This window comes from Pseudomonas sp. FG6 (assembly GCF_057809015.1).
On record NZ_JBMDJD010000031.1, the window covers coordinates 1 to 56,499 of the forward strand.

At 61.6% G+C, this 56,499-nt stretch carries 53 protein-coding genes, 1 tRNA gene and 2 pseudogenes (1 of these 56 only partly in view); 16 read left to right on the top strand and 40 right to left on the bottom strand.

The features are described from left to right. Positions 1-187 precede the first annotated feature (187 nt). Positions 188-1,294, top strand: a complete 1,107-nt coding sequence (locus ACODSJ_RS19045) for an NAD(P)/FAD-dependent oxidoreductase (protein ID WP_489103205.1) — start codon at positions 188-190, stop codon at positions 1,292-1,294. Between the two features lie 228 nt (positions 1,295-1,522). After that, positions 1,523-1,993 (top strand): PA2171 family ribosome-binding persister protein, encoded by a 471-nt coding sequence (locus tag ACODSJ_RS19050; RefSeq protein ID WP_489103206.1) that lies wholly within the window; start codon positions 1,523-1,525, stop codon positions 1,991-1,993. 52 nt (positions 1,994-2,045) lie between these two features. Here ACODSJ_RS19050 and ACODSJ_RS19055 read toward each other — a convergent pair whose 3' ends face one another. The 7 genes from ACODSJ_RS19055 to ACODSJ_RS19085 form a co-directional block, all read right to left on the bottom strand. Next, positions 2,046-2,924, bottom strand: a complete 879-nt coding sequence (locus ACODSJ_RS19055) for a LysR family transcriptional regulator (protein ID WP_489103207.1) — start codon at positions 2,922-2,924, stop codon at positions 2,046-2,048. A gap of 231 nt (positions 2,925-3,155) precedes the next feature. Continuing rightward, positions 3,156-3,776 (bottom strand): isochorismate family cysteine hydrolase YcaC, encoded by a 621-nt coding sequence (gene ycaC / locus ACODSJ_RS19060; RefSeq protein WP_489103250.1) that lies wholly within the window; start codon positions 3,774-3,776, stop codon positions 3,156-3,158. An 89-nt stretch (positions 3,777-3,865) separates the two neighbouring features. Next, positions 3,866-5,704, bottom strand: a complete 1,839-nt coding sequence (locus ACODSJ_RS19065; protein WP_489103208.1) for an amidohydrolase — start codon at positions 5,702-5,704, stop codon at positions 3,866-3,868. 155 nt (positions 5,705-5,859) lie between these two features. After that, complete coding sequence (locus ACODSJ_RS19070) at positions 5,860-6,486, bottom strand: antibiotic biosynthesis monooxygenase (RefSeq protein ID WP_489103209.1); 627 nt, start codon at positions 6,484-6,486, stop codon at positions 5,860-5,862. Next, entirely contained in the window at positions 6,479-6,892 is a 414-nt protein-coding gene (locus ACODSJ_RS19075) for a DoxX family protein (protein ID WP_489103210.1), read from the bottom strand. The genes ACODSJ_RS19070 and ACODSJ_RS19075 overlap by 8 nt, the downstream gene beginning before the upstream one ends. Continuing rightward, complete coding sequence (locus tag ACODSJ_RS19080) at positions 6,889-7,836, bottom strand: LysR substrate-binding domain-containing protein (RefSeq protein WP_489103211.1); 948 nt, start codon at positions 7,834-7,836, stop codon at positions 6,889-6,891. The genes ACODSJ_RS19075 and ACODSJ_RS19080 overlap by 4 nt, the downstream gene beginning before the upstream one ends. Positions 7,837-7,967: 131 nt before the next feature. After that, a complete protein-coding gene (locus ACODSJ_RS19085) occupies positions 7,968-8,789 on the bottom strand; it encodes an alpha/beta fold hydrolase (protein ID WP_489103212.1) in 822 nt (273 codons plus the stop codon). A gap of 360 nt (positions 8,790-9,149) precedes the next feature. Here ACODSJ_RS19085 and ACODSJ_RS19090 point away from each other — a divergent pair, with 360 nt between their 5' ends. Then, positions 9,150-11,972 (top strand): ATP-binding protein, encoded by a 2,823-nt coding sequence (locus tag ACODSJ_RS19090; protein ID WP_489103213.1) that lies wholly within the window; start codon positions 9,150-9,152, stop codon positions 11,970-11,972. On the opposite strand, the gene ACODSJ_RS19095 is transcribed toward ACODSJ_RS19090, so the two are convergent. Together ACODSJ_RS19095 and ACODSJ_RS19100 are read right to left on the bottom strand one after the other, a co-directional pair. Further along, positions 11,919-13,376, bottom strand: a complete 1,458-nt coding sequence (locus ACODSJ_RS19095) for an ATP-binding protein (protein WP_489103214.1) — start codon at positions 13,374-13,376, stop codon at positions 11,919-11,921. The two genes, ACODSJ_RS19090 and ACODSJ_RS19095, sit on opposite strands and share 54 nt — an antisense overlap. Before the next feature lie 183 nt (positions 13,377-13,559). Next, a complete protein-coding gene (locus ACODSJ_RS19100; protein ID WP_489103215.1) occupies positions 13,560-14,510 on the bottom strand; it encodes a GlxA family transcriptional regulator in 951 nt (316 codons plus the stop codon). A gap of 268 nt (positions 14,511-14,778) precedes the next feature. On the opposite strand from ACODSJ_RS19100, the gene ACODSJ_RS19105 reads away from it, so the two are divergent. The 3 genes from ACODSJ_RS19105 to ACODSJ_RS19115 all read left to right on the top strand — a co-directional run bounded on the left by ACODSJ_RS19105 (position 14,779) and on the right by ACODSJ_RS19115 (position 16,555). After that, positions 14,779-15,501, top strand: coding sequence for a pirin family protein (locus tag ACODSJ_RS19105; RefSeq protein WP_489103216.1), 723 nt, complete (start codon positions 14,779-14,781; stop codon positions 15,499-15,501). A gap of 230 nt (positions 15,502-15,731) precedes the next feature. After that, a complete protein-coding gene (locus ACODSJ_RS19110; RefSeq protein WP_489103217.1) occupies positions 15,732-16,130 on the top strand; it encodes a hypothetical protein in 399 nt (132 codons plus the stop codon). A gap of 209 nt (positions 16,131-16,339) precedes the next feature. After that, positions 16,340-16,555, top strand: a complete 216-nt coding sequence (locus tag ACODSJ_RS19115; protein ID WP_489103218.1) for a hypothetical protein — start codon at positions 16,340-16,342, stop codon at positions 16,553-16,555. Positions 16,556-16,628: 73 nt separating this feature from the next. Here the strand turns inward: ACODSJ_RS19115 and ACODSJ_RS19120 are convergent, their stop codons facing one another. After that, positions 16,629-17,669 (bottom strand): GlxA family transcriptional regulator, encoded by a 1,041-nt coding sequence (locus ACODSJ_RS19120; RefSeq protein WP_489103219.1) that lies wholly within the window; start codon positions 17,667-17,669, stop codon positions 16,629-16,631. A gap of 272 nt (positions 17,670-17,941) precedes the next feature. On the opposite strand from ACODSJ_RS19120, the pseudogene ACODSJ_RS19125 reads away from it, so the two are divergent. Further along, positions 17,942-19,024, top strand: a pseudogene (locus ACODSJ_RS19125) (HAMP domain-containing protein); the annotation flags it as partial. A gap of 93 nt (positions 19,025-19,117) precedes the next feature. After that, positions 19,118-19,885 carry a methyl-accepting chemotaxis protein gene (locus ACODSJ_RS19130; protein WP_489103251.1) on the top strand — a complete coding sequence of 256 codons (768 nt, stop codon included), beginning with the start codon at positions 19,118-19,120 and terminating at the stop codon, positions 19,883-19,885. Between the two features lie 288 nt (positions 19,886-20,173). On the opposite strand, the gene ACODSJ_RS19135 is transcribed toward ACODSJ_RS19130, so the two are convergent. The 11 genes from ACODSJ_RS19135 to thrS all read right to left on the bottom strand — a co-directional run bounded on the left by ACODSJ_RS19135 (position 20,174) and on the right by thrS (position 30,665). Beyond that, positions 20,174-21,256, bottom strand: coding sequence for an alpha/beta hydrolase (locus ACODSJ_RS19135; protein WP_489103220.1), 1,083 nt, complete (start codon positions 21,254-21,256; stop codon positions 20,174-20,176). Between the two features lie 330 nt (positions 21,257-21,586). Continuing rightward, the gene (locus ACODSJ_RS19140) at positions 21,587-22,795 is read right to left on the bottom strand and encodes an MFS transporter (RefSeq protein ID WP_489103221.1); all 1,209 of its coding nucleotides are present in this window, start codon (positions 22,793-22,795) and stop codon (positions 21,587-21,589) included. 392 nt (positions 22,796-23,187) lie between these two features. Next, a tRNA-Pro gene (locus ACODSJ_RS19145) sits at positions 23,188-23,264 on the bottom strand. Between the two features lie 89 nt (positions 23,265-23,353). Then, on the bottom strand, positions 23,354-23,710 hold the full coding sequence (locus tag ACODSJ_RS19150; RefSeq protein ID WP_260961856.1) for a MerR family transcriptional regulator: 357 nt from the start codon (positions 23,708-23,710) through the stop codon (positions 23,354-23,356). Further along, positions 23,691-23,993 carry an integration host factor subunit alpha gene (ihfA, locus tag ACODSJ_RS19155; protein WP_002553164.1) on the bottom strand — a complete coding sequence of 101 codons (303 nt, stop codon included), beginning with the start codon at positions 23,991-23,993 and terminating at the stop codon, positions 23,691-23,693. The genes ACODSJ_RS19150 and ihfA overlap by 20 nt, the downstream gene beginning before the upstream one ends. 3 nt (positions 23,994-23,996) lie before the next feature. Further along, positions 23,997-26,375 carry a phenylalanine--tRNA ligase subunit beta gene (gene pheT, locus ACODSJ_RS19160; RefSeq protein WP_489103222.1) on the bottom strand — a complete coding sequence of 793 codons (2,379 nt, stop codon included), beginning with the start codon at positions 26,373-26,375 and terminating at the stop codon, positions 23,997-23,999. Positions 26,376-26,423: 48 nt separating this feature from the next. Then, complete coding sequence (gene pheS, locus ACODSJ_RS19165) at positions 26,424-27,440, bottom strand: phenylalanine--tRNA ligase subunit alpha (protein WP_260961854.1); 1,017 nt, start codon at positions 27,438-27,440, stop codon at positions 26,424-26,426. Between the two features lie 109 nt (positions 27,441-27,549). Beyond that, positions 27,550-27,906: a 50S ribosomal protein L20 gene (gene rplT / locus ACODSJ_RS19170; protein ID WP_039592831.1), complete on the bottom strand. Its 357-nt coding sequence runs from the start codon at positions 27,904-27,906 to the stop codon at positions 27,550-27,552. A 30-nt stretch (positions 27,907-27,936) separates the two neighbouring features. After that, complete coding sequence (rpmI, locus tag ACODSJ_RS19175; RefSeq protein ID WP_002553160.1) at positions 27,937-28,131, bottom strand: 50S ribosomal protein L35; 195 nt, start codon at positions 28,129-28,131, stop codon at positions 27,937-27,939. 60 nt (positions 28,132-28,191) lie between these two features. Further along, the gene (gene infC / locus ACODSJ_RS19180) at positions 28,192-28,743 is read right to left on the bottom strand and encodes a translation initiation factor IF-3 (RefSeq protein WP_172679675.1); all 552 of its coding nucleotides are present in this window, start codon (positions 28,741-28,743) and stop codon (positions 28,192-28,194) included. Then, positions 28,743-30,665 (bottom strand): threonine--tRNA ligase, encoded by a 1,923-nt coding sequence (gene thrS, locus ACODSJ_RS19185; RefSeq protein ID WP_489103223.1) that lies wholly within the window; start codon positions 30,663-30,665, stop codon positions 28,743-28,745. The genes infC and thrS overlap by 1 nt, the downstream gene beginning before the upstream one ends. Before the next feature lie 395 nt (positions 30,666-31,060). On the opposite strand from thrS, the gene ACODSJ_RS19190 reads away from it, so the two are divergent. Together ACODSJ_RS19190 and ACODSJ_RS19195 are read left to right on the top strand one after the other, a co-directional pair. Next, entirely contained in the window at positions 31,061-31,363 is a 303-nt protein-coding gene (locus tag ACODSJ_RS19190) for a hypothetical protein (protein ID WP_489103224.1), read from the top strand. A 278-nt stretch (positions 31,364-31,641) separates the two neighbouring features. Further along, positions 31,642-31,854 (top strand): cold-shock protein, encoded by a 213-nt coding sequence (locus ACODSJ_RS19195; protein ID WP_003179963.1) that lies wholly within the window; start codon positions 31,642-31,644, stop codon positions 31,852-31,854. 67 nt (positions 31,855-31,921) lie between these two features. Here the strand turns inward: ACODSJ_RS19195 and ACODSJ_RS19200 are convergent, their stop codons facing one another. Together ACODSJ_RS19200 and ACODSJ_RS19205 are read right to left on the bottom strand one after the other, a co-directional pair. After that, positions 31,922-32,236: an I78 family peptidase inhibitor gene (locus ACODSJ_RS19200; protein ID WP_489103225.1), complete on the bottom strand. Its 315-nt coding sequence runs from the start codon at positions 32,234-32,236 to the stop codon at positions 31,922-31,924. Between the two features lie 163 nt (positions 32,237-32,399). After that, the gene (locus ACODSJ_RS19205) at positions 32,400-32,705 is read right to left on the bottom strand and encodes a hypothetical protein (RefSeq protein WP_489103226.1); all 306 of its coding nucleotides are present in this window, start codon (positions 32,703-32,705) and stop codon (positions 32,400-32,402) included. A 128-nt stretch (positions 32,706-32,833) separates the two neighbouring features. On the opposite strand from ACODSJ_RS19205, the gene ACODSJ_RS19210 reads away from it, so the two are divergent. Then, a complete protein-coding gene (locus ACODSJ_RS19210; protein ID WP_489103227.1) occupies positions 32,834-33,031 on the top strand; it encodes a hypothetical protein in 198 nt (65 codons plus the stop codon). A 46-nt stretch (positions 33,032-33,077) separates the two neighbouring features. On the opposite strand, the gene ACODSJ_RS19215 is transcribed toward ACODSJ_RS19210, so the two are convergent. Genes ACODSJ_RS19215 through ACODSJ_RS19245 form a run of 7 tightly spaced genes read right to left on the bottom strand, consistent with a single transcriptional unit; the run spans position 33,078 to position 40,039 of the window. Beyond that, positions 33,078-34,106 (bottom strand): nucleoside hydrolase, encoded by a 1,029-nt coding sequence (locus tag ACODSJ_RS19215; protein ID WP_489103228.1) that lies wholly within the window; start codon positions 34,104-34,106, stop codon positions 33,078-33,080. 27 nt (positions 34,107-34,133) lie between these two features. Then, positions 34,134-34,538, bottom strand: coding sequence for a D-ribose pyranase (gene rbsD, locus ACODSJ_RS19220; protein ID WP_489103229.1), 405 nt, complete (start codon positions 34,536-34,538; stop codon positions 34,134-34,136). Next, the gene (gene rbsK / locus ACODSJ_RS19225; protein WP_489103230.1) at positions 34,535-35,449 is read right to left on the bottom strand and encodes a ribokinase; all 915 of its coding nucleotides are present in this window, start codon (positions 35,447-35,449) and stop codon (positions 34,535-34,537) included. Before rbsK ends, rbsD begins: the two co-directional genes overlap by 4 nt. Positions 35,450-35,473: 24 nt before the next feature. Beyond that, positions 35,474-36,493, bottom strand: a complete 1,020-nt coding sequence (locus ACODSJ_RS19230; RefSeq protein WP_489103231.1) for a LacI family DNA-binding transcriptional regulator — start codon at positions 36,491-36,493, stop codon at positions 35,474-35,476. Between the two features lie 3 nt (positions 36,494-36,496). Then, positions 36,497-37,474, bottom strand: coding sequence for an ABC transporter permease (locus ACODSJ_RS19235; RefSeq protein WP_489103232.1), 978 nt, complete (start codon positions 37,472-37,474; stop codon positions 36,497-36,499). Further along, complete coding sequence (locus ACODSJ_RS19240; RefSeq protein WP_489103233.1) at positions 37,471-39,024, bottom strand: sugar ABC transporter ATP-binding protein; 1,554 nt, start codon at positions 39,022-39,024, stop codon at positions 37,471-37,473. Before ACODSJ_RS19240 ends, ACODSJ_RS19235 begins: the two co-directional genes overlap by 4 nt. Before the next feature lie 55 nt (positions 39,025-39,079). Next, entirely contained in the window at positions 39,080-40,039 is a 960-nt protein-coding gene (locus tag ACODSJ_RS19245) for a sugar ABC transporter substrate-binding protein (RefSeq protein ID WP_489103234.1), read from the bottom strand. Positions 40,040-40,286: 247 nt separating this feature from the next. Between ACODSJ_RS19245 and ACODSJ_RS19250 the strand changes: the two genes are divergently transcribed. Then, positions 40,287-40,586, top strand: a complete 300-nt coding sequence (locus ACODSJ_RS19250) for a DUF1654 domain-containing protein (RefSeq protein ID WP_489103235.1) — start codon at positions 40,287-40,289, stop codon at positions 40,584-40,586. Between the two features lie 5 nt (positions 40,587-40,591). Further along, positions 40,592-41,281 (top strand): endonuclease, encoded by a 690-nt coding sequence (locus ACODSJ_RS19255; RefSeq protein WP_489103236.1) that lies wholly within the window; start codon positions 40,592-40,594, stop codon positions 41,279-41,281. A gap of 216 nt (positions 41,282-41,497) precedes the next feature. Here ACODSJ_RS19255 and ACODSJ_RS19260 read toward each other — a convergent pair whose 3' ends face one another. Then, on the bottom strand, positions 41,498-41,860 hold the full coding sequence (locus ACODSJ_RS19260; protein ID WP_489103237.1) for an SPOR domain-containing protein: 363 nt from the start codon (positions 41,858-41,860) through the stop codon (positions 41,498-41,500). A gap of 247 nt (positions 41,861-42,107) precedes the next feature. Here ACODSJ_RS19260 and csrA point away from each other — a divergent pair, with 247 nt between their 5' ends. Next, positions 42,108-42,302 (top strand): carbon storage regulator CsrA, encoded by a 195-nt coding sequence (gene csrA, locus ACODSJ_RS19265; RefSeq protein WP_003179932.1) that lies wholly within the window; start codon positions 42,108-42,110, stop codon positions 42,300-42,302. Between the two features lie 195 nt (positions 42,303-42,497). On the opposite strand, the pseudogene ACODSJ_RS19270 reads toward csrA, so the two are convergent. From ACODSJ_RS19270 to ACODSJ_RS19280, 3 genes and pseudogenes are all read right to left on the bottom strand, one after another. Continuing rightward, positions 42,498-42,689, bottom strand: a pseudogene (locus ACODSJ_RS19270) (DUF2214 family protein); the annotation flags it as partial. Positions 42,690-42,833: 144 nt separating this feature from the next. Then, positions 42,834-44,216: a cysteine--tRNA ligase gene (gene cysS / locus ACODSJ_RS19275; RefSeq protein WP_489103238.1), complete on the bottom strand. Its 1,383-nt coding sequence runs from the start codon at positions 44,214-44,216 to the stop codon at positions 42,834-42,836. Positions 44,217-44,237: 21 nt separating this feature from the next. Next, positions 44,238-45,935 carry a glutamine--tRNA ligase/YqeY domain fusion protein gene (locus tag ACODSJ_RS19280; protein ID WP_489103239.1) on the bottom strand — a complete coding sequence of 566 codons (1,698 nt, stop codon included), beginning with the start codon at positions 45,933-45,935 and terminating at the stop codon, positions 44,238-44,240. Positions 45,936-46,180: 245 nt separating this feature from the next. Here ACODSJ_RS19280 and ACODSJ_RS19285 point away from each other — a divergent pair, with 245 nt between their 5' ends. Together ACODSJ_RS19285 and lpxH are read left to right on the top strand one after the other, a co-directional pair. After that, positions 46,181-46,684, top strand: coding sequence for a peptidylprolyl isomerase (locus ACODSJ_RS19285; protein WP_489103240.1), 504 nt, complete (start codon positions 46,181-46,183; stop codon positions 46,682-46,684). Next, positions 46,681-47,430 carry a UDP-2,3-diacylglucosamine diphosphatase gene (lpxH, locus tag ACODSJ_RS19290; RefSeq protein ID WP_489103241.1) on the top strand — a complete coding sequence of 250 codons (750 nt, stop codon included), beginning with the start codon at positions 46,681-46,683 and terminating at the stop codon, positions 47,428-47,430. The genes ACODSJ_RS19285 and lpxH overlap by 4 nt, the downstream gene beginning before the upstream one ends. A 56-nt stretch (positions 47,431-47,486) precedes the next feature. On the opposite strand, the gene ACODSJ_RS19295 is transcribed toward lpxH, so the two are convergent. From ACODSJ_RS19295 to ACODSJ_RS19320, 6 genes are all read right to left on the bottom strand, one after another. Then, positions 47,487-49,016: a DHA2 family efflux MFS transporter permease subunit gene (locus tag ACODSJ_RS19295; protein ID WP_489103242.1), complete on the bottom strand. Its 1,530-nt coding sequence runs from the start codon at positions 49,014-49,016 to the stop codon at positions 47,487-47,489. 205 nt (positions 49,017-49,221) lie between these two features. Continuing rightward, positions 49,222-50,421, bottom strand: a complete 1,200-nt coding sequence (locus ACODSJ_RS19300; RefSeq protein WP_489103243.1) for an EmrA/EmrK family multidrug efflux transporter periplasmic adaptor subunit — start codon at positions 50,419-50,421, stop codon at positions 49,222-49,224. Positions 50,422-50,436: 15 nt separating this feature from the next. Then, a complete protein-coding gene (locus tag ACODSJ_RS19305) occupies positions 50,437-51,906 on the bottom strand; it encodes an efflux transporter outer membrane subunit (RefSeq protein WP_489103244.1) in 1,470 nt (489 codons plus the stop codon). After that, a complete protein-coding gene (locus tag ACODSJ_RS19310; protein WP_489103245.1) occupies positions 51,903-52,376 on the bottom strand; it encodes a MarR family winged helix-turn-helix transcriptional regulator in 474 nt (157 codons plus the stop codon). The genes ACODSJ_RS19305 and ACODSJ_RS19310 overlap by 4 nt, the downstream gene beginning before the upstream one ends. Before the next feature lie 155 nt (positions 52,377-52,531). Then, positions 52,532-56,218 (bottom strand): translocation/assembly module TamB domain-containing protein, encoded by a 3,687-nt coding sequence (locus ACODSJ_RS19315; protein ID WP_489103246.1) that lies wholly within the window; start codon positions 56,216-56,218, stop codon positions 52,532-52,534. After that, positions 56,215-56,499: the 3' end of an autotransporter assembly complex protein TamA gene (locus ACODSJ_RS19320; protein WP_489103247.1), read on the bottom strand. Its footprint extends 1,443 nt past the window's final position; 285 of the gene's 1,728 nt are visible here — the last part of the coding sequence; its start codon lies off the right edge, out of view; its stop codon occupies positions 56,215-56,217. The genes ACODSJ_RS19315 and ACODSJ_RS19320 overlap by 4 nt, the downstream gene beginning before the upstream one ends.

Genomic DNA, 56,499 nt, shown 5'->3' on the forward strand with positions numbered 1-56,499 from the left:
TTGCTCAAGTTGCGGGGCTTCAAGTTGCCGCGGCAGATCTTTCTAAGCGGGGGCGGAGCCTAATGGCCGTTACTGAACCCCGGTAGAGCGAAAGACGGGCTGCTTCAGAAGAATGTTTTTTTGCTCATTCATTCTGCGCAGCAAGGCTATCCTGAACCCGCCAACGTCCCCTGAAGGAGAAACCCGGTTGAACGTCGATATCGAGTGTGTGGTGGCAGGCGCCGGCGTGATCGGCCTTGCCGTCGCCAGGGAAATGGCCCGGGCCGGTCGCGAAGTGTTGGTGATCGAGGCCGGTGCAGCCATCGGCACGGGCACCAGTTCGCGCAATTCCGAAGTCATCCACGCCGGCCTCTATTACCCTCCCGGCAGCCTCAAGGCGCAGTTGTGTGTCGAAGGTCGGCGACAGCTGTACGCCTATTGCGACAGCCACGGCGTTGAAACCCGTCGGCTGGGCAAGCTGATCGTGGCCAAGGACCCGGCGCAGTTGGCCGGGCTGCAAACCTTACTGGCCCGTGGCGTGCTCAACGGCGTGGACGACCTGCGTCTGCTCGATCAAGAACAAGCACAGGCGCTGGAACCGGAGCTGGCCTGCGTTGGCGCGTTGTATTCACCGTCCACCGGTATCGTCGATTCACACGCGTTGATGTTGGCCCTGCAGGGCGACGCCGAGGCAGCGGGTGCGAGCATCGCCTTCCACACGCCGTTGTCGAGTGCGCGTGTCACCGCCGAAGGTTTCGTGCTGGAGCTGGCCGGCACGGCGCAGATGAACCTGTCCTGCCGCCAACTGATCAACGCTGGCGGGCTCCAGGCCCCTGCCCTTGCCCGCCGTATCGACGGCTTGGCACCGCAATCGATCCCCCAGGATTACCTGTGCAAGGGCAACTACTTCGCCCTGGCCGGACGTGCGCCCTTCCGGCACCTGGTCTACCCCGCCCCGCAAACCGCCGGCTTGGGCATCCACATGACCCTCGACCTGGCGGGCCAGGCGCGTTTCGGCCCGGACGTCGAGTGGATCGAGCGCGAGGACTACCACGTCGACCCCACCCGGGCCGAGGCCTTTTACCGGGCAATCCGCGATTACTGGCCGGGGCTGCCGGCGCACAGCCTGCAACCGGCCTATAGCGGCATCCGGCCCAAAATCAGCCGCCCCGACGAGCCTGCCCGGGACTTCCTGATCAGCAGCGAAACCGAGCACCAGGTGCCGGGCTTGATCAACCTGTTCGGCATCGAATCACCCGGGCTGACTTCGTGCCTGGCGATCGCCGGACGGGTTCGCCAGTTGCTCGATCACTGAACGACAAATCCCCTTGTGGGAGATTTCAGTCAGGACAACGCAAAGTGCAAGGCGTTTTGCGCCGGCCTCATGCAGCTTGCACGAAGGGTGAACAGAACCGTTCATCCAACCTGCTGTTCTTGAACGCTTTTCCGATCAGTCCGGGCTGGCACGGCTGATGCAATTCACCCCTTACGCGGCGTCGGCGCCTACAGCCTGCCCGCAACCGTGAATTGCCAGGAGCCATGTATGAACGCTATCGACCTGTTGAAAGCCGACCATGAACGCGTCAAAGCCATTCTGACCCAGTTGAGCGACTCCACCGATCGCGCCATCAAGAAGCGCACCGACCTGCTGGCCAAGCTGGAAATGGAAGTGTCGATCCATACCCGCCTGGAGGAAGACATCCTCTACCCAGCCTTCAAGGAAGCCGGCGGCAAGGAGGCGGCGCAAATGTACTACGAGGCCAAGGAAGAACACCGTACCGTCGACTCGCTGGTGTTGCCCGACCTGAAAGCCACCGACCCGTCCCAGCCGGAATTCGCCGGCCGGATGAAAGTGGTCAAGGAACTGCTGGAACACCACATCGAGGAAGAAGAGAAAGAGATGTTTCCTCAAGCCAGGAGACTGCTCGGCAAGGCGAAGCTGGATGCCTTGGGCGAAGAAATGGAAACCATGAAAGCGCAGTTCAAGAAAGAACTCAGCAACCTCGCCGCCTGACCCGGCGCACCGTGCTTCAGCCGTCGTCCGGCGGCTGAAGGCACCGTGCAGCTTATTGCATCTGATCGCGCAGGAACGCCACCAACGCTTGCACCGGTCGAGCACTCTGCCGATGTTGCGGATACACCGCCGACAACGTCAGCGGCTCGGTTTCAAAGCCTTTCAAGACTTGGGTCAAGCGGCCGTCGGCCAGCGCCTGGGCCACGATGAAGGTCGGCAAATAGGTCACGCCCATGCCTGCAATGGCGGCCTCGCGCAGCAGGTCGCCGTTGTTGGCGCGCATGCGTCCGGCGACTTCCAGGGTCAGGGATTTCCCAGCCCCGGCGAACCGCCACTGCACTTGGCGGCTGTGCCCATAAGGCAGGCAGTCATGTTCGCGAAGGTCCTCCGGTCGCGAAGGCGTGCCGCGCCGGGCCAGGTAATCGGGGCTCGCGCAATAGACCCGTTCGATGGTCGCGATGCGCCGGGCGATCAAGGTCGAATCCTCCAGCACGCCGATGCGCAGCGCCAGGTCATAACCCTCCCCCAATAAATCGACCGAGCGATCGCTCAGGTCCACTTCCACGCTGACCCCAGGATGACGTTGCAGGAACAGCGGCAGCAGGCTGCCCAAGTGCGCCACGGCGAAGGACAGCGGCGCGCTGAGGCGCACGGTGCCACGGGGTTCGCTGGTCTGGCCGCTGATGCCTTGCTCCAGTTGTTCGACTTCACCGAGCAGGCGCAGGGCCGATTCGTAGTAGCGCTGCCCAAGGGGTGTGACGTCCAGCCGGCGTGTCGAACGATTGAGCAAGCGCACGCCGAGGCGCTGCTCCAGCGCCATGAGCTTGCGACTGACAAACTGCTTGGACAGCCCGAGCTTGTCCGCCGCCGCCGTGAAACTGCCCGACTCCATGACCTGGGCAAAGATGCGCATTTCTTCGAAGGGGTTCATTGTCACTCCTGGGGTGGACAGTGGGATGTTTTTCCCAGGAATTGTGAGCGGATTCAAGCCTATTTGAAAGAGTTGAGTCTGCCACTACTATCGCGAGCAAACTCCCGAATTCAATGAGTCGTTGTGGCGAGGGAGCTTGCTCCCGCTCGGGCGCGTAGCGGCCGTTCTTTTTGGGGCTGCAAGCAGCCCAGCGGGAGCAAGCTCCCTCGCCACAGGTTCAACTCATACAGCTTACTTGGCCGTCAGCGCCGCATAGCTGTTCATCAGGTTACGGTAGTTCGGAATGCGCTGGGACAACAGGTTGCCCAGGCCTTCGATGTCGTTGCGCCAGTCGCGGTGCAGTTCACAGGCCACCGAGAACCAGTTCATCATCTGCGCACCAGCCGCGGTCATGCGCGCCCAGGCGGCTTGCTGCACAGTTTCGTTGAAGGTGCCCGAGGCGTCGGTCACGACGAACACGTCGAAGCCTTCGGCCAGCGCCGACAGGGTCGGGAACGCCACGCAAACGTCAGTCACCACACCCGCGATGATCAGTTGCTTGCGGCCAGTGGCCTTGATCGCCTTGACGAAGTCTTCGTTGTCCCAGGCGTTGATCTGGCCTGGACGTGGGATGTACGGCGCGTCCGGGAACATTTCCTTGAGTTCCGGCACGAGCGGGCCGTTGGGGCCTTTCTCGAAGCTGGTGGTCAGGATGGTGGGCAGTTCGAAGAATTTCGCCAGGTCGGCCAAGGCCAGGACGTTGTTCTTGAACTCGTTGGGCGAGAAGTCCTGGACCAGGGAAATCAGGCCGGTCTGGTGATCGACCAGCAGGACCACCGCATCGTCCTTGTTCAGACGGTTGTACGCAGGCATGTTGCTCATGGGATGACTCCTTATGCATGGATGTTACAAATCCTTGTGGGAGCAGGCTCGCTCCCACAGGGGGAAAATCAGTGTCTGGGTCAGAAGGCAAAGCAGGAGCAGCCAAACGCGCCCCAGAAACCTTGGAAATCGCTGACCGGAACGTTCGACAACCGCGCGCGTTCATGGCTGTGGGAATGCACGGTGCATGGGCCGCTGCACTGGTGAACCTGGGCCTGCAACGGCGAGGTCGGGCGCCAGTGCCCAGGGACCTTGACCACCGGCGACCAGTCCGGCAGCACCGGAACGCTGGCCGGGCCGAGTTTTTCGAAGTCACCGGCGGCGTACACCACCTTGCCGTCGACCACCGTCAACACCGACTCGATCCACTTGATGGCTTCTTCCTCGACGCTGAAGAAGTCCGCGCTCAAGGCAGCCAGGTCCGCCAGTTGGCCGACCTTGATCTGGCCTTTCTTGCCTTGCTCGGACGAGAACCAGGCGCTTCCGTGGGTGAACAACTCCAGGGCGGTCAGGCGCGGCAGGCCCTCCTCGTGCAGCGAAAGGCCGCCGACCGTGCGACCGCTGACCATCCAGTACAGCGAGGTCCAGGGGTTGTAGCTCGATACTCGGGTCGCATCGGTGCCCGCGCCCACCGGCACGCCTTCGGCCAGCATGCGCTTGATCGGTGGCGTGGCTTCGGCAGCCTTGGCGCCGTAGCGATCGACGAAATACTCACCCTGGAACGCCATGCGGTCCTGGATCGCGATGCCGCCACCCAACGCCCGCACGCGCTCGATGTTCTTCGGCGTGATGGTCTCGGCGTGGTCGAAAAACCACGGCAAGCCGTTGAACGGAATATCGCGGTTGACCTTCTCGAACACGTCGAGCATGCGGCTGATGGACTCGTCATAGGTGGCGTGCAGGCGGAACGGCCAGCGCTGTTCCACCAAATGCCGGACCACCGGCTCAAGATCCTGCTCCATGCCGGGCGGCAGGTCCGGGCGAGGCTCCAGGAAGTCTTCGAAGTCGGCCGCCGAGAACACCAGCATTTCGCCGGCGCCGTTGTGCCGCAGGAAGTCATCGCCCTGGTGCAACTTGACGCTGGCGGTCCAGTTCTTGAAGTCGGTGAGTTCTTCCTTGGGTTTCTGGGTGAACAGGTTGTAGGCGATGCGCACCGTCAACTGTTGCTCGCGGGCCAACTGCTCGATCACCGCGTAGTCGTCCGGGTAGTTCTGGAAACCGCCGCCGGCGTCGATGGCGCTGGTCAGGCCCAAGCGATTGAGTTCACGCATGAACTGGCGCGTGGAGTTGACCTGGTACTCCAGCGGCAGCTTCGGCCCTTTTGCCAGCGTCGAGTAAAGGATCATCGCGTTGGGCCGCGCCACCAGCATGCCGGTGGGCTCGCCCTTGCTGTCACGGACGATCTCGCCGCCCGGCGGGTTCGGCGTGTCGCGGGTGTAGCCGGCTACCCGCAGCGCGGCGCGGTTGAGCAAGGCGCGGTCATACAGGTGCAACACGAACACCGGGGTGTCGGGCGCGGCCTGGTTGAGTTCTTCCAGGGTCGGCATGCGCTTTTCGGCGAACTGGAATTCGTTCCAGCCGCCCACCACGCGCACCCATTGTGGGGTTGGCGTGCGGTCGGCCTGGTCCTTGAGCATGCGCAACGCATCTGCCAGGGACGGCACGCCTTCCCAGCGCAGTTCTAGGTTGTAGTTCAGGCCACCGCGGATCAGGTGCAAGTGCGAGTCGTTGAGCCCGGGGATCACGGTGCGACCCTTGAGGTCGATCACTTGGGTAGCGCTGCCGCGCAGAGCCATGGCTTCGGCATCGGTGCCTACCGCGACGAAGCGCCCCTGGCTGATGGCGACCGCACTGACACGGGGTTTCTCACGGTCGACGGTATGGAACTGGCCATTGAACAGAATCAGATCGGCGTTCATAGAGTTCTCCTTTAACTATCAGAAATCAATACCGTGGCGAGGGAGCTTGCTCCCGCTGGGGCGCGAAGCGGCCCTAAGCTCTTTGGGGTGGCTGCGCCACCCAGCGGGAGCAAGCGCCCTCGCCACACAAGCCTTTCTCGCCACAACGATGTCAGCTAGGACTGCAGGTGCTCGTGGGCCTTCGAGGCCTCCAGCCACGGGGCGAACAGACGCGTCGCCAGCGGCATGCACACGTACACCACCGACAGCACGATGGTCAGGGTGATCAGGAACGTGGCGACCACGTAGTTGGAAAGCAACGCATGCATTTGCAGCACCGGGCCCCAGAGCAGCGGCACCAGCAAGGTATGGGGCAGGATCACCAGCAGCGTCACCACCGACTGTTTCCAGCGCGGCGGCGGTGTGGCGGCATCGGCCAACGGTGCGAACCAGAACTCCTTGTGGGGCGCGACCTCGGTCTGGTCGCCGTCGGCCAGCAAGGGCGTGGCCTCCTCCACCAGTTCCCGGCGCTCGGGCGAATCCAGCCAGCGTTGCATGGCCTCGGTGGAACAGAAACGCAGCACGCAGGTGAACAGCGACAACCCGCCCTGCTTGCCACGGACCACATCCACCCCCAGGTGACCCGGCCACTGGCCAGCCACGCTCACGATGCGACGCAACCAGGCTTCATAGGCCGCGTCCTGACCGGCCTTGATCCGGTGCTTGACCACCAGGGTGACGATTTCGTCGAAGCCGGGCTTGGCGGCGCCCGCTACGGGTTCAAGGGCTTGGGGTTCAGACATGACGGAGCACTCCAGCAAAACGCGCGTTCATCGCCAGGCGCCCGGGCCCGGCGATGAATACGCTGGTAAATACAATCAGCAGCAGCCAACCGAACTGCCCTTCTTCCAGGCTCCACTGCGGGTGCACCACCAGCAGCGCCACGGCCAGCAAGAACAGGATAGGCAGACACGCCAGGCGCACCAGGACACCGACGGCAATCAACAGTGGGCAAAGCACCTCGGCGAAAATCGCCAGCACCAGGGTCGGCGCCGCGCCGAGGTGAAACGGGTCTTCGATCCGGGTCAGCTCGACGCTGTAGTGCAACAGCTTCGGCAGCCCATGGACCCATAGCAGGAACAACGCGCCGCTCAGGCGCAGGAACAACAGGCCCAGGTCCTGCAACGGACGCTCATCGATCATGTTCATCGCTGGGCACCGGCCAAATCCGCATAAGCTGCGACCGGCAATGGTTGGGACATGTGGGTGGCAATGCGCGAACGCAGCCAGCGCTCGGCCGGGTCGTTGTCATGCACGCCGCTCCAGACCATCGACAGTTCGGCGGCATTGATCTCGAACGGCGGGTCCTCGGCACGCAGCGCACACCCTTCCACCAGTGCGCAAGCCGCGTAGTCGGGCACGGTGGCGATCAGTTCGGTGCCGGCAAGCAAGGCCCGCAGCCCACTGAACTGCGGCACCCCCAACACCACCTTGCGGGTGCGGCCGATACGGGCCAGGTCCAGGTCGATGTTGCCGCACAGGTCTCCCGAGAACGACACCATGGCGTGGGGCCGCGCGCAGTACTCGTCCAGGGTCAGCGGCCCCGGACGCTTGTCGCCACGCAAAACCTTGCAGGGAATGTCCCGCAGCTTCTTGCGCTTGGCGTTGGCCGGCAAATCGGTGGTGTAGCTGACGCCGACGCTGATTTCGCCGCTGCCCAGCAGCGACGGCATCAGCAGATAATTGGCTCGGCGCACCACCACGATGATCCCCGGCGCTTCGTCGCGCAGTCGGCTCAACAGCGGTGGGAACAGGCCGAATTCGGCGTCATCGGACAGGCCGATACGGAACACATCGCAACTGGTGGACGGATCGAACGCCTTGGCCCGGCTGACCGCGCTGGAGATGGTGTCCATGGCCGGTTGCAGCTCTTGCAGGATGACCAGGGCCCGAGGGGTCGGCTCCATGCCTCGGCCGTGACGGATCAGCAGCGGGTCATCGAACAGATCCCGCAGTCGCCCCAACGCCGCGCTCACCGCCGGCTGCCCCATGAACAGCTTTTCGGCGACGCGGGTCAGGTTTTTCTCGAACATCAGCGCCTCGAAGATCACCAGCAGGTTCATGTCGAGACGGCGTAAATCGTTGCGGTTCATCGGTTAGAGTCCTGTGGAATGCCGATCTGTGGGAGCGAGCCTGCTCGCGAAGCGTCGGCACATCCGACAACGTCTCAAGCTGACCCACCGCTATCGCGAGCAGGCTCGCTCCCACAGGTTCTGTGGCTCAATCAGCCCTGGATGAACGCCAGCAGGTCGGCGTTCAGCCGATCCTTGTGGGTGTCGGTCAGGCCGTGGGGCGCACCCGGGTAGATCAGCAGCTGCGAATGCTTGAGCAACTGCGCGGCGGCAATGCCGGCGGCTTCGATGGGGACCACCTGGTCGTCATCGCCATGGACCACGAGGGTCGGCACGTCGATGTTGCGCAGGTCCTCGGAAAGGTCGGTCTCCGAAAACGCCTTGATGCAGTCATAGGTGTTCTTGTGGCCCGCGAGCATGCCTTGCATCCAGAACCAGTCGATCATGCCTTGGGACACCTTGGAGCCCGGACGGTTGGCGCCAAAAAACGCGCTGGCCACGTCTTTGTATAGCTGAGAACGGTCAGCCAGGGAGCCCTGGCGCAAACCGTCGAAGACCTCGATCGGCAAGCCGCCGGGGTTGGAGGCGGTCTTGAGCATGAGCGGCGTAACCGCCGAGATCAGCCCCAGCTTGGCGACGCGCGACGCGCCATGGCGGCCGATGTAGCGCGCCACTTCACCACCGCCGGTGGAGAAGCCGAGCAACACGGCGCCCTTCAAATCCAGCCGCTCGATCAACTCGGCCAGGTCATCGGCGTAGGTGTCCATGTCGTTGCCGTCCCAAGGCTGGCTGGAGCGCCCGTGGCCACGGCGATCGTGAGCGATCACCCGGTACCCCTTGGACGCCAGGAACATCATCTGGGCTTCCCAACTGTCCGAGTTCAACGGCCAGCCGTGGCTGAAGACCACCGGTTGACCACTGCCCCAGTCCTTGTAGTAGATCTCTGTGCCGTCGCGGGTGATGAAGGTGCTCATGACGTGACTCCTTGAGGTGGGTGGATCGCTTCATGGTCTGTTCAGAGGGGTGATTGGCGTGAGTTAAACGTTGTTAATTTTTTCGGGACTGGCGTGCTTTCGTGGCGAGGGAGCTTGCTCCCGCTGGGCCGGTCCGCGTTCGGGCGCAGCGGCCCCACGACATTCACCCGGGTATGCCGGATTGATGGGGGATGGGGCTTTTGGGGCCGCTTCGCGGCCCAGCGGGAGCAAGCTCCCTCGCCACGGGGTTCGGCGGCTGGCGAGATGGATGTGGAGACTTCCCGCCGTTGCGCTTGAAGCAAAACCTGAGGAATATGCTCAGGTAAACCCAGGCACCAAGACCGGAAACTTGAGAGCGCCATGAGCCATTACCTCGACTTGTCCGTCGAACAGCCCCTGCATTTCGGCCCCTACCGGGTCCACCCGCGCCAACGCCTGGTGCTGGAGGGTGGGCAGCCGCTGCGCCTGGGGCGACGGGCGGTGGACATCCTGCTGGTGCTGCTCGAACACGCCCCACAGGTGGTGAGCAAGCAACAGCTGATCCCACGCGTATGGCCCAAGAGCGTGGTGGAAGACATCAATCTGCGAGTGCACGTGGCCGCGCTGCGCAAGGCCTTGGGGGATGGTCAGGACGGCCAGCGCTACATCGTCACCGTGGCCCAGCGCGGCTACAGTTTTGTCGCGCCGGTCTCCTCCGCGCCCGCCGAGCAACTGGCACAGATCCCGCCTCCGTCACAGGCACACAACCTGCCACCGCGCCGCAGCCGCATGATCGGACGCCACGCCCTGGTGGACAGCCTGATGGCCCAGTTACCGCGCAAACGCTTCATCACCCTGGTTGGCACCGGCGGCATCGGCAAGACCACCGTGGCTCTGCGGGTGGCCGAACGGTTGATCGGCCATTACCGCGACGGCACGTACCTGCTGGACCTGGCATCGCTCAACGATCCCGCACTGATCGTGCCCAACCTGGCCGCCCTGCTGGAACTCCCGCAACGGGGACGCGACCCGCTGGACAGCATCGCCCGGCAGCTCAAGGAGCGGCACCTGTTGCTGGTGATCGACAACTGCGAGCACTTGATCGACGACGTCGCCGTGCTCTGCGAAACCTTGCTGCGCAGCGCGGCCCACCTGCATATCCTGGCCACCAGCCGCGAAAGCCTACGGGCCGAGGGTGAATACGTGCAGCGCCTGGACGCCCTGGCGTTCCCACCTCGGGAAATGCCCGTCGATGGCTATCCGACCCTGCAGTATCCGGCCCTGCAGCTGTTCGCCGAGCGGGCGATGGCCAGCCAAGAAGGTTTCGAGCTGACCGACCGCGAACTGCCCCTGGTGATCGATATCTGCCAGCGGCTGGACGGCATTCCCCTGGCCATCGAACTGGCAGCGGCGCAGATCGACCGCCTGGGGCTGTCGGCGCTTCATCAGCAGTTGCAAGACAGTGTCGCCTTGCTGCGCAGTGACAAAGGCAATGACAACGAGAGTGACGCCACCCCTCGCCAGCAAACCCTGCACGCCACGCTGGAGTGGAGCTTCGCGCTGCTCACCCCGTGCGAGCAGACCTGCCTGCGACGACTGGGCGTGTTCATGGGCAGCTTCAACCTGGCATCGGCCGCGGCCGTGATCGTCGGCCAGCATGTCGCCCCCGACCAAGTGCTGGTGTCCGTCAGCCAGTTGGTTGCCAAATCATTGCTTAACGTCGAAATCGGCGATGAAGAAGTGCGCTATCACCTGCTGGACACCACCCGCCGCTACGCCCTGGAGAAATTGGCCGAAGCCGGCGAGTTGGCCGCCACCCGGGAGCGCCACGCCGAACGTTGCCTGACCCTCATGGAACTGGCGCAGGCGGAGTGGGAAAACACCCCCACCCGGCTCTGGATCGCCCGGTACGCCAGCTATCGCGACGACATCCGCGCCGCCCTTGACCGGGGGTTGGGTCCGCAGGGCGCCCACGCGGTGGCGATCCGCCTGACGGCCAGCACCCTGCCCCTCTGGCAGGAACTGTCGCTGCTCAAGGAGCACGGACTGTATGTGAACAAGGCGCTGGCGCTGTTGCGGGCCAGCCCCATGCCCTGCCCCCGCCTGAGCCTTGCCCTGGAGCTGGCCCGCGCCACGTTCAACTACCACACCGAAGGCGGTACCCCGGCCACCATCGCCGCGTTCACCACCGCCCGGACGCTGGCGCAACAATGCCAGGACCTGACCGGCGAATTGCGCGCCGTGTCGGGACAGATGACCATCAATCTCAGTCGCGGCCATTACCAACAAGCCCTGGAGCAAAGCCAGGATTTCGACCGGCTGGGCCCGCCTGGCGATCCGACTCTGTCCTTGAGCACCCAGCGCCTGCGGGTGCTGGCGCTGCATTTCACCGGCGACCAGCGCGCCGCCCGACGCGAAGCCGAACAGGTGATCCAACGCCTGGCCCAAAGCGGTCACCTGAGCCGTTTCACCCACGGTTTCGGCGTGCAATACGATCAGAGCGTGGCCGCGCTGACGGTGCTGGCCCGCATACTCTGGCTCCAGGGTTTTGCCGAGAAAGCCCAGCGCACGGCCGATCAGGCCCTGCAGATTGCCTTGCAGATCAACCACGGCATCTCGATCTGCTACACCCTGGCACTGGCCGGTTGTGTGATTGCCCATTACAACGGCGATCACACCACGGCGAGGGAACGACTCGATCTGCTCAAGCAACAGGCCAGCCAGCACGCGGTGTTGCTGTTCCATGACTGGGCCGGTCACTACGAAGCCGCGTTCAAGGGCACGCCCGTGGAGGCGAAACCGACCCACGGGCTGATCCAGGACATCGTCGTCACGTTGCGCGCCGATGCCGTCAGCCCTACGCAAATCGAACGCGCCCGCAACGGCGCCGCCGGCTGGTGCACGGCGGAAGTCTTGCGGGCGGCGGCCGAAACCGCGCTGATGCAGAACGACCCGGTCCAGGCGCAACAAGCCGAAGCGCTGCTGCTGGAAGCCCTGGCCGTGGCCCGTCGGCACCACGCCCTGGCGTGGGAACTGCGCAGTGCCGTGTCCCTGGCCGGCCTGTGGCATCGGCGTGGGCAGGACCAGGCCGCACAGGATCTGCTCGGGCCGCTCTACCGGCGCTTCAGCGAAGGGTTCGACACCCCCGGGTTACGAGAGGCTGGCGCTATGCTGGGGCAACTGGCGCGCCGACTGGCCCCTTGAACGCGGTATATCCCACGCGTCTTGCAGGCGGTAGCGTCGATGGAACAGCGGCCATTGACCACTGCCGCGCAGTTTTTCCAAGGCATAGGCTCGGGTGGTCTGGAGCAGATGGAAGCGCTCCACGCCTGCACCCCGCTGGATCATGACCAGGGATACGTTGACCAGTCGCGACAGCAGCCGATGCACTTGTCCGACACTCAACTGCGCACAACTGATCACGGCCATCGCCGCCTCGAGGGTAAACGGCCCGTCGAATACCGCCAGACGTTGCAAGGCCATTTGCTCCTCGGCCCTCAAGCGTTCGAAGCTTGAGTCCAGCACCGCTTGCAGGCTTTGGTGGCGCGCTACGGCGGTGCGTCGTCCATGGCTCAAGAGCGACAAGCCACACTCCAATTGTTCCAGGACCCCAGCCAGGCCCAGGGCATCGACCTGCACCGCCGCCAGCTCCAACGCCAAGGGCAAACCGTCCAGGCGCTCGCAGATCGAGGCCAGGATCGCCAGATCACGCTCATTGGGCGCATACCCCTGTTGGCGCGCGGCCACCCGCTCAATCAACAACTGCATCGCCGGACACACCGCCATCGGGTACCCCGCCTCATGGGACGGAGCCAACGTGAGGCCAGGCAGTTGCACAACATGCTCCCGGGCCAGATTCAACGGTTCGCGACTGCTCAACAGCAAGGTCACACCGCAGGCCGTTTCGCGCAGTGTCTGCGCCAGTTCGCGACAGGCTTCGACGACCTGCTCGCAGCCATCGAGCACCAGCAGCATCCGACAGTGCGCCAGCCGCTGGCCCAGTGCCGCGGGCTCGACGCCGAGCACGCCGGCCACCTGCACGATTACGCGGGAAGGATCGTCGACAGCGCTCAGGTCAACGAACCAGGCGCCCTCGGAAAAATGTTCGAGCAACAGTTCCGCCACCCGCAACACCACCGTGGTCTTGCCGACGCCGCCGGGCCCCGTCACCGTCACCAGGCGCTGGCGAGGCACGTCCCGCAACAGTCGGCCGAGCAACGGGTCGCGGCCTATCACCGGGCTCAGGCGCACAGGCAGGTTGTGCCGCTCACCGCCCGTCTGCAAGGCCAGGGGCACAGCAAGGCAATAGCCCTGTCGGGGATGATTGAGGATGTAGCGACCGCCGTCGCCGAAGGCCCGCCGCAGTGCTGCGATGTGCACGCGCAGGTTGATCGCCTCGACGACGCTGTCCGGCCAGACGCTGGCAATCAGCGCCTGCTTGCTGACAAAGGTACCGGCGTGCTCGACCAGCACCTGAAGAATGTCCAGGGCCCGTCCACCCAGCGCCAGGGGGACACCGTCACAGGTGACCAGCCGTTGCTGCCGGTAGAAGGCAAACGGACCGAAGCTCACCGCCAACTCGGTATCGGGTTTGACGAAACTGTTCATAGGCGATCGAGCGCCGGATAACCGGTCCGGGCGTGACGCTGCGGCTCACCGAACGCGTCTGCCCCGGCTCCTGCGCATCCTTTCCAGAGGGTTCGTCGTTATCTTGGCAGGCGTGGGCTACAGGACAATGCTGGCACAGGGCGCATCACGGACATCACGGTGCCCTGGACGGACACCGCAGGCTCAACTGAACTGCTGGCGATACTGCGCCGGGGTCAGGCCGAGTTTTTCACTGAACAGCGAACGCATGTGCCGCACGCTGCCGAAACCACTGCGAAACGCCACGGTCTTGAAAGGCAAGTCGGTGCTTTCCAGCAGTTGGCGGGCTCGGTCGATGCGCGCACCTTGCAGGAACTCCATGGGCGTCATATTCACTTCCTTGACGAACATCCGCGCAAAATGACGCGAGCTCATGGTCGCCAGTTCAGCCATGCGCTCGATGGTGAACGGTTCGTCCAAGTGCTCCACTATATAATGCTGGACCCGGGTGATCGCCGATTCCTGTGACGCCACGGCCGCCACCAGCGGGCTGAACTGCGCCTGACCGCCCTGGCGCTTCATCACCACCAGCAACACCTTGGCCACGTCCAGTGCCACATTGCGGCCATGGTCATGCGCGACAATCGACAGGGCCAGGTCGATACCGGCGGTCACGCCACCGGACGTGATCAGCCGCCGGTCCTGCAAGATGATCTTGTCGGTTTCCACCAAAGCCTTGGGAAAACGCAGGACCAAGCGCTCGGTGTAGTGCCAATGGGTGGTGACGCGGTAGCCGTCCAGCAATCCCGCCTCGCCGAGGACAAAAGCACCGGTGCAGATGGAACCGTAGCGCGTGGCCCGTTGCGCCGCGGCCCGCAACCAGATGTGCAGCCCCGGATGCTGGTCGTTATAGGCTCCCGGACCACCCGGCACCAGCAACACGTCATAAGCCGCCCAGGCCTGGTCGATATGGATGTCGGCCTGCACCGTCACGCCATTGGACGCGCGCATGGGGCCGCGCTCGGTTCCCAGGGTCAGCAACTGGTACTGGTGTTGGGGCTCGAGGTAACGATTGGCGATGGAAAACACCTCCATGGGCCCGGCCATGTCGAGCAGCAAGAAATCCGGGAACAGCACCATTGCAACGGTTTTCATGGGAGAAAGACGCCAAAAAATCCAGGGGAACCGCAGCGACAGATAATCCCTTGTGGGAGCGGGCTTGCTCCCACAGGTTCATTGTCAGGCTGAAGTATGCGCATTATGTCGAAGCGAAGCGCCTATCGGTAGGCATGCTGCATTGTCCACCCAAATCGGACAGTCTTTCGTGTTTCAGCCGCTTATTGAATGCACGGATAACCATTAATCTTCTTCTGAACCCGGCGAACGGCCACAGCCACCGCCCACAGACACCAGGAGAACCACCATGCTGACCCTTCGCAAAGCTTCGGACCGCGGTATCGCCCGTCACGGCTGGCTGACCTCGTTCCACACCTTTTCCTTTGCCAATTACCGTGACCTCAACCAGCAGGGTTTCTCCGACCTGCTGGTCATCAATGACGACCGCGTCGCCCCCGCCAAGGGTTTCGGCCAGCACCCGCACCGGGACATGGAGATCTTTTCCTATGTGCTCGAAGGCGCACTGGAGCACAAGGACACCCTGGGCACGGGCTCGGTCATTCGCCCCGGTGACGTGCAACTGATGAGCGCCGGCAGCGGTGTGGCCCACAGCGAGTTCAATCACAGCGCGGACGAGCTCGTGCACTTTCTGCAAATCTGGATCGTGCCCAACGTCAGCGGCGCCACGCCGCGCTATCAGCAGCAGCACTTCAGCGCCGAACACAAGCGCGGACGCCTGCAGTTGATCATCTCGCCGGACGGTGCCGATGGCTCGCTCCAGGTCCGCCAGGATGCACGGGTCTACGCCGGGCTGTTCGACGGACAACAGAGCGCGACCTTGACGCTGGCACCTGATCGCTATGCCTACGTGCACGTAGCCCGCGGCAACGTCGAGCTGAACGGACTGTCGTTGCAACAAGGCGATGGGGTGCGGGTGCGCGAGGAGCAGGCACTGACGTTGAGCAACGGCGTGGATGCCGAGGTGCTGGTCTTTGACCTGCGGCCGAACGAGTTGCCGCAGATGCCGTGAAACAAAGCCCGCTACGCAAACGCCCGCGGCAAGGTTCAGAGCCTTGCCGCGGGCGTTTGCGTATTGTCACGAGGCATAACGATCTATAAAGTTCTGTTTCAGAATGTGATTCCGATCAGCGGTCGCTCCATGCTCCATTGGCGAATTGTTGACGAACCGTTACATACCCGGCAAAATCATTCCACTTTGCCATCATTATTCCTAATTTGCTGGTTTCATGGACGAAAAGCATGAAAAAGGTTATAGCAATCGCCGCCCTGTCTATAACGTGCTTTGCGACAGCAGATGTTCAGAAAATCCAGTATGCCTACGACGACTCGGATGCCGAGTACTCGATTGTTTCGTTCATTAAAAGCGATACTGCCATCCAGGCCATCGTACGAAGAGCGGGCAAGTACTTCACCAGTTATACAAAACTGGAACTTGACTGTGCCCATCGAAATGTTCGCCAGATGGGCATGTACAACAGCCTGGAACGCCTGGAAAAAGCTCAGTTCGACCAGATGCAAGGGCGCATCATCGACGGCTCGATAGCCGATGAAGTTAGCAAGTTGCTCTGCAAGGGAACGTTGACTGCTTCGCAGAGTAAAGACCTGTCGGCAGACGAACAAGCGGACGACAGAACCTGACACCTTCGTCTCTAGCCTGGGGCGTCAATCATTCGCCCCCGCGCGAAGGCCATTACAGAGCGAAGACTCTGACAAGGATGTTTTTTGTATTAAATGACGAGCCCCGTCAGCCGATACAGATAAACCTCCCTATCTCTGCACAGACAGAGAAAGGAATCTGATCCATAGCCTGAAGTCCCCGCCTCTCGTTAGGCGGGTTAGGAATACTCATGCACGCAAGAAAGTTATTCGAGCTTTTAATGTCAGCGGTGTTTTATACGCTGGTTTCGCTACTGTGGTTTGTCTATGCCGTTCCGGAAATGATCGAAGAAGGCTCCGATCTTTCATTGATCATGGCCGCGACAGGGTCGCTCATCTGGTTGTGCTCTTCGGGTTGCATCGTCCTGTACGTGATCCAGAAGACGCGCTCAACCAACCATCCATGACGAGGGACTGCCCGCTTGAACAACGGATCAAGCCCCTCGCCAGCAAAATCAACCCTGCCCTGGCGAGGCCGCCTCACCGCGACGCCTGCTTGCGCTCGAATGTCGAACGATAGCTGCCCGGCGGCACACCGAAGAAATCCCGAAAACGCCGCTGAAAATGCGGCGAGCTGACAAAACCCGTTGCCACGGCTATTTCTGTCACGGACCGATTGGTCTGCTGGATGAGTTGACGCGCCCGCGTCAACCGCAGCTCCAGGTAATAGCGCGTCGGGGTGGCGCCCAAGAAGCGGCAGAAACGCCGCTCCAACTGGCGCTTGGAAATCTTCACGCAGGCTGCCAGTTCATCGACGGTCAGCGGCTCTTCGACGTTTTGCCACATCAGTTCCAGCGCCAGCTTCAGGCTTTCCGGCAAGGTCGGGTCCGTCTCGACGAAGACCGGCGGCAAGTCTGACGCATCGCCCGATTCATCGCAGCGCAGGATTTCCTCGATAGCACCCACCAGTGCCGCGCCTCCCGTCTGGCGGATCAGCTGGAGCATCATGCGCAGCGAACTGTTCGCCCCCGCACAACTGATCCGCTCGCGGTCCACGACGTAGGCGCGACTGGACACCTTCACATGGGGGAAGACCTCCGCCATCATGGCCCGGCTTTCCGGGTGGACCGCGCATTCGAAACCGTCCAGCAGGTTGGCGTCGGCGACAAAAAAGACCCCGTTCCACAACCCCCCCAGGATCGCCCCCGAGGCCGCGTTGGCGCGCAGCTTGCGTCGCAGCAGCGGATTGCCCTGCAATTTCACCCGAAAACCACCGGCGACGATCAGCACATCCTGGTTTTCCGGCAGTTGCCCGATCTCGATGTCGGTCGAGATCACGATGCCCAGGTCGCTCGTCACCTGCCCTCCGGAAACCCCGACCGTCAGCACCTGATAGAGGGGCCGGTCGCTCATCAGGTTGGCGGTCACCAGCGCATCCACCGCACCGGTAAAGGACATCATCGAGAAGTTATCCATCAACACAAACGCGACGCGGATCGGCGCCTGGTCGGCCGCCGCCGACCCGATCGGCCGATAAGCCATGTTCTTGTTCTTAAGTACGCTCTCGAATGCGCTTGGCATAGGGCCTCGTTATGACATGAAGACAATCGGGACTTGCCTGGTGCCTGCACCGTAGCCAACAAACGCGGGCATGCGGACACCCTTGCTATCTTCCAGATTCGCCACGACGGCTGCAATCGCATGACCGACAACTTCCGGGCGTTCCTAAAGTGAATACGACCTTGGTCGATAAACTGGAAGTGGCATAAGCGCTTTCCCCGTCCAAAAACTCGCAATGCGCACCGCTGCTGTTTCCGCCGTCCCAACACTTATAAATACCCGCGGGAGAAGTCATGAATATCAAACAGAAGCTGACATGGGCGTTCGCGGCCATCGCCTGCCTCCCGGTTATCCTGGTGGCAGTGCTCGTCGTATTGAACCTGCGCGACGCCGCAAAGGCCAACTTCCTGGACAGCAGCGGTCGTGAGATCCGCCAGATCGACAATGGCATGAAGCAGTTTTTCGATGCCATCAGCCAGAACGTCGAATTCTTCGCCAAGGACCCCCGGGTCATTGCAGCCAAGGGGCTGAAGAACTACTCCAGCGCCGACGCCGCGCAACAGCCCTTCCCCGAGATCAACCAGCAGCTTCTGGACATCTTCGAAAAGTTCGCCAAGAGCCACCCAACGACCGCCTACCTTTCCGTGGGCATGAACGACGGCGGCTACGCCAGTTGGCCTGACGATCCCAAAATGGCCAACTACGACCCGCGCGTGCGCCCATGGTACAAAGCCGCCATGGCGACACCGGGCGCCACGGCGCGCACGAATGCCTACTACTGGGCACCTGACGATGTGTCCCTGATCGGCACCGTACAAACGGTTTCCGATGCCAGCGGCAAACCCGTGGGCGTGGTCTGCCTGGACGTGTCGCTCAAGCAGCTCACCGAGCTGGTGAAGAACATCAAGCTCGGCGAGAGCGGCTACCTGATGCTGGTGGAAGCCAACGGTAACGTCCTGGTGGACCCGGCCGATGCCAAGCACAACTTCAAGCCCCTGGCCGACCTCGGTCCCAACTACGCCGAACTGGCCAAGAGCAGCGACGGCGTGACCCAGATCGAGATCGACGGCGTACCGTACATGGCCAACGTGGTCAGTTCCAAAGGCCTGGGCTGGCGCTTCATCGGCCTGATCAAGCGTGACGAGGTGATGGCCGAGGCCTCGAGCCTGACTTGGCTGATCGCCGTCATCGCTGCCGCCCTGGCTGTGGTGTTCGCCATCGTCGGCGCCAGTTTCGCCGGTGTGATCGTGCGGCCGATTCGCGGTGTTGCCAATGGCCTGCAGGAAATCGCCGAAGGTGAAGGTGACCTCACCCGCCAGCTGTCTGTGCAAGGCAAGGATGAAACCGCCACCCTGGCCAGTTGGTTCAACCAGTTCCTGGGCATGATCGCCCAACTGGTACAACGCATCGGCAGCGCCTCTACCGACTTGCAAAGTGCCGCAGCCGACACCAGCGATGTGGCCCAGAACATGAACGAAGCGGCCGGACGCCAGCGCCAGGCGGTGGAACTGGTCAGCACCGCGTTCAACGAAATGGTCGCCACCGCCAACGAAGTGGCCCGCTCCTGCAGCCAGGCGGCGTCCAGCGCAGACGCCGGCTACCGCGATGTACACGACGGCCAACATCACATCGGCGAGGCTACCGGCAGCGTGCTGAAACTCAGCGAAGACCTGCAACAATCGACCCAGACCATGCAGGCGCTGGAGCAGGACAGCAAGAACATCAACACCATCCTCGATACCATTCGCTCGATCGCCGAACAGACCAACCTGCTGGCCCTCAACGCCGCCATTGAAGCAGCGCGGGCCGGCGACCAGGGTCGCGGCTTTGCCGTCGTGGCCGACGAGGTCCGGGCCCTGGCACGGCGCACCGCCGACTCCACCGGCGAGATCGACAGCCTGCTGGGCAACCTCGCCCGCCGCACCCAGGAAGTGACCCAGCAGATGCAAAGCAGCCTGCAAGTGTCCCAGACCAGCGTCGAACGCATCCAGCAAGCCCGCGACAGCTTCGACAAGATCCGCACCTCCGTGGACTCGATTCGCGACCAGAACACCCAGATCGCCACGGCCGCCGAGGAACAGCACCAAGTGGCCGAGGACATCAACCGGCACATCGCGCAGATCCACGCTGACGCGCAGCTGGTCGAAGAGTTTGCCCACTCGGCGCAGACCGGCTCGGGGCGCTTGACCGATATTTCCGGTCAGCTCAAGGGGTTGGTAGGGCGCTTCAAGTTCTAGATCGGAAGAGCCAGGGACGGCCTCCTCCACCCTCCAAGATCCTTTCGCTCCAGTGCGATACTGTAGCGCAACCGGTCACAGGCGATCCCCGCCGAATGCAAGAAGCCCAGCATTGAGCTGGGCTTCGACCTTGAGCACTTACTTCAGATAACCCGTTCGGCGCAGCCGCAGGCTGTAGAGCCAGACGGCAATCAGAAGACCTGCCTGCAAGATGGCCGGCAGCAAATACCAGACAACCTGCGCGTACAAACTGAATGGCCGATCAAGGCGCCGCGCTCGAGAAATCGCCTAGATTTTCAGGTTTTTGGTGAAGAACCTGGTCATCGCATCGAATGGGATTTTGTCCTTCTGATCATACAGATCGACATGAGTAGCACCTTTGACGATCAGCAGTTCCTTCGGTTGTTCTGCCGCGGCGTAAGCGGTTTCAGAGAAATAACGCGAGTGAGCTTTTTCGCCGTGTACGAACAGGATCGGGCGCGGCGAAATCTCTTTGATATAGCTCAGGATCGGCATGTTCATGAACGCCTGCGGCGTGGTGACCGACCAGGCGTTGCCCGAATTGACCGCTCGCGGGTGGTAGCCGCGCGGCGTCACGTAATAGTCGGCGTACTCGACCAGGAACTGCGCTTCGCCGCCTTTGAGCTTGTTGTAGGCCGGTTGATAAGCTGGTTTCCCATTTGCTGCGTCTACCCAGCGCTGGCGGCTCATCTGATCCAGCGCCTGCGCACGCTGCTCGGGCGTGACGCTGTCGTTGTAGCCCTTGGACATGACCCGGCTCATGTCGTACATGGTGCTGGCGACGACAGCCTTGACACGTTTGTCAGCTGCCACCGCGTTCAACGCCATGCCGCCCATACCGCAGATGCCGATCATGCCAATACGCTCGCGATCAACGTAGGACTGCAGACCGATGAAATCCACCGCCGCCATAAAGTCTTCAGTGTTGATGTCCGGCGAGGCAATGTTGCGTGGCTCGCCACCACTTTCGCCGGTATAGGAAGGGTCGAAGGCCAGTGTGACGAAGCCGCGCTCAGCCATGGTCTGTGCATACAGACCGGCAGCTTGCTCTTTCACCGCGCCGAATGGGCCACCGACCACGATAGCCGCCAGACGCTCATCGCCACGGTTTTTTGGCAGATAGACATCGGCCGCGAGCGTGATCCCATAGCGGTTCTTGAAGGTCACTTTCTGGTGATCAACCTTGTCACTCTTGGGAAAGGTTTTGTCCCACGCCTGAACCAGGTGCGTTGAAGGATCAGCGGTGCTGGCCTGAGACTGCGCTGTGGCCGACTCTATGCCCATCATCGCCACGGCAAAGGCCAGGACTGTCACTTTGAAAACACTTTTAGCGGAGAAATTGGGGGTCATGACTCTGTTCCTATCAGTGATTGTAAGTAGAGCTGTCTTAAAGCGCGTGCATGAGAATTTCGGTCACAACACGCGCAGGGTAAGCCTCTGCGATGCCGAACGCTTTTACGTTTACCTGGACGTTATCGACGATTGCAGGCAAGTCCGACTCCTCGATACCCAACTGTCCCAGCCGCGTAGGCGTGCCGATTTCATCGAACCAGCGCTCCAAAGCGGGGTTGCGAGGTGTTCACCGATGGTGGGTTGGGTTGTGAAAGGTAAAGTGTTCCATCTCTGGCTCCTTCATATGAGTTGAATCGTTGGAGGTGTCGTGGTTGGTTTTTCGCTGAGTCAATGCTCAGAGGACGGCAGTGCATCACCAGCAGGACGCCATAACGTCTGCGGGACGAAGTTCAATTCACTGGCAGCAGCTTTGTTCGCTGATCGGCTGGCGAGAAAAGCAAGAACTGCAGTGGCTGCGAGCAAAAGCGCACTCGTTTCAAAGGTCGCTCGATAGCCCAACACGTCGAAAATAATCCCGCCGACGGTGCCTCCCAGTGCGATGGCTAACTGGCAGATGGCTACAAACAAGCCTCCGCCCGCCTCAACGTCATCCGGCACTACGCGTGCTATCCATGTGAACCAAGCAACGGGCGTTGCAGTGGCAATCAGGCCCCATAGCGCCAATAGCGCCGCTGTGGCGAGCAGTGAATGCCCAAACATCACGAGTGCAATCGCGATCGCCGCCATCACGATCGGCACACTGATAAGCGTGCGGTACAGGCCGTTACCTTCAAGGAAGGGACCGATCAAGAAGGTACCTGCCAGGCCGCCCGCGCCAATCAGCAGCAATACGAAGGAGATCATCGACACATCCAGACGCGTGACTGCTTCGAGGAAAGGTCGCAGGTAGGTGAAGAGCATGAACTGCCCCATGAAGAAACCTGCCACAGCAAGCATCCCAAGTGCGATTGGTGGCTTTTTGAGAAGCAGCAGAACATTGCCGCTTCCAGGCGATGTATCGCGTGGAGCCAGCTTGGGCATGCTGAACATCAGCCATGCCAATGCGATCATTGCGACGGGCACGACGGTGAAAAAGGCCCATCGCCAGCCGATGTAGGCTCCCAGATAGCTACCCACTGGAGCGGCGATAACTGTCGCCAGCGCGTTCCCACCGTTGACCAGAGCCAAGGCTCGTGGAACATGATTTGCGGGGACCAGGCGAATGGATGTAGCGGCGCTCAGCGACCAAAAACCGCCAATTGCCACTCCAATAAGCGCGCGCCCGGCCATGAAGGTCTCGTAGTTTGCAGCGAAGGCAACGACGGTCCCGGAAATGACCATGATGATCATCATCGACAGCAACAGCCTCTTGCGTTCGACCTTCGCCGCGACAGGCGCAATCAGTAATGCCGTCATCAGCGCGAACAGCCCCGATACCGAGATGCCCATGCCTGCCTGGCCCTCCGTGAGCTGCAGGTCAGTCGCTACCGGTGTAAGCAGACTCACCGGCATGAATTCAGAGGCGACCAAGGCGAACGCAGCCAGGGACATCGCCATTACGGCCCCCCAGGCTTTTGGACTTTCTCCATCAGCAGGAGTGGAAAGAGGGGTTGATAACACAGGCGTCTATCCTCATTGGTAAAGGCTTTGAGGGAGTGAGGGCCGCCTGGCTGCGCATGTAGAGCAGCCAGCGAGATTGGAGACTGCCACGATGTGCAGTAATGAATGCGGCCTTGTTGATGTAGACAATTGTGGGCGTTGCACCCCTGGCTGCAGTAGCTGGTTTCTATGTATTACTTGCCCAATCCGACCAATCTCGAGCGTATCGTTTGAGGATACCTAGGTCGAAGCCACCTAGATCCAGAATATTCGTGGGAGTAAATGTGGGAGTATTTTTCAGACATGAAAAAGCCCAACCTTTTCAGATTGGGCTAAGTCATTGAAAAATATGGTCGGGACGGAGTGATTCGAACACTCGACCCCTAGCACCCCATGCTAGTGCGCTACCGGACTGCGCTACGCCCCGACTAGGCGTGAATCTTGTTCCGCTTCTCAACGGAACGCTGAGGAATATATCGCAAGCTTTTGAAAACTGGAAGTATTTAAAAGCAGAAATTATTTCCTGAGCACCAACAGCACATCTTCAAGCTCGGCGATCATCTGGCGGATCATCTGCTTGTACTGGGTTGTATCGTCTTTGGCCTCATCACCGGAGAGACGCAGGCGCGCGCCGCCGATGGTGAACCCCTGGTCGTACAGCAGCGCGCGGATCTGCCGGATCATCAGCACGTCTTGTCGCTGATAATACCGGCGGTTTCCGCGGCGCTTGACCGGGTTGAGTTGAGGAAACTCCTGCTCCCAGTAGCGCAGCACGTGCGGTTTTACCGCACACAGCTCGCTGACTTCACCGATGGTGAAGTAGCGTTTGCCCGGGATGACGGGGAGTTCGTCGTTATGACTTGGTTCCAGCATAAGCCTCAACTCGGGCCTTCAACTTCTGCCCTGGACGAAAGGTGACCACACGGCGAGCCGTGATCGGGATTTCTTCACCCGTTTTCGGGTTGCGGCCAGGCCGCTGGCGTTTGTCCCGAAGGTCGAAATTGCCGAAACCGGACAACTTGACCTGCTCGTTGTCTTCAAGAGCGTGCCTGATTTCTTCGAAAAACAGTTCGACCAATTCTTTGGCCTCCCGTTTATTCAGGCCCAGCTCCTCATACAGACGTTCCGCCATCTCAGCTTTCGTCAGAGCCCCCATACGTCACTTCCTTAACGTGGCGTTCAACCTGGTTTCGAGCGAGGTGAGGATGTTTTGCGTTGCGGTATTCACCTCATCGTCATTAAGAGTGCGCGATGGATGCTGCCAGGTCAAGCCGACTGCAAGGCTTTTTCTATGCGGATCAATGCCTTTACCCTGATACACGTCAAATAGCCTGAGGTCCGTCAGCCATTCACCTGCATTTTCACGGATTACGTCCAGCACAGCGCTGGATGCAACGTCGCAGTCTGCCAGCAGCGCCAGGTCACGACGCACTTCAGGAAAGCGCGACAACTCCTGGAATTTCGGCATTTTTCCTTGCGCTACTTCGCCCAGGACCAGCTCGAAAACGAAGACCGGACGATCGAGGCCCAGGGTTTTCGCCAACTCAGGGTGAATCGCGCCGACGTAACCGACTTCACGCCCGTCCCGTTCGATACGAGCGGTCTGGCCCGGGTGCAGCGCAGGATGCTTGCCCGGCACGAAAGTGAACGCGTCGAGCGCGCCGGCAAAGCCCAGTACCGCTTCCACGTCAGCCTTGACGTCGAAGAAGTCCACGCCGTCGCGACCTTGTGCCCAGCCTTCTGGCAGGCGGCTGCCGCAAACAACACCGGCCAGCATGGGCTCCTGCTTCAGGCCATCCAACTGACCGACAAAGCGCAGGCCGCTTTCGAACAGACGCACGCGGTCCTGCTGGCGGTTCAGGTTGTGCTGGAGCACCTTGACCAGGCCCGGCCACAGGGACGAACGCATGGCCGCCATGTCGTTGGAAATCGGATTGGCCAGCAACAGCGGCTCGACACCGGGGTTGAACAGTTCGAACTGGCGCGGATCGATGAAGCTGTAGGTAATCGCTTCCTGATAGCCGCGAGCGACCAGCAGGCGACGCAGTTCCGGCAGGTCGCTGCGCGCTTCAGCCTTGGCCTGGGGGGCCAGGCGCGCTTGCGGGTAGCGAACCGGCAGGCGGTTGTAGCCGTACAGACGAGCCAGTTCTTCGATCAGGTCGACTTCCAGGCTGATATCGAAGCGATGGCTCGGCACTTCGACGCGCCACTGCCCTGCCCCATCGGCACTGATGTTCAGGCCCAGGGCACCGAGCAGACGCTCGACTTCGGCCGAGTCCATTTCCATGCCCAGCATCTGGGTGATGCGCTGGGCACGCAGGGTGACCGGTGCAACCTTGGGCAGGTGCTGTTCGCTGACGGTCTCGACGATCGGACCGGCTTCACCGCCAGTGATTTCCAGCAGCAGTCCAGTGGCGCGCTCCATGGCTTCACGGGCCAGTTGCCAGTCCACGCCACGCTCGTAACGGTGCGAGGCATCGGTGTGCAGGCCATAGGAACGGGCCTTGCCTGCCACAGCGATCTGGTCGAAAAACGCGCTTTCCAGGAATACATCGCGAGTCGTGGCAGAAACGCCACTGTGCTCGCCGCCCATCACGCCGGCAATCGCCAAGGCGCGGGAATGGTCGGCAATGACCAGCGTGTCGCTGCGCAGGGTCACTTCCTGGCCGTCGAGCAGGACCAGTTTCTCGCCCTCCTCGGCCATGCGCACGCGAATGCCGCCGTTGATTTCGGCGAGGTCGAACGCGTGCAGCGGTTGGCCCAATTCCAGCATCACGTAGTTGGTGATGTCGACAGCGGCGTCGATGCTGCGCACGTCGGCGCGACGCAGGCGCTCGACCATCCACAGCGGCGTCGGCTTCGACAGGTCCACATTACGGATCACGCGACCCAGGTAACGCGGGCAAGCGGCCGGTGCCAGAACCTCAACCGAACGCACTTCGTCGTGCACGGCCGCAACGGACGCGACCGCAGGGCGTGCCACCGGGACGTCGTACAGGGCGCCGACTTCACGAGCCAGGCCGGCCAGGGACAGGCAGTCACCCCGGTTCGGTGTCAGGTCGACCTCGATGCTTGCATCGTCCAGGCCCAGGTATTCACGAATGTCCTGGCCCACCGGCGCGTCAGCCGGCAGCTCCATCAGGCCATCGTTGCCTTCACCAATCTGCAGTTCAGCCTGGGAGCACAACATGCCGTTGGACTCGACGCCGCGCAGCTTGGCTTTCTTGATCTTGAAGTCGCCCGGCAGTTCGGCACCGATCATGGCGAACGGAATCTTCAGACCCGGACGCACGTTAGGTGCGCCGCACACCACCTGGAAGGTCTCTGCGCCGTTGCTGACCTGGCAAACCCGCAGCTTGTCAGCGTCTGGGTGCTGCTCGGTGGCCAGCACCTCACCCACCACCACACCGCTGAACTCGCCGGCAGCCGGCGTCACGCTATCGACCTCGAGGCCGGCCATCGACAGGCGAGCAACCAGCTCGTCCTGACTTACCTGCGGGCTTACCCAGCCGCGCAGCCATTGTTCACTGAATTTCATGCTGTTCTCCTAATAGATTCGTTACGGACCGCGGCCTAGGCACAAGCCCTAGCGAAATTGCGCAAGGAATCGCAAGTCGTTGTCGAAGAACAGGCGCAAGTCATTCACACCGTAACGCAGCATGGCCAGGCGTTCGACGCCCATGCCGAAAGCAAAGCCCGAGAATTCTTCCGGGTCGATCCCGGACATGCGCAGCACGTTCGGATGAACCATGCCGCAGCCCATGACTTCCAGCCAGCCGGTCTGCTTGCAGACGCGGCAGCCTTTACCGCTGCACATCACGCATTCCATGTCGACTTCGGCGGAAGGCTCGGTGAACGGGAAGTACGAAGGACGGAAACGCACCGCCAGCTCTTTTTCGAAGAACACCCGCAGGAACTCTTCGATCGTGCCTTTGAGGTCGGCGAAATTGATGTCGCGATCGACCAGCAGGCCTTCGACCTGGTGGAACATCGGCGAGTGAGTGATATCCGAGTCGCTACGGTACACACGGCCTGGGCAGACGATGCGGATCGGCGGTCGTTTCGACTCCATGGTGCGGACCTGTACCGGCGAGGTATGGGTGCGCAACAGCATGTTGGCGTTGAAATAGAAGGTGTCATGCATCGACCGGGCCGGGTGATGGCCTGGGATGTTGAGGGCTTCGAAGTTGTGGTAGTCATCTTCGACCTCGGGACCTTCGGCGATGCCGTAGCCAATGCGGGTGAAGAACTGCTCGATGCGCTCCAGGGTCCGGGTTACCGGGTGCAGGCCGCCGGAAGTCTGGCCACGGCCAGGCAGGGTCACGTCAATGGACTCGGCGGCGAGTTTGGCAGCCAGGTCCGCCTCCTCGAACGACGCCTTGCGCGCATTAAGGACCTCTGTGACACGTTCCTTGGCAACGTTGATCAGCGCGCCGACTTGCGGACGCTCTTCTGCCGGCAGGTTCCCCAGGGTCTTCATCACCTGAGTCAACTCGCCTTTCTTGCCGAGGTAGTGAACCCGGATTTGCTCCAGGGCATTGATGTCTTCAGCGCTTTGCACAGCCTCTAGTGCTTGAGAGACCAGCGCATCCAGGTTTTCCATGTACAGACTCCAGATACAAAATAGGGGAAGAGCTTTAAGGCTCTTCCCCTATTTATGACGTTTAACACCGGGGCCCACACAGGTGAGCCCAAGTGACTGCCGGGGGTACTTAAGCCAAGGTGGCTTTAGCTTTCTCGACAATCGCAGCAAACGCCGCTTTTTCGTTCACTGCCAGATCAGCCAGAACCTTACGGTCGATCTCGATGGACGCTTTTTTCAGGCCGGCGATGAAACGGCTGTAGGACAGACCGTAGGTACGAGCACCAGCGTTGATACGAGCGATCCACAGAGCGCGGAACTGACGTTTTTTCTGACGACGGTCACGGTAGGCGTATTGGCCTGCCTTGATTACGGCTTGCTTGGCAACACGGAATACGCGGGAACGCGCACCGTAGTAGCCTTTAGCAAGTTTCATAATTTTCTTGTGACGCTTACGGGCAATGACGCCACGCTTTACACGAGCCATGAGTTACTTCCTCTATTCTTGATCCAAAAATTAACGAAGGCGCAGCATGCGCTCGACTTTTGCCACGTCAGACGGATGCAGCAAGCTGCTACCGCGCAGTTGACGCTTACGCTTGGTCGACATTTTGGTCAGGATGTGGCTCTTGAAAGCGTGCTTGTGCTTGATGCCGTTAGCAGTTTTCAGAAACCGCTTGGCAGCACCACTTTTGGTTTTCATCTTTGGCATGTTCGGATACTCCGCATTCAGTTGATAAACATAATCAGAAGGCCTGCCGTGCCCTGTTGATTACTTCTTCTTTTTCGGGGCGATGACCATGATCAGCTGGCGTCCTTCCATCTTAGGATGCTGTTCGACCGAACCGTACTCGAGCAGGTCTTGTTCAACCCGCTTGAGGAGTTCCATCCCCAGCTCCTGGTGGGCCATCTCACGGCCGCGGAATCGCAAGGATACCTTGGCCCTGTCCCCGTCACTCAGGAAACGTACCAGGTTGCGCAGTTTTACCTGGTAATCCCCTTCCTCCGTCCCTGGACGAAACTTGATTTCTTTTACCTGAATCTGCTTCTGGTTTTTCTTCGCCGCGGCAATCTGCTTCTTCTTCTCGAAGATCGACTTGCCGTAGTCCATCACACGGCAAACCGGTGGGACTGCGTCTGCGGAGATTTCTACCAGATCAAGCTTGGCTTCTTCAGCAATTCGAAGCGCTTCATCAATCGAGACGATGCCAATCTGCTCGCCGTCAGCGCCAATTAACCGAACCTCGCGTGCCGAGATATTCTCGTTGATCGGGGCTTTCGGTGCAGCTCGTTTATCTTGTCTCATATCACGCTTAATAATAATTACTCCGAATCTGGGCGACCACGCCGGGAAACCGCTTGCGCGAGAAACTCGGCGAATTGGGCGACGGGCATCGAGCCCAGGTCAGCACCTTCACGAGTACGCACAGCGACAGTCTGCATCTCGACTTCCCGATCTCCAATAACCAAGAGGAAGGGAACCTTGAGCAAGGTATGCTCGCGGATTTTAAAGCCGATCTTTTCATTTCTCAAGTCAGACTTGGCACGAAATCCGCTTTGGTTGAGAGTTTTTTCGACCTCGGCGGCAAAATCTGCCTGTTTATCAGTGATATTCATGATCACTGCCTGGGTCGGTGCCAGCCACGCAGGGAACGCGCCCTCGTAGTGTTCGATCAGAATCCCGACGAAACGCTCGAAGGAACCGAGGATCGCACGATGGAGCATGACCGGGTGCTTGCGACTGTTGTCTTCGGACACGTATTCGGCGCCCAGACGGATCGGCAGGTTGAAATCGAGCTGCAAGGTACCACATTGCCAGACGCGACCTAAGCAATCTTTCAACGAGAATTCGATCTTCGGACCGTAGAAAGCCCCCTCGCCCGGCTGCAAGTCGTACGCAAGGCCCGCGCTGTCGAGGGCGGCGGCCAGGGCGGCCTCGGCGCGATCCCACAGCTCGTCGGAACCGACGCGTTTTTCCGGACGAGTGGACAGCTTCATCTCGACCTCGGTGAAGCCGAAATCGCGATAGACGTCCATGGTCAGCTTGATGAAGGCTGCGGATTCGGCCTGCATCTGCTCTTCGGTGCAGAAAATGTGTGCATCGTCCTGGGTGAATGCACGCACGCGCATGATGCCGTGCAACGCACCCGACGGCTCGTTACGGTGGCAGGCACCGAATTCGGCCAGGCGCATCGGCAGCTCGCGGTAGCTCTTCAGGCCCTGGTTGAACACCTGCACGTGGCAAGGGCAGTTCATTGGCTTGATGGCGTAGTCGCGGTTTTCCGACTGGGTGGTGAACATGTTGTCGGCGTAGTTGGCCCAGTGCCCGGATTTCTCCCACAGGCTACGGTCGACCACTTGCGGCGTCTTGATCTCCAGGTAGCCGTTCTCACGCTGGACCTGGCGCATGTACTGTTCGAGCACCTGGTACATTGTCCAGCCGTTCGGGTGCCAGAACACCATACCCGGGGATTCTTCCTGGGTATGGAACAGGCCCAGGCGCTTGCCGATCTTGCGGTGATCGCGCTTTTCGGCTTCTTCGATACGCTGGATGTACGCCGCCAGTTGCTTCTTGTCGGCCCATGCGGTGCCGTAGACGCGCTGCAACTGCTCGTTCTTGGCGTCACCGCGCCAGTAGGCACCGGACAGCTTGGTCAGCTTGAAGGATTTCAGGAAACGGGTGTTCGGCACGTGCGGACCGCGGCACATGTCGACATATTCTTCGTGGTAGTACAGGCCCATGGCCTGCTCGTCCGGCATGTCTTCCACCAGACGCAGCTTGTAGTCCTCGCCACGGGCCTTGAAGACTTCGATGACTTCGGCGCGCGGAGTGACTTTCTTGATGACGTCGTAATCTTTCTCGATCAGCTGCTGCATGCGCTGTTCGATGGCCGCCATGTCGTCCGGCGTGAAAGGACGCTCGAAGGCGATGTCGTAATAGAAGCCTTCGTCGATGACCGGGCCGATGACCATCTTCGCGCTCGGGTACAGCTGCTTGACCGCATGGCCGACCAGGTGCGCGCAAGAGTGGCGAATGATCTCCAGCCCCTCTTCGTCCTTGGGCGTGATGATTTGCAGCGTGGCGTCGCTGTCGATGACGTCGCTGGCATCCACCAGTTTGCCGTTGACCTTGCCGGCCAGGGTGGCCTTGGCCAGGCCCGCACCGATGGATGCTGCGACCTCGGCTACGGAAACCGGGTGATCGAATGAACGTTGACTGCCGTCGGGAAGAGTAATAGTTGGCATGGCGCCTCCTCTCCTAGTGGTGACCCCTACCAAAGGTCACGTGGGTTGGGATGAGCCAGTACAAGATCCAGTCCAGGCCATTCAATGACGAACGCCTGCCTTACAGCGGCAGGAGCCTTGCGGCCAACCGGGAAACCGAACCAGAGTGACTGGTATTCAAATCAGGGTTAATCGAACATTTGCCGCTGCCGGGACCTGTCGTCCTCCGGAGCCTGGAAATACCCGAGCGAGGCATGCTAGCACAGATGAACGGTCGTCGCCGTGCTCAAGTTGAAGCCTGATGCTCAATGAAATGACACCAGGCGTAAATCCATGGTTTTTATGCCAGAGTGCTGAACTGAAGCGAGCGCAACGCCTCAGATAACAAGACATCGACCCAAAAGGAGCATCTTCGCATGCGTCTGAATACATTGTTCGCAGTAGTCGCCCCCCTTGCCCTGCTGCTGCCGCTGACCGCCCATGCCGATTGGCCGAAGGGTGAACGCGAAAAATACATGGCCCAGTGCACGGAAGCGGCCACCCCCCAGATCGGCGCAGCGGCGGCCAAGTCCCATTGCGGCTGTGGCGCCGACGCGATCAAGTCCTACCCGGCCTCGGACATCCAGGCCCTGATGGACAACAAGGCCAGCCCGGAGCTGCAGCAAAAGGCGCTGGGGCAGATTGCAAAATGCAAGGCCAATCCACCTGCAAAAAAATGACTTTCCAGCCTCGCGAACGTTGAAAAAAGGCCGATAAAGGCCTTCTGACCAGGTTTTTTTGCAGGTTTTACAGCTTTTTTTATCACCCTCATTTTCCATCGAAAGCCCTTTAAACCGGGGCTTTCAGCGGATTCTGGCGATAAGGAAAACACGACTGATTGGCAAAGAGCGCGTCCGGGGGGCTCCCAAATCGAACATTTCGACTATGATACCCCGGTGTGCCCAGTTGGCCTGAGCAACACAGTACACTGAAAATATATGTTTCTTGGAGATACACCATGTCTAATCGCCAAACCGGCACCGTTAAATGGTTCAACGATGAAAAAGGCTTCGGCTTCATCACTCCTCAAGGTGGCGGTGACGACCTGTTCGTACACTTCAAAGCTATCGAAAGCGACGGTTTCAAAAGCCTGAAAGAAGGCCAAACCGTATCCTTCGTGGCTGAGAAAGGCCAAAAGGGTATGCAAGCTGCACAAGTTCGCCCAGAGTAATTTCCCGGCGCACTAAAAAACCCCGTCCATGTGACGGGGTTTTTTATGGGCCGGTGAAAACCGCCGATCAGCCGCAATTCACCCGATTGACCACCAGGTTGGCATCGGTATTGAGGTTCAGGCGATCCGAGCGGTACTCAAGCGTAATCATGTCGTTGGGCTTGAGGATCCGGGCGTTCTGCGCGCCGGCCCGGGTGCGGGCCTGTTCGAGCAATTGCGGCGACGCCTGCTTGCCGATTGCAAACTCGGCAGCCTTCGCTTCACAGCGGCTGTGGCCGGTCTCGGCCGTCGCTGGACCTGGGGTCGACTCAGGGTGACTGCTGCAACCGCTCAACAACGCGACAGCCAGCACAGTACCCAATGACGTGAGCTTCCAAGGCATGGAGCCTCCTTTCTTGATCAATAAACAGAGTGCGTGCGACAGCGAGAACGGCGCCAGGTTTCAACAGAGGGCCTGCCTGGGCACGCCTCGTTCGCAAAAGCCGCAGTTTGCCTGACCCCGACCGGCCGTTCCGAGCTCAATCGTGACTGAATATGAATCAGGCTCAGTAAACGTCGATGTAATCGAAGGGCGGGTTCGGCCAGTTGTCCTTGAGGGCGTTGTAGATCTGCATGACCCAGACTTCGTCGCTGGCGGCGACACGTCCGACGTAGCCGGATCCCTTTGCCCACGTTTCCAGCCGAAACAGCAAGCCACCAATGTCGGTGCCTCCGACCACGCCGCAAGACAGGTAGGCAATCCCCTCTCGGGTCACTCGCAGCTGGGTATGTTCGTCGTCACTGGCCGAGGCCAGCAACTGGCGGACCGCATCCAGGGTCAGGCCGCCAGGAGCGTTCAAATCGATCTGCACAGCGGGCTCCTTGGAAAAGTCAAAAACCAAGTGTCGCACAGCCCTTGCGTGATCCCTAAGTCGCAGTGCCAAAGCCTGGGCAAAAATGGTTAACTCAGCCTACACACCTCCACCTCGCGAGCCCTACCATGAGCACCGTCAGCATCGAAGCCACCATCAATGCCAAATGGGCGCAGGGCCATAGCTCCTACAGCCCAGGCAGCCCGGAGGAACTGGCGATCATAGTGATCGAGCTGCTGGTAAAGGAACTGGGGATAGACGTCGCCCGTAACTTTATCCAACAGGCTTTCGAACGATACCCGAGCCTCACCGACACCGTGGAATGAGCCGACGCGCCCGCAGCCACCGGCCAGCGGGCGCGCATTAGGAAGGTTATTTAAGGCGCGCCAATCGTTCGACCAGCAAGTCAAAGAAGCCCTGGGCATCGCCATTTTCCACCCAGAACGCATTCTTGGGCGCCTTCAGGCCATCGTACCAATCGACGATGGTCTGCCCGAACGTCGGCCCTTCGCGGCTGTCCACCACCACGTTGACCGAGCGCCCGGTAAACAGCTGCGGCTTGAGCAGGTAGGCAATCACCGTCGCATCGTGCACCGGCCCGCCCGTCATGCCGTAGTGCTCCATGTCGCCCTTGACGTACTCATTGAGGATATCGCCGACGATCTTGCTAGCGTTGTTGCCCACCGCGGCGATCTGTTTCAGGCGCACCTCGCTGGTGAGAATCTTGTGGGTGACGTCCAACGGCAGATACGTCAGCTTGACCCCGCTTTTGGCGACGACCTCGGCCGCCTGCGGGTCGGCGAACAGGTTGAACTCAGCCACGGGGGTGATGTTGCCGCCGTTGAAATGCGCACCGCCCATGACCACCACTTCCTTGATGCCCTGGACAATCTCGGGCTCCTGGACCAACGCCAACGCCAGGTTGGTCTGCGGGCCGAGCATGGCAATGGTGATGCTGTGGGGCTTGGCAGCCTTGAGGGTGTCGATCAGGTAATTGACCGCATTGCCCTTGGCCAATCCCTTGTTCGGCTCATGCACGGTGACGCCCGACAGGCCTTCCTTGCCGTGGATGTTTTCCGCATAGATGGGCGTACGCATCAACGGCTTCGGCGCACCCGCGTAGACCGGCACGTCCTCGCGCCCCGCCCACTCCCGGGCCAGGCGCGCGTTGCGGGAGGTCTTGTCCAGCCGCACATTGCCCGCGACGGTGGTCAACGCACGGATGTTCAGCTCTTGCGGCGACGCCAGGGCGAACAACAGTGCCACCACGTCATCGGCGCCCGGATCGGTGTCGATGATCAGGTCAATCTTTTCCGCCGCCTGGGCGCTCGTAGCAGTGATCAGTGACACAAGCAGTAGACTCCGGAACAGTTGATGCAGTTTCTCAGCATAGCGGTGCATGGGGCACTCCTTGTGCAAGGTTGTTGGTTAGAACGTGACTCCAGCGATCAGCACAATGTTGCAATACGGCGAACATTCACCCGTGCGAATAACCGCCCGCGCCTCGCGCGTAAGGATCTTGAACGCCTCGTGACTGAGCCGCTCCCGTGTGCCCAGTGCACCGTCGGCATGCAGCGCCTCCAGTGTCACCAGGGCCGACGGCTGCTTGTCGAAGATTTCCTCGGCCAGCACATGGCGCTCCACCTGCATTTCGCTGAGCACCACCTTCAAGGTGCTGACAAAGTCGGGGATGCCTTGGGTCAGGGCCAGGTCGATCAATTCGACCTGGGGCGGCACCGGCAGGCCGGCATCGCCGATGACCACTTTGTCGCCGTGGCCCAACGATGCGATCAGGCGCGACAGCGCCACGTTCAATAAGGGGGTCTTTTTCATGATGTGAACGCCTGCACTTCCTGCAACGTGGGGATAGAGGGTTGCGCCCCCGCTCGGGTGACTGACAGCGCCGCGGCAACCTGGCCGAAACGAATCGCCTCGACCTCGCTCCTGCCAGTAGCCAAGGCCGCCGCAAACCCGCCGACGAAGGTATCCCCTGCCGCCGTGGTGTCCAGTGCCCTGACTTGCGGCGCGGGGAAATGCCCGCAGCTTGTGCCATCGGCAAATATCAACCCTTGGGCGCCCAGGGTCACGATCACCTTGCCGGCGCCAGCGGCCATCAATTGCGTCGCAGCAGCCTTGGCGGCTTCCAGGGAATCCACCGCCACTGCGCTCAGGACCGCCGCCTCGCTTTCGTTAGGAATCAGGTAATCAACCCAGGCATACCACTCAGGCGGCAATGCATGGGACGCCGGCGCAGGGTTGAGGATGACGATCTTGCCCAGTTCGCGAGCGCGCTTGAGGGCGTGGCCGACGGTGACGTCTGGCACTTCAAGCTGGCAAATGATGACATCGGCGCCTTGCAGGACCGCGTCGACATTGTCCAGGACGTCCGGGCTGAGGGCGCCGTTCGCACCGGCCACGATCACGATCGCATTCTGACTGTTGTCGTCGACCACGATCAGCGCCACACCACTGGAGCCTTCCACGACACCGACCGCCTGGCAATCGATGCCCTCGGCCAGCAAGCCTTCGCGCAACTGTTGGCCGTAGGCATCACTGCCCACGCATCCGACCATGGACACCTGCGCCCCCAGGCGCGCGGCGGCCACGGCCTGGTTGGCGCCCTTGCCGCCCGGGATCGTGGAGAACGATTGGCCGATCAGCGTTTCCCCCCCACGGGGCAGGCGCGGCGCCCGGGTGACCAGGTCCATGTTCAGGCTGCCGATTACCACTACTTTTGCTGGCATACGTCATTACTCATCAAATTCGGTTCAGCGGTATTGGGCGAATGAGCCAGGCAGCGGCGCAGTCGACTCACGCAAGACAATACTGGGTTTCACGATCCGCTGATCGGTGGCAATCCCTGGCGCTGCGATACGTCGCAGCAGCACCTCCGCCGCCATTTCCCCCAATTGCAGGATCGACTGCCCCACCGTGGTCAACGCTGGGTAGACATAGCGGCTCATCTGGATGTCGTCGAAGCCGATGACCGACAGTTCGCTGGGCACCCGCACGTTGCGCTCGGCGGCGGCACGCAGCACGCCGATGCCGATCATGTCGTTGGCGGCGAAAATCGCGCTGGGCGGCTGCCGCTCAAGCAACCGGGCGGCGGCACGGTAACCGCCGGTACTGGTGAAATCGCTCTCGATCATGCGCTCGACAGGCCGCTCGATGCCCGCCTCATCCAGGGCGCGGCAGTAACCGGCCAGGCGCATCTGTGCCACGCTGGTGTCCGCCGGACCGCCGATGAACGCGATGTCGTGGTGGCCCAGGTCCAACAAGTGACGGGTCGCCAGGTAGGCGCCCAACTCATGGTCGATGCGCACCAGGTCGGCATCCAGGCCGTCGAGCCCCCGGTCAACGATGACCATGGGGGTGCGCACGCCAGCCAACCCTTCGACCAGACCGCCATCGCCACCGGCAGAGGCGACGATCAGGCCGTCGATGCGTTTTTCCAGCAGTACTCGCAAATAGCTGCGCTGCTTGCTCGGGTTGTCGTCGGAGTTGCACAGGATCACGCAATAGCCGTTGCGCTCGCAGTAATCCTCGATACCCCGGGCCAACTCGGCAAAATACGGGTTGAGGCTGTTGGGCACCAGCAGGCCGATGGTCGCCGTGCTCTTGGCCTTGAGCGAGCGGGCGACGGCGCTGGGCACATAGTCCAGGCGCTCGATGGCCGCCTCGACCTTGCGCCGCACCTCCTCACTGACCGGCCGTGTCTTGTTCACCACGTGGGACACGGTGGTGTAGGAAATCCCCGCGAGCGCCGCCACATCTTTGATCGTCGCCATGGTTCAAGCCCGCCGACTGGCGCGTTGGCTGCGATAAGTGTCGAGCACGACCGCCACCACAATCACCGCACCGGTAATGATGCGCTTGGTCGGCTCGGTGGCGCCGATCTGCGCCAGCCCCGCCGCCAGCACCGAGATAATCAGTACACCGAAGAAGGTGCTGATGACCGAACCGCGCCCACCCATCAGGCTGGTGCCGCCGATCACCACGGCTGCAATGACCTGCAACTCCAACCCGGAGCCAGCATTCGGATCCGCCGCCTCCAGGCGCGAAATCTGGAACAGCGCCGCCACACCTGCGAGCAACCCCATCAGGCTGAACACCAGGATCTTGTAGGGCTTTGGATTGATGCCCGCCAGGCGCACGGCCTCTTCGTTGGTGCCGATGCCGATCAGGTATCGGCCGAACACTGTGCGGGTCAGCACCGCCTGGGCAACGAAGATCACCAGCAGGGCAATGATGAACGACGGCGAAATGCCGAAGGCAATGGGGTTGGACAGCCAGGCGAAGGAATCGCCAATGTAGGCGGTGCGCGAACCGGTCATCTGGTACGCCAGGCCACGAGCCATTTCCAGCACGCCGAGGGAAACGATGAACGATGGAATCCGCCACGCGACGGTGATCGAACCGGTGACCGTCCCCGCCAGTGCCGCCACAGCCATACCCAGCAACGCCGATGGCCAGACGCCCCAGCCCCAGCCGAGCACCGCCACGCTGACCGTCGACGCGGCCAACGCCAGCACCGACCCCACCGACAGGTCGATACCGCCGATGATCAGGATGAACGTCATGCCGACCGCCAGCACCATGAGGTCGGGAATCTGGTTGGCCAATGTGCTGAAGGTGTCATAGGACAGGAAGTGGCTGCTCAGCACCGAGAACAGCGCGACCATGGCCAGCAAGGCGCCGGCCAGCCCCAGGTAGGTGCCGAGGCCATAGAAATTGCCACTCGATTTGCCGACGGCAGATGCGGTTTTCATGAAAGATCCCTAGGCGCTGCTTCGTTGAGCAACGCATCACGTTTCTGGTAGCCGGCGAATGCGGCAGCAAGCAAATCATCCTGGGTCCAGCTGTCGCGCTCGAAGGTATCGACCAGGCGCCCGGCCGACAACACGCCGATCCGGTCGCAGATCAGCATCAGCTCGCGCAGGTCGCTGGAGACCACCACCAGCGCCTTGCCCTGGCGAGTCAACTCACCGAGCAAGGCATAAATGTCGAATTTGGCGCCGACGTCGATGCCACGGGTCGGCTCGTCGAACAACAGCACCGAGCAATCGCGTTCGAGCCAGCGACCGATTACCACCTTCTGCTGGTTACCGCCCGACAGCTCGGACACCAACTGGCTCGGGCTGGAACTGCGGATGCGCATGGCATCGATCTGCCGCCGGGCCAGCGACAGTTCCTCGCCGCCCTTGACGAAACCGGCGCTGGAGATCTCCGGCATGTTACCCAAGGCAATGTTCGCGGCAATCGATTGAGTCAGCAGCAGGCCCTCGCCCTTGCGGTCCTCGGTGATCAACGCAATGCCCTGGGCGACCGCATCGGCCGGTGAGCGGATGTTGGCGACGCGGGCATCCGCCCCCAACGCCACGGTGCCGCAGTCGACGGCATCAGCACCAAAGATCAAGCGCAGCAGTTCGGTACGCCCTGCCCCGATCAGCCCCGAGATACCGAAGATCTCGCCACTGCGCACTTGAAAGGACACGTCGCGGACCTTGTCAGCGCGTGTCAGGCCCTTGACCGTCAGGGCTGGGGCGCCGATCTGGCGCGGACCAAGGTCGATGTGCTCGCCCAGCTCGCGACCGACCATCAGTGTCACCAACTGCTCGCTGTTGTAATTGGCCATCGGCTCGACGCAGACCAGGTTGCCATCACGCAATACCGCAATGCGCTGGGCCACCCGCGCCAGTTCTTCAAGGCGATGGGAAATGTAGATGATCGACACGCCCCGGGCTTGCAGGCGAGTGATCTGCTCGAAAAGCATCTCGACTTCGCGCGCCGTCAGCATGGCGGTCGGCTCGTCGAGAATCAGCACACGGCAGTCGCCGATCAGGTTACGGGCAATCTCGACCATCTGCTGGTGACCGATCCCCAGCTCGCCCACCAGGGTATCCGGATCGATCGCGTCGAGCCCCACCTGGGCCATGGCCTCGATGGCCGCCTTGCGCAATTGCTTGCGACTGATCCAGCCACCACGGCTGGGCAGGTTGTCGAGGAACAGGTTTTCGGCCACGGACAGGGTCGGCAGCAGGTTGAGCTCCTGCATCACCATACGCACGCCCAGCGCTTCGGCCTGGGTACGGCTGCCAGGACGGTAGTCCTGCCCTTGGAATTGCATTTGCCCGGTCGTCGGCGTCACCAACCCACCGATGATCTTGGACAAGGTACTTTTGCCGGCGCCATTTTCTCCGGTCAGCGCCAGCACTTCACCGCGCATCAGCGTCAGGCTGATGTCGGTCAGTACCGGTTGGGCATAAGTCTTGCCGATGCCGCTGACGCACAGGACAGCGTTCGGGTCGCGAACGGACATAACAAACTCTCCAATGTGCTCGCCCCAACGGGCGAGCACCGTTGTGTCGCCAGGATTACTGCTTGGTCACCAGCTCGACCGGAGTTTCGATAACGCCGTTGGCGCCGCTGTCGACTTTTTCGCCCTTGAGGATCTTCAAGGCCGTCTCGATGCCGAAGACAGCCTGCTTGGCGGCAAACTGGTCGGCCGTTGCCAGGACACGTCCGTCCTTGAGCATGGGCTTGATGGCATTGATGTTGTCGTAGCCGACCACTTGCACCTTGCCCGCCTTGCCCGCTGCACGGACAGCCGATACCGCGCCGACCGCCATGCTGTCGTTGCCGGCCAGCAGCGCCTTGATGTTCGGGTATTCGCTGAGCATCGACGCAGCCACCTGGTTGCCCTTGTTGATTTCCCAGTCGCCGGATTGCAGGGAAACGACCTTGACCTGCGCGGCGTCCATGGCGTCCTTGAAGCCTGCGGTGCGCGCCTGGGCGTTGGTGGTGGTGGACACGCCTTCGATGATGCCGACTTCATCACCGGCCTTGAGCTGCTTGGCCAGGTACTCGCCCACCAGCCGCGCCCCTTTGCGGTTGTCAGGCCCTACGAACGGCACATTGATGTTCTTGCTCTTGACCACCGCCGGATCGAGCTGGTTATCGATATTGATGACGGTGATGCCTGCGTCGATGGCTTTCTTGATCACCGGGACCATGGCCTTGGAATCGGCGGGGGCGATGACCAGGGCATCGACCTTGGACACGATCATCTGCTCGACGATGCGGATCTGGTTGGCGGTGTCGGTTTCGTCCTTGATCCCATTGGAGATCAGCTCGAAATCGGCGGAGTGTTCTTTCTGGTAGGCCTTGGCGCCGTCTTCCATGGTCAGGAAGAATTCGTTGGCCAGGGATTTCATGACCAGGGCGACCTTGGGTTTTTCTGCAGTCTGGGCAAATGCCGAGGAGAAAGGCAGCGCAGTGGAGGCGGCTGCGAGCATGGCAACAGCGAGAAGGCGTCCAGCGAATGGCAACTTCATGGGTTCACTCCGATTTTATGATTATTGTGAGCAAAAGCGCTGCGCGGTGGTCGCGCAAACGTTTGCGTAACTATGGTAAGCCTTCGGGAGTTTGTCAATGTTGCGGTTTTTCGTCTTCCGGCGAAGGGGGTCAGCCCTCCGTCAGCCGCTCCATTCGCATTGTCCCGCAAAAAAAGATCATTTTTCCCACATCAAAATGAAAAAAGTACTGTCAGACGATTTTCTTGAATTTTAAGCAGTTGCGTAATTGCCTACGGTTAAATACTGTATGCACGTACAGCTTAATAAGGATAATCCTGTGGCCCCTCCCTCTGCTGCAACCACCCCCTTAGATTCCTATACGCGACTCGGCCTGCGGGTCTCGAAAATCATCAATGCCCCCACCGCCCAAAAAGCCAGGGCCGCGCTGATCTTCCGCCTTCCAGACGAGCCGGTGGACGAGTGGGAACGCCTGCTGGAAGAAATCGACGAGAACGACAACGTTACCCTCGCCTATCGCGATGACGGTGGCGTGCAAATTTTCTGGGTTGTGCCGAAGGAAGATTGAGCCTGATGAACATCCGCTGTTTTGCTTTACTGCTTGTGTTCGTCGCCATGGGCGCACAGGCCGGTGCCCCGCGCACCTTCAACGAAGCCAAGAAAGTCGCCTGGAAACTCTACGCCCCGCAATCCACCGAGTTCTATTGCGGCTGCAAATACACCGGTAATCGCGTGAACCTGGAGGCCTGTGGGTACGTGCCACGCAAGAATGCCAGCCGCGCCGCGCGTATCGAGTGGGAACACATCGTCCCGGCGTGGGAGATCGGCCACCAGCGCCAATGCTGGCAGCAAGGCGGTCGCAAGAATTGCACGCGTCATGACCCGGTCTATCAACGGGCCGAAGCCGACCTGCACAACCTGGTGCCGAGCATCGGGGAAGTGAACGGCGATCGCAGCAACTTCAGTTATGGCTGGTTGCCGGTCCAGAAAGGCCAGTACGGTTCATGCCTGACCCAGGTGGATTTCAAGGCCAAGAAAGTCATGCCTCGACCGTCCATCCGCGGGATGATCGCCCGAACCTATTTCTACATGAGCAAACAGTATGGCCTGAGCCTCTCCAAGCAGGACCGGCGCCTGTATGAGGCCTGGGACAAGACCTACCCGGTCGAGAGCTGGGAACGCCAGCGCAACCAGAGCGTAGCGTGCGTCATGGGGCGCGGGAACGAGTTCGTGGGGCCGGTGGATTTGAAGGCCTGCGGTTGACCTGGCCTTGGTGAACCACACCGGTCAACGGGCGGGCAAGCCCTGTGGGAGCAAGGCTTGTGGGAGCAAGGCTTGCCCGCGATGAACGATGACGCGGTTTGATGGTTGGACCGCGGTGAAGCAATCGCGAGCAAGCTTTGCTCCCACAGATCCCACAGATCTCTGGCCACCACATATCGAACTGCCAACCTCTAAGATTTTGTTTATGCCGCCCGATTACTGGGCCGTCGGGTAATCCACCACCAACGTCTCGATGTTGCGTTTTTTCGCCCGGACCAATGCAGCGGTGATGTTCTCCTGGCCGGCTTCAGCTTCGGCCTTCGTGCTGAAAGGGCCTACCAGCACCCGCTCCTTGCCATTTTCGCGTACAACATTCGACATGAAACTGTGTTCGATGAGCCATCCGGTCAGGTCGCTGACAGCTTGCGGCGTCTCACCACGAACCTCGACAGCCCACTGCGGCGCAGCAGCGGCGGCCGGTGCGGAGGTGGCGGTGGGTTTCTTCGACGCTTCGACATCACGCCCTTCACCGCATCCTGCCAGCATCAATACCGCGATCACCCAAGCCAATTTGCGCACAACGTTTCCTCTGGAAGACATGAGGCAGCGATTTTAGCACCCGTGCCCGCCAAGATCGCCGCAAACAGTGCGCAAAACACGAGAATCCTGCCCGGCGTCGCTGTATAGTCGCACCCTGGGAATTAAGGCTGCATCTGCGCGTCAGAAAGAGGCACCCACATTGTGACACTTAGCACTAATCTATAAGCAGTACCGACATCTGCATCGTCTGAATCAGGTGCCCTATAAAGTAATCAAGGAGAACACCATGCTGATACTCACCCGCAAAGTCGGTGAAAGCATAAACATTGGTGACGACATCACCATCACCATTCTGGGCGTTAGCGGCCAACAGGTCCGGATCGGCATCAATGCCCCGAAAAACGTTGCGGTCCACCGCGAAGAGATCTATCAGCGCATTCAGGCCGGCCTTACCGCCCCCGACAAGCCACAAACTCCCTGAGCCCTGCTGCAGTCCGTAGCCAGCCCGTTTGCATCAGCGCAATGGCTGGCTAAAGATTCTGGTCGAGCGCGCCTCAACCGCCCCTCCCCGCCTTCGTTGTTTCGTTCTTCCGTGAAACCGATACTAATGGCATGACGCTTAGCATGGCTGTCAGACATTTCGTTTTAATGGCGATGAAGCAGACGCTCGGTGCGGTCAGACCCAGTGGACACCGCGCGCCATTCCCGTGGCCGCGATCACCATCAAGACCAGCAACAACGCTTCGATGTGGCTGATCCGGGCAAACCGGCCAGCCTTTGCAGCATCGACTGCCCCTCCCTTGCCCAACACCCTCCGCCATTTGATCAGGGTGATCATCGGCGCGAGTTCAAGCAGCAGAATCAGAACCGCGTGATTGCCAAGGCCGGGCACAAAAACTGTGGGGGCGAGCCTGCTCGCGATGGCGGTGTATCAGTCGACAACAATGCTGTCTGACACTCCGCTATCGCGAGCAGGCTCGCTCCCACAGGGGTATTGCGAGTTGCGAGGCTATTAGTCCGCCAATCGCCAGGTCGTCCCGCCCTTGCCGTCTTCCAGCACCACGCCCATGGCGGTGAGCTGGTCGCGGATGCGGTCGGATTCGGCCCAGTCCTTGTTGGCCCGCGCGGTCAGGCGCGCCTGGATCAAGGCTTCGACCTCGGCGGCGTCCACACGGCCTTCGGCACCGGCCTGGAGGAAGTCATCGGCTTCGAGCTGCAACACGCCCAATACGCTGGCCAATTCCTTCAGGCGCGCCGCCAGGCCCGCCGCGGCGTTGAGATCGCTCTCACGCAGGCGGTTGATCTCGCGCACCATCTCGAACAGCACCGCGCAGGCTTCCGGCGTGCCGAAGTCGTCGTTCATCACCTCGGTGAAGCGCGCCACGAAGGCTTCGCCACCGGCGGCCGGCACGTTCGGCAGGCCCTTCAACGCATGGTAGAAACGCTCCAGAGCACCCTTGGCGTCCTTGAGGTTGTCTTCCGAGTAGTTGATGGCGCTGCGATAGTGACTGGACACCAACAGGTACCGCACGACTTCCGGGTGGTACTTGTCGAGCACGTCGCGGATGGTGAAGAAGTTGTTCAAGGACTTGGACATCTTCTCGCCATTGATGCGGATCATGCCGCAATGCATCCACGCATTGGCGTAGGTCTTGCCGGTAGCCGCCTCGCTCTGGGCGATTTCGTTTTCGTGGTGCGGGAATTCCAGGTCGCTGCCGCCGCCATGAATGTCGAAGGTCTCGCCCAGGCAGCAGGTGGACATCACCGAGCATTCGATGTGCCAGCCCGGACGGCCCTTGCCCCACGGCGAATCCCAGCTCGGCTCGCCCGGCTTGGCGGCTTTCCACAGGACGAAATCCAGCGGATCCTGTTTCGACTCGCCGACCTCGATGCGCGCGCCGATGCGCAGGTCTTCGATCTTCTTGCGCGACAGCTTGCCGTAGCCCACGAACTTGCCGACGCGGTAGTACACGTCGCCATTGCCCGGGGCGTAGGCGTAGCCCTTGTCGATCAGCGCCTGGATCATCGCGTGCATGCCGGCAATATGATCGGTGGCCCGAGGCTCCATGTCCGGCTTGAGGATATTGAGGCGCGCCTCGTCCTCGTGCATCGCCGCGATCATGCGTTCGGTCAGCGCCTCGAACGCTTCGCCGTTCTCGTTCGCACGGTTGATGATCTTGTCGTCGATGTCGGTGATGTTGCGCACATACGTCAGGTCATAGCCGCTGAACCGCAGCCAGCGGGTCACCAGGTCGAAGGCGACCATGCTGCGGCCATGGCCCAGGTGGCAGTAGTCGTACACGGTCATGCCGCAGACGTACATGCGCACCTTGTTGCCATCCAGCGGCTTGAAGACTTCTTTGCTCTTGGTGAGCGTGTTGTAGATCGTAAGCACAGGGTTTCCCTTAAGACTTGATCACTGACCCCAGGAATCGCGCAAGGTCACGGTACGGTTGAACACCGGAGCACCGGGTTTCGAGTCCTTGATGTCCGCGCAGAAGTAACCTTCGCGCTCGAACTGGAAACGGTCTTCCGGCTGTGCGTTGCCCAGCGATGGCTCGGCACGACAACCGGTGAGCACTTGCAGGGAGTCAGGGTTGATGTTGTCCAGGAAGCTGGCGCTGTCTTCGGCCTTCTCCGGGTTCGGCGAACGGAACAGGCGATCGTACAGGCGCACTTCGCACTCGACGCTGGCAGCGGCCGGCACCCAGTGGATCACGCCCTTGACCTTGCGACCTTCCGGATTCTTGCCCAGGGTGTCGGGGTCGTAGGAGCAACGCAGCTCGACGATGTTGCCGTCGGCGTCCTTGATGGCTTCGTCGGCGCGGATCACGTAGCTGCCGCGCAGGCGCACTTCACCGGTCGGTTCCAGGCGCTTGTAGCCTTTTGGCGGCTCTTCCATGAAGTCGTCGCGGTCGATGTAGATTTCCCGGGCGAACGGCAGGACGCGCACGCCCATGTCTTCTTTCGGGTGGCAAGGCAGTTCGAGGTTCTCGACCTGGCCTTCAGGGTAATTGGTGATCACCACTTTCAACGGACGCAGCACGCACATGGCGCGTGGGGCGCTGTGATCCAGGTCGTCACGGATGCTGAATTCCAGCATGCCGAAGTCGACCACGCCGTCGGAACGGTTGGTGCCGACCATCTCACAGAAGTTGCGGATCGATTTTGGCGTGTAGCCACGACGACGGAAGCCCGACAGGGTCGACATGCGCGGGTCGTCCCAGCCGTTGACGTGCTTCTCGTCCACCAGTTGCTTGAGCTTGCGCTTGCTGGTGATGGTGTAGTTCAGGTTCAGGCGGCTGAATTCGTACTGGCGCGGGTTGGCCGGCACCGGCAAGTGCTCCAGGAACCACTCGTACAGCGGACGATGGCTTTCGAACTCCAGGGTGCAGATCGAATGGGTGATGCCTTCGATGGCGTCCGACTGACCGTGGGTGAAGTCATAGTTGGGGTAGATGCACCATTTGTCGCCGGTCTGGTGGTGATGGGCGTGACGGATGCGGTACATGATCGGGTCGCGCAGGTTCATGTTCGGCGAGGCCATGTCGATCTTGGCGCGCAGCACCCGTGCGCCGTCCGGGAATTCACCGGCGCGCATGCGCGCGAACAGGTCCAGGTTCTCTTCCACGCTGCGATCGCGGAACGGGCTGTTCTTGCCTGGCTCGGTCAGGCTGCCACGGTATTCCTTGGCCTGCTCCGGGGTCAGGTCGCAGACATAGGCCTTGCCGGCCTTGATCAGCTCTACCGCCCAGTCGTGCAACTGGTCGAAATACTGCGAGGCGTAACGCACCTCACCGGACCATTGGAAACCCAGCCACTTGACGTCGCTTTCGATCGCGTCGATGTATTCCTGGTCTTCCTTGGCCGGGTTGGTGTCGTCGAAACGCAGGTGCGTGACGCCACCGAACTCCTGGGCCAGGCCGAAGTTCACACAGATCGACTTGGCGTGACCGATGTGCAGGTAGCCGTTGGGCTCCGGCGGGAAACGGGTCACGATCTGGGTGTGCTTACCCGAATCCAGGTCCGCCTGGATGATCGGCCGCAGGAAATTGACCGGTACAGCCGGGCCGGTCTTGGAATTCGAGGTAGGGTCGACAGTGGGCTTGCTCATAGGGTCCTTGAACGTATGCGTGGCCGGATGCGGCCGGACAAATCAAAACCCGTATCATAGCCGATGCTGTCAAGCGCCTGACAGGCCAGGCGGGTAAACGATTGAATTTTATCGACGACCCGATGAAAAACAGCCTCGAAATTCAGGCGTGGCACGCTAAACTGCCCAACCTGGCCGCTTGCAGCCAGACCGGTTGCGGGCATCAACGCCCCGAAACCCACGAATTCCTTTAAAGAGTACCGACCATGAGCAAAGTCAAACTGACCACCAACCACGGTGACATCGTTCTGCAACTGAACGCCGAGAAAGCGCCGCTGACCGTCGCCAACTTCATTGAATACGTCAACGCTGGCCACTACGAAAACACCATTTTCCACCGTGTCATCGGCAACTTCATGATCCAGGGCGGCGGTTTCGAGCCAGGCATGAAAGAAAAGAAAGACAAGCGCCCAAGCATCCAGAACGAAGCCGACAACGGCCTGCCGAACAAGAAGTACAGCATCGCCATGGCCCGCACCATGGATCCACATTCGGCTTCTGCCCAGTTCTTCATCAACGTGGCCGACAACAGCTTCCTGAACCACAGCGCCAAGACCACCCAAGGCTGGGGTTATGCGGTGTTCGGTGAAGTGATCGAAGGCAGCGACGTGGTCGACAAGATCAAAGGCGTGTCCACCACTTCCAAGGCCGGCCACCAGGACGTGCCAGCGGAAGACGTGATCATCGAGAAAGCCGAGATCGTTGAGTGATCCTACTGATTTCAGATTTGCATCTGGAAGAGGAGCGCCCGGACATCACCCGGGCGTTTCTGGATCTACTCGCCACACGCGCCCGCTCGGCGCAAGCGTTGTACATCCTGGGCGACTTTTTCGAAGCCTGGATCGGCGACGACGCCATGACGCCCTTCCAGCGTTCCATCTGCCAGGCCCTGCGCGACTTGAGCGACAGCGGCACGGCCATCTTCCTGATGCACGGCAATCGCGACTTCATGCTGGGGCAGGCCTTCTGCAAAGCGGCCGGCTGCACCCTGCTCAAGGACCCGAGTGTCGTGCAGTTCAACGGCGAACCGGTGCTGCTGATGCACGGCGACAGCCTCTGCACCCGCGACGAAGGCTACATGAAGCTGCGGCGCTGGCTGCGCAACCCGATCACGCTGTTCATCCTGCGTCACCTGCCGCTGGGCAGCCGCCAGAAACTGGCGCGCAAACTGCGCAGCGAAAGCCGCGCGCAAACCCGCATGAAAGCCAATGACATCGTCGACGTCACGCCCGAAGAGATCCCGCGGATCATGCAGCAGTACGGCGTCCAGACCCTGATCCACGGCCACACCCACCGCCCCGCCATCCACAAGCTGCAACTGGGCAACCATGCCGCCCGGCGCATCGTGCTGGGGGATTGGGACAAGCAAGGCTGGGCATTGCAGGTCGATGAACAGGGGTTTGCGTTGGCGCCGTTTGGGTTTGGCAATGCGCAGTTGGCGTTGCCGAACAACTGAATAAACACATCCTCCCACAGGTTTGCTCCTGCATAGGATTGCATTCCAGTTCTAAGTCAATGCCCGCTCGCAGCCGGCCCCGCCTTCGCCGCGAACGGCGGTTTCGCCAGCCAAACCAGCACGATCAAGCCCATGAACGCCCAGCCCAGCAGCGTGAAGTAATCCACGGTGGAGAGCATGTACGCCTGGCTGGTGAGGATGTGGTCGAGCTGGGCATAGGCCGGCGCGCTGGCGCCGCCGAGCTGGTTCAGCGCTTCGCGAGTGGCGGGTTCGAAGGTGCTGATGCTCTCGCTCAGGTAGGCGTGATGCTGGTCGGCCCGGCGGATCCAGATCCAGGTGGTCAGGGACGCGGCAAAACTGCCGCCCAGGGTCCGCAGGAAGGTCGCCAAGCCAGCGCCGTCGGCGATCTGGTGGGGCGGCAGGTCCGACATCAGGATGCTCAAGGTCGGCATGAAGAACAGCGCCACGCCAATGCCCATGAACAACTGCACCAGGGCGATGTGCTGGAAATCCACCTCGTTGGTGAACCCGGCGCGCATGAAGCAGCTCAGGCCAATGGCCAGGAAGGCCAGCCCCGCCAGCAGGCGCAGGTCGATCCGATGGGCGTACTTGCCGACGAAAGGCGACATCACCACCGGCAGGATCCCGATGGGCGCCACCGCCAGCCCGGCCCAGGTGGCGGTATAGCCCATCTGCGTCTGCAACCACTGCGGCAGGATCAGGTTGATGCCGAAGAACCCGGCATAACCGCCCACCAGCACGATGGTGCCGATGCGAAAGTTGCGGTAGGCGAACAGGCGCAGATTGACCACCGGATGGTGATCGGTCATTTCCCAGATCACGAACACCGCCAAGGCAATGACTGAAACCAGGCCGCCAATGATGATGAAGTTCGATTCGAACCAGTCCAGGTCGTTGCCCTTGTCGAGGATGACCTGGAGCGCGCCCACGCCGATGATCAGCGTGATCAAACCCACATAATCCATCGGCTGACGGCTGGTGACCACCGGCCGCGCCTTGAGCTGCTGACGCACGACCATCACCGCGAAGACCCCGATGGGCACGTTGATGAAGAAGATCCACGGCCAGCTGTAGCTGTCGGTGATCCAGCCGCCGAGGATCGGTCCGGCAATCGGCGCCACCACCGTGACCATCGCCAGCAACGCCAAAGCCATGCCGCGCCTGGCCGGCGGGTACACGGCAATCAGCAACGTCTGGGTCATCGGGTACAACGGCCCGGCCACCAGCCCCTGGAGCACGCGAAAGCCGATCAGCTCCGGCATCGAGGTGGAAATGCCGCACAGGAACGACGCGAGCACGAACAGCATCGTCGCCCACAAGAATAGCTTCACCTCACCGAACCGCCGGCTCAACCAGCCGGTGAGCGGCAATGCGATGGCATTGCTCACCGCAAACGAGGTGATGACCCAGGTGCCCTGCTCCGAGCTGACGCCCAGGTTGCCGGAAATGGTTGGCAAGGCGACGTTGGCAATGGTGGTGTCGAGCACTTGCATGAACGTCGCCAGCGACAACCCGATGGTGCTGAGCACCAGACTGGGCGGCGAGAAGGATGCGTTATTGCTCATGGCGAGAATCCTATGAAGCGAAGGAGGTCAGTCGCAGGCCTTGCGCCGCAGGTTCATTGACCAAGACAAAAAACTGTGGGAGCGGGCTTTTGTGGGAGCAAAGCTTGCTCGCGACACAGGCGACTCAATTTGTGAAGGACCGCAGCACCGCCATCGCGGGCAAGCCTTGCTCCCACAGGCTTCAGAGACTGCCCTCCCATTACGATCAGCGCTGCGCCGTCTTGCTCGCCGCCGCGCTGTTTTCGTGGATCAACCGGGTGATCATCGCGTCGGCGTCGGCCAGTTGCCGGTCATAGACCTGGGTGCTGAACGTGGCGTTCTGCGGTGGCTGTTGGGCCAGTACCGGGCCGCTCTGGTCGCGCAGGTTGACGTTGACCTGGGTCGACAGGCCAACCCGCAACGGATGTTCCACCAACTGCTGGGCATTGACGTGAATGCGCACCGGCACCCGCTGGACGATCTTGATCCAGTTACCGGTGGCGTTCTGCGCCGGCAGCAGGGCAAACGCACTGCCCGTCCCGGCCCCGAGGCTGTCGACGGTACCGCTGAATTTCACGTCGCTGCCATAGAGGTCGGTCTCGATGTCCACCGGTTGGCCGATGCGCATGTCACGCAGCTGGGTTTCCTTGAAGTTGGCATCGATCCACAACTGGTCCAGCGGGATCACCGCCATCAGCGCCGTACCCGGTTGCACCCGTTGTCCCAACTGCACGGTGCGTTTGGCGACATAACCGGTGACCGGCGCGATCAAGGTGCTGCGGGCATTGGCCAGGTAGGCCTGGCGCAATTGCGCGGCGGCAGACTGCACGTCGGGGTGGGACGACACCACCGTGTCATCCACCAGGGCGCTGGTGGTCTTGAGCTGTTGCCGGGCGTTGGCCAGGGCATTTTGCGCCGAGGTCAGGTCGTCCCGGGCGTGGGACAGTTCTTCCTGGGAAATCGCCCCGCCAGCTGCCAGGCTCCTGCGTCGGTTGTAGTTTTCCTGGGCCTTCTGCACTTCGGCCTCTTGCGCGTTGACCTGCGCGCGCATGCCGTCGACATTGCTGTACAAGCCACGCACCTGGCGCACGGTGCGGGCCAGGTTGGCCTGGGCGCTTTGCAGCCCGACTTCGGCATCGTTCGGATCGAACTGGACCAGCACCTGGCCTTCGCGCACCAGGTCACCGTCGTCGGCACCGATGCTCACCACCGTGCCGGTGACTTGCGGAGTGATTTCCACCACGTTGCCGTTCACATAGGCATCGTCGGTGCTTTCGTTCCAGCGCCCATACAGTTCGTGCCAGGCCCAGACGCCCAGCCCGCCGAGGACGACGATCAACGCCAGCCCCAACAGCATGACCTTGCGTTTGTGCGGGTTGCTGTCGGCCTGGGCATGGGTGGATGGAGCAGTTTCGGCAGTGGCCATGACAAGTACCTCGAATCAGTTATTCGGCGTGGTGGAAGCCGGCGTGGCCGAGGCCAGCGCCTGGGGCTCGAAACCGCCGCCCAGGGCCTGCATCAGCTGGATCGACAAGTCGATCTGCTCGGCATTCAGGTTCGCCAGTTGCCGCTTGGTCTGGAGCAATTGCTGCTCGATGCTCAGCACGTCCAGGTAATTACCGATACCGGATCCATAGCGCTGGAGCACGGTGTCGTAGGAGTTCTGCGCAATATCGGTGGCGTGTTGCTGCGCGCCGATCTGCCGGGCGATATCGCGCAACTGGTTGATGGTGTCGCTGACATCGCCAAGGGCCTTGACCAGGCTCTTGTTGTATTGCGCCACCGCCAGGTCGTAATCGGCGTCCCGGGCATCCAGGTCGGCCCGCAGGCGACCGCCGTCGAAGATCGGCAGCGACACGGTCGGCGCCACGTTGAAGAAGCGGCTCGCCGAACCGAACATCGCATCGCCCAGCAACGACTGCACACCCGCCGCCGCGCTCAGGTTGAGGTTGGGGTAGAAGTTCGTCTTGCCGGCCTCGATGTTCTTGCCGGCGGCCTCGACGCGCCAGCGCGCCGCAACCAGGTCCGGACGGCGGCCCAACAGTTCGGCCGGCAGGTTCGACGGCAAGGCCACCGCGCTGGCTTGCAGCACGTTGGGCCGGGCGATTTCGCTGCCACGGTCCGGGCCTTTGCCCAGCAGCACCGCCAGGGCGATCTTGGCGCTTTGCAGGCGTTTCTCGGCGTCGATCCGGGTCGCGTCGGCGCTGGCTTCCAGGCTTTCGGTCTGCTGGTACTGGTACTCGCTGTCGATCCCGGCGCTGAGGCGGCGTTTGCTCAAGTCGAGCATTTGCCGGGTGCGCTTGAGGTCTTCGGCGGCCAGGTCATGAATGATGTGGGCCTGGCCCAGGTCGCTGTAGGCCCGGGCCACGTCGGCGGCGAGGGTCAGTTGTGCGGCCTGGCGGTCGATCTCGGCAGCGCGGGCCTGGCCCAGGGCGGCTTCCCAGGCGGCACGCTGGCCGCCCCAGAGGTCGAAGTTGTAGTTGAAGTCCACGCTCAGCGAACGCAGGGTGCTGTACGCCCCGCCCTGCCCTTGCGGGTCCTGGTCACGGGCCAGGCGCGAGCGGCTGACACTGCCGTTGGCATCCAGGGTCGGCATGCGCGCGGCGTTGGCGGCATAGGCCGCGGCACTGGCCTGATGCACCCGGGCGCTGGCGATCTGCATGTCCGGGCTGTCGCGCAGGGCTTCACGGATCAAGCCATCGAGTTGCGGATCGCCGAGGCTGGTCCACCAATCGCTTTTCGGCCACGAAGCCTGCGACAGCGTGACGCCGTTCAAGGACTGCCCGGCCTTGAGACTCTGCGCCTCAAGGCTCACGCCTTCCGTCTTCAGGCCACTGTAGCTGGCGCACCCGGCCAGGCTCATCGCGAGCAACACCAGGCTGAATCGGGCACGCAAGGTTGTACGCTTCATTTCTCCCCCAAGCGCAACACGGTGATGGGGTCACCGGCGGCGAGCAGTATTTTCTTGAGAATCTGTTCGAGGGTTCGCAGTTCCTCGTGACTGATGGCGCCGGCCAGTTGGTTCATCGCATCGGCGCCAATGAACGGCAGGCGGTCGGCCAGCGCCTGGCCGGCGTCGGTCAGCAGCAGGCGCACTTGGCGGCGGTCCTCGGCCGAACGCTGGCGGATCAGGAAACCCTTCTGCTCCAGGCGATCGAGCATCCGCGTCATCGAGCCGCTGTCCAGGGACAGGTAGCGACACAGCTCGGCAGGCGTCTCGATGCCGTGCTGGGCCATGATGATCAACACCTTGAACTGCGCGGCGGTGATGCCGACGGGCTCCATGTGGGTGTCGATGATCCGATCCTTGAGCACCGCCGCGCGTCCGAGCAGCATGCCGAGCTGGCAATTGTGAAAGTCGTCTGGGGTGAAATGCTTCATCTGGACACCGATTACTGCCTAGGCAGGGAATGTATGTCGAGATATTACTGCTTAGGCAGCCAATGTCAAACAAATAGTTAGCTGACTACCAAACCATCAGACGAACGCAAAAACCTGTAGGAGCAAGCCGGCTCCCACACTGGAATGAGTGGCTTTTAGAAATCGCGCTTGTAGAAGATATCCAGCGAACTGGCGATGCCGCTGGCGGCTTCGAGGTAGACCTTCTTGCTGAGCTTGTAGCGCAGGGCGATGGTGTTGGCCGGTTCGAACACGCCCACGCCGTAGCGCAGGCTGAGTTTTTCCGAGAGGTTGCCGCTGGCGACGACACTGGTGGCATTGCCGCTGCCCTGGGTGTCGAGTTGGAAATCCTCGATCCCCAGGTTATTGGCCAGGCTGGTGGTCACCCCCGAACTGCCCATCAAGCCCAACCCCAGCGCCGCCTGGGCGAGCATGTTGTTGTCCTCGCCGGTGGTGCTCAACGGTCGGCCCAGCACCAGGTAGGACAACGCCTGTTCCTGGCTCATGGCCGGCTCCGAGAAGATCTGCGTGGTCGGCTGTTCGGCGCTGCCGCTCAAGCGGATGCCGGCGATGATGTCGTCGGTCTGGCGAATCGCCTCGATGTCCAGGTAAGGCTGGTCTATGGGCCCGGCGAACAGCAGCCGCGCCCGCCGCACCGTCAGCCGTTGCCCATAGGCCCGGTAGCGGCCGTCGTTGAGCCAGAGCTCGCCGCGGGTGTCCATGTTGTCGCCAATGTGCACCTGGCCTTGCACATTCGCGGTCAGACCAAAGCCGGAAAACGCCAGTTTGTCCTGGCCGACGATGACATCGACATCCATGGCCATGGCCATCGGCGCCTTGCCCTCCTCGGTCTGGTGGCCGACGATCACCGTGTCGCCCGAGACCTTGACGGTGGACGGCGGCAGTTCGCGGACGGTGATCTCGCCCTTGGGCACCAGGACCTTGCCGGCGATGGCAAGCCGCTCGCCGTGCATCGTGATGGTGAGGTCCGGCGCCACGTCGAGCACCGCATAAGGCTCGACAGTGACTGGCAACTGCGTGCCCTTGAGCGCCAGGTTCATGGACAGCGCATCGCCCCAGCCGATGTCGCCGCTGAGGCGACCCTGGCCGCTCTTGCCACTTTTCCAGTCGCCATCCAGGCGCAGGGTTTCGCCCGCGATCATCGCCCGTACCTGCAGGTCTTCAAGGCTGACGGGCAGCTCCGGCCCGGACACCTCGCCGTCACTGAGCACCAGGTTGCCGTTGACCCGTGGCGCCAGCAGCCCACCCGACAACGTGCCGCTGCCGTCCAGGTGCCCGGTGAGGGTCTGCACCATCGGCACGAACGGCCGCGCCACCGACAGGTCCAGGCCGGTCAGGCGGAACGAGCCGCTCAGCGGCTTGCTTGCCGGCAGCGGGTTGATCTGCGCCTGAAGCATCAGCTCACCCAGCTTGGCGCCGACGAAACTCAGCTCGGTGTCGATGCGTTTGGGGGTCAGGCGGCTGTTGAGGGTCAGGGTCTGGTACGGGAAATCCAGCCAATGATCTTTATCTCGCGCCTTATCCCGAAGCCGTAGCGTACCGCCGCTGGCGTCCACCAGGATCCGGCCGTTCGGACCACTGGCCGGCAGGTCCAGTTGCAGGTCGGCGTTGAGCCGGCCTTGCCAGGCAAAATCCTTGGGCATCCACTGGGCCAGGCTTTCGATGGGGAACTGCTTGAGGTGGTAGCGCAGCTTCGGCTCGGGCATCAGGCGCTGGTCTTCGCCACACAGGCTGGCCTCGCCGGAACGCCAGCAATGGGCGCCCACGTTGAGCGCGCCATTGGCCAGGCGCTCCAGTTTCGCCGGGCCTTGCAGGCGCCAATCCTGCCCGCCGACCTGCACGTCGCCGCTGGCCAGGCGCCCGCGCCAGTTGCCTTGATCGAGCGCGCCATCGAGGGCCAGGGTCGTGTCGAGCTGCGGCCCTTGCAGGTCCAGGTTGAGTTTCTGCTGTTTGATGTCGCCCTGCCCGCTGACCGTCAGAACGCCCAGCGAGGTTTCGCCCGCGCGGATATCGCTGGCCTTGAGGTCGACTTTCCCCCGTTGCGCGCTGTCCAGGGTCGCGTCCAGGTTCAGGCTTTGCAGGCGGTTGGCCTGGAACGCCAGTTGCGCGCCTTGTAGCGCGAGTTTGCCTTGGGGCGCCTTGGGCGTGCCGGCCACGTCGACACGGCCGGTGACCTGGCCGCGCAGTTGCGGCCAGAGCTGGGCCAGACGCGCGAGCTTGATGTCGATCTGCCCGGTGAGTTTCTCTTGCAGGCTGGCGCTGCCGTTGATGCGGTTATCGCCGAGGCGAATGTCCAGCGCGTTGAGGTTCCAGCGCTCGCCAGTGCCCGTGGCCTTGGCCTGGAGCAACGCGGGCTGGCCGCGCAATTTGCCCTTGAGGTCCAGGTTGGCGTCGAGGGCGAGGCTGGCGTCTTTCAGCGTACCTTGGCTGCGCAACGGCCCAGCCAGGTTGCCGGGCAATTCGGCGAGCCAGTACGCCGGGTTGATCGCCGACAGCTCCAGCGCCGTGTCCCAGGCAATGCCATCGGCAAATTGCAGATCCAAATGCCCTTCGGCCTTGCCTTGTCCCGCCGCGAGCTTGAGTTCGGGCAAATGGATTTGCTCAAGGTTGCCGCTGAACGGGCTGCCCAGGCTAAAAGCCCCGGCGGGTCCGTCCAGCGCGGCCTGGAAGTTGCCAAGGTACTGGCCGTTTGTGTACGAGATTTCGCCGTCGAAGCGGCGCAGCGTCACCTGTGGTTCGTCGATCAACGGATAGAGGCGATGCCAGGGGAAATCCAGCCAGGCGACTGTCGCCTCGGCGTCCAGGCCTTCGCGCCAGTCCAGTTGGCCGCTGAGCTTCAGGCTTTGCGACTCGCCAGCGTCCAGGTCGAACGCGGCGACCTGGGCGCCGTTGGCGTTCACGCGGCCTTGCAGGCTCAAGGCCACCGGCCCCTTCTCGGCGGGCAACGTGGCCTTGCCCAGCAGTTGATAGCCGTTTTTCAGATCGCCTTCGCCGGTCAGTTCCACCTGGTTGAGTAACAGCGTGTCCGGCAGCTCGGCAGCGGCCTTGAAGCCGTCGGCGGTGATGCGCACCTTGGCCGGCAGGTTGTCCGCCAACGGTTGCAGTTCACCGCTCAGCCGCCCTTGCAGGTAACCGCTGCTGTCGGCGCTGAGGGTGAGGGTCTTGAGCAGATCGCCGGCGACTTTCAGCTCCAGCGCCCAAGGGGTCGCGCCCGGTGCCGGCAAGGTCAAGCGGCCTTCGGCAGTCAACGGCCAGTCGCCGCTGGGTTTCAGCAGGCCGGACAGGTTCAGGCTCAGTTCATCGCGTTGCAGTTGCACCGAGTCGATCCGCAAGCCCTCGGCGGTCCAGTGCGCCGCCAGCTGCAGGCCCTTGAGTTGTTCGCTGCCGTTGAACGACAGGCTGCCGATTTGCACATCCCCCAGCTCGACCGCGAGCGGCAGGTCGAGGTCCGGCAAGGTGACCGGACCACGGCTCGGCTCATCGGCAGAGGCCGGTAACGTTATGGAGACCTGGTCGGCCTTGAGCTGTTCGATGCACAGGGTCATGCGCGCCAGGCACAGCGGCGACCAGGCGAATATCGGCCGGTCCACTGCCACCCGATGCTCGCCCTGCTGCCACAGCAGCTGGTCGGCGCTCCACTGCCCGCCCAGCCGCCCCTGGAAATTCTCCAGGCTCAGCCCCGGTACCAGGCCCAGGGCCCAGCGGCTGCCGAAGGCCGTGCCCAGCACAATGCCCAAGACCAGCACCAGCGTCGCCAGCACCCCGGTGAGGGCCAGCAACGCTATCTTCATACCCCGCGTCACAGCTCAGGCCCCATGGAAAAGTGCAGTCGAATGCCGCCTTCGTCGTCCATGGCATGGGCCAGGTCGAGGCGGATCGGGCCCACTGGCGACACCCAGCGCACGCCGATGCCAACGCCGGTCTTGAGGCTCGGCAGTTCGAGGCTGTTAAAGGAATTGCCCTGATCGATAAAGGTCGCCACCCGCCATTTCTCGGCAATCGAGTATTGATATTCGAGGCTGCCGGCCACCATGTAGCGCCCACCGATGCGGTCGCCCTCGGCGTTCTCTGGCGACAGGCTCTG

Bases quoted from the DNA above. Each gene is read 5' to 3' on its own strand.
- rplT (WP_039592831.1), bottom strand. From the start codon at position 27,906: ATGGCTCGTGTAAAGCGTGGCGTCATTGCCCGTAAGCGTCACAAGAAA.
- ACODSJ_RS19115 (WP_489103218.1), top strand. From the start codon at position 16,340: ATGCACGCAAGAAAGTTATTCGAGCTTTTAATGTCAGCGGTGTTTTAT.
- ACODSJ_RS19280 (WP_489103239.1), bottom strand. From the start codon at position 45,935: ATGAGCAAGCCCACTGTCGACCCTACCTCGAATTCCAAGACCGGCCCG.
- ACODSJ_RS19230 (WP_489103231.1), bottom strand. From the start codon at position 36,493: ATGGCGACGATCAAAGATGTGGCGGCGCTCGCGGGGATTTCCTACACC.
- ACODSJ_RS19150 (WP_260961856.1), bottom strand. From the start codon at position 23,710: ATGCTGGAACCAAGTCATAACGACGAACTCCCCGTCATCCCGGGCAAA.
- ACODSJ_RS19210 (WP_489103227.1), top strand. From the start codon at position 32,834: ATGAGCACCGTCAGCATCGAAGCCACCATCAATGCCAAATGGGCGCAG.
- ACODSJ_RS19305 (WP_489103244.1), bottom strand. From the start codon at position 51,906: ATGAAGCGTACAACCTTGCGTGCCCGATTCAGCCTGGTGTTGCTCGCG.
- ACODSJ_RS19055 (WP_489103207.1), bottom strand. From the start codon at position 2,924: ATGAACCCCTTCGAAGAAATGCGCATCTTTGCCCAGGTCATGGAGTCG.
- ACODSJ_RS19100 (WP_489103215.1), bottom strand. From the start codon at position 14,510: ATGAAAACCGTTGCAATGGTGCTGTTCCCGGATTTCTTGCTGCTCGAC.
- rbsK (WP_489103230.1), bottom strand. From the start codon at position 35,449: ATGCCAGCAAAAGTAGTGGTAATCGGCAGCCTGAACATGGACCTGGTC.
- ACODSJ_RS19295 (WP_489103242.1), bottom strand. From the start codon at position 49,016: ATGAGCAATAACGCATCCTTCTCGCCGCCCAGTCTGGTGCTCAGCACC.
- ACODSJ_RS19075 (WP_489103210.1), bottom strand. From the start codon at position 6,892: ATGAACATGATCGATGAGCGTCCGTTGCAGGACCTGGGCCTGTTGTTC.
- ACODSJ_RS19195 (WP_003179963.1), top strand. From the start codon at position 31,642: ATGTCTAATCGCCAAACCGGCACCGTTAAATGGTTCAACGATGAAAAA.
- ACODSJ_RS19285 (WP_489103240.1), top strand. From the start codon at position 46,181: ATGAGCAAAGTCAAACTGACCACCAACCACGGTGACATCGTTCTGCAA.
- ACODSJ_RS19200 (WP_489103225.1), bottom strand. From the start codon at position 32,236: ATGCCTTGGAAGCTCACGTCATTGGGTACTGTGCTGGCTGTCGCGTTG.
- ACODSJ_RS19105 (WP_489103216.1), top strand. From the start codon at position 14,779: ATGCTGACCCTTCGCAAAGCTTCGGACCGCGGTATCGCCCGTCACGGC.
- ACODSJ_RS19070 (WP_489103209.1), bottom strand. From the start codon at position 6,486: ATGTCTGAACCCCAAGCCCTTGAACCCGTAGCGGGCGCCGCCAAGCCC.
- ACODSJ_RS19245 (WP_489103234.1), bottom strand. From the start codon at position 40,039: ATGAAGTTGCCATTCGCTGGACGCCTTCTCGCTGTTGCCATGCTCGCA.
- ACODSJ_RS19085 (WP_489103212.1), bottom strand. From the start codon at position 8,789: ATGAGCACCTTCATCACCCGCGACGGCACAGAGATCTACTACAAGGAC.
- ACODSJ_RS19120 (WP_489103219.1), bottom strand. From the start codon at position 17,669: ATGCCAAGCGCATTCGAGAGCGTACTTAAGAACAAGAACATGGCTTAT.
- ACODSJ_RS19310 (WP_489103245.1), bottom strand. From the start codon at position 52,376: ATGAAGCATTTCACCCCAGACGACTTTCACAATTGCCAGCTCGGCATG.
- pheT (WP_489103222.1), bottom strand. From the start codon at position 26,375: ATGAAATTCAGTGAACAATGGCTGCGCGGCTGGGTAAGCCCGCAGGTA.
- ycaC (WP_489103250.1), bottom strand. From the start codon at position 3,776: ATGCCTGCGTACAACCGTCTGAACAAGGACGATGCGGTGGTCCTGCTG.
- thrS (WP_489103223.1), bottom strand. From the start codon at position 30,665: ATGCCAACTATTACTCTTCCCGACGGCAGTCAACGTTCATTCGATCAC.
- csrA (WP_003179932.1), top strand. From the start codon at position 42,108: ATGCTGATACTCACCCGCAAAGTCGGTGAAAGCATAAACATTGGTGAC.
- ACODSJ_RS19050 (WP_489103206.1), top strand. From the start codon at position 1,523: ATGAACGCTATCGACCTGTTGAAAGCCGACCATGAACGCGTCAAAGCC.
- ihfA (WP_002553164.1), bottom strand. From the start codon at position 23,993: ATGGGGGCTCTGACGAAAGCTGAGATGGCGGAACGTCTGTATGAGGAG.
- ACODSJ_RS19235 (WP_489103232.1), bottom strand. From the start codon at position 37,474: ATGAAAACCGCATCTGCCGTCGGCAAATCGAGTGGCAATTTCTATGGC.
- ACODSJ_RS19130 (WP_489103251.1), top strand. From the start codon at position 19,118: ATGAACGAAGCGGCCGGACGCCAGCGCCAGGCGGTGGAACTGGTCAGC.
- ACODSJ_RS19110 (WP_489103217.1), top strand. From the start codon at position 15,732: ATGAAAAAGGTTATAGCAATCGCCGCCCTGTCTATAACGTGCTTTGCG.
- ACODSJ_RS19135 (WP_489103220.1), bottom strand. From the start codon at position 21,256: ATGACCCCCAATTTCTCCGCTAAAAGTGTTTTCAAAGTGACAGTCCTG.
- ACODSJ_RS19080 (WP_489103211.1), bottom strand. From the start codon at position 7,836: ATGAACCGCAACGATTTACGCCGTCTCGACATGAACCTGCTGGTGATC.
- pheS (WP_260961854.1), bottom strand. From the start codon at position 27,440: ATGGAAAACCTGGATGCGCTGGTCTCTCAAGCACTAGAGGCTGTGCAA.
- ACODSJ_RS19215 (WP_489103228.1), bottom strand. From the start codon at position 34,106: ATGCACCGCTATGCTGAGAAACTGCATCAACTGTTCCGGAGTCTACTG.
- ACODSJ_RS19065 (WP_489103208.1), bottom strand. From the start codon at position 5,704: ATGAACGCCGATCTGATTCTGTTCAATGGCCAGTTCCATACCGTCGAC.
- ACODSJ_RS19140 (WP_489103221.1), bottom strand. From the start codon at position 22,795: ATGGCGATGTCCCTGGCTGCGTTCGCCTTGGTCGCCTCTGAATTCATG.
- ACODSJ_RS19240 (WP_489103233.1), bottom strand. From the start codon at position 39,024: ATGTCCGTTCGCGACCCGAACGCTGTCCTGTGCGTCAGCGGCATCGGC.
- ACODSJ_RS19095 (WP_489103214.1), bottom strand. From the start codon at position 13,376: ATGAACAGTTTCGTCAAACCCGATACCGAGTTGGCGGTGAGCTTCGGT.
- ACODSJ_RS19300 (WP_489103243.1), bottom strand. From the start codon at position 50,421: ATGGCCACTGCCGAAACTGCTCCATCCACCCATGCCCAGGCCGACAGC.
- ACODSJ_RS19090 (WP_489103213.1), top strand. From the start codon at position 9,150: ATGAGCCATTACCTCGACTTGTCCGTCGAACAGCCCCTGCATTTCGGC.
- rpmI (WP_002553160.1), bottom strand. From the start codon at position 28,131: ATGCCAAAGATGAAAACCAAAAGTGGTGCTGCCAAGCGGTTTCTGAAA.
- rbsD (WP_489103229.1), bottom strand. From the start codon at position 34,538: ATGAAAAAGACCCCCTTATTGAACGTGGCGCTGTCGCGCCTGATCGCA.
- ACODSJ_RS19255 (WP_489103236.1), top strand. From the start codon at position 40,592: ATGAACATCCGCTGTTTTGCTTTACTGCTTGTGTTCGTCGCCATGGGC.
- ACODSJ_RS19190 (WP_489103224.1), top strand. From the start codon at position 31,061: ATGCGTCTGAATACATTGTTCGCAGTAGTCGCCCCCCTTGCCCTGCTG.